Source organism: Pseudomonas sp. yb_9, assembly GCF_043103635.1.
Classification (GTDB): domain Bacteria; phylum Pseudomonadota; class Gammaproteobacteria; order Pseudomonadales; family Pseudomonadaceae; genus Aquipseudomonas; species Aquipseudomonas monteilii.
Genome location: NZ_JBICKA010000046.1, coordinates 1 through 48,694, shown reverse-complemented (window position 1 = coordinate 48,694; position 48,694 = coordinate 1). Strand labels below are relative to the sequence as shown.

At 61.9% G+C, this 48,694-nt stretch carries 45 protein-coding genes; 41 read left to right on the top strand and 4 right to left on the bottom strand.

The genetic code is table 11. From position 1 onward, the window contains the following. The first annotated feature begins 264 nt into the window (after positions 1-264). The 41 genes from ACF8MI_RS12980 to ACF8MI_RS12780 all read left to right on the top strand — a co-directional run bounded on the left by ACF8MI_RS12980 (position 265) and on the right by ACF8MI_RS12780 (position 40,982). Positions 265-1,194: a ketoacyl-ACP synthase III gene (locus ACF8MI_RS12980; RefSeq protein WP_392517567.1), complete on the top strand. Its 930-nt coding sequence runs from the start codon at positions 265-267 to the stop codon at positions 1,192-1,194. A gap of 556 nt (positions 1,195-1,750) precedes the next feature. Further along, positions 1,751-3,781 (top strand): flagellin, encoded by a 2,031-nt coding sequence (locus ACF8MI_RS12975; RefSeq protein ID WP_392517566.1) that lies wholly within the window; start codon positions 1,751-1,753, stop codon positions 3,779-3,781. Positions 3,782-3,857: 76 nt separating this feature from the next. Next, positions 3,858-4,208: a flagellar protein FlaG gene (locus ACF8MI_RS12970; protein WP_392517565.1), complete on the top strand. Its 351-nt coding sequence runs from the start codon at positions 3,858-3,860 to the stop codon at positions 4,206-4,208. Between the two features lie 78 nt (positions 4,209-4,286). After that, positions 4,287-5,642, top strand: coding sequence for a flagellar filament capping protein FliD (gene fliD, locus ACF8MI_RS12965; RefSeq protein WP_392517564.1), 1,356 nt, complete (start codon positions 4,287-4,289; stop codon positions 5,640-5,642). 79 nt (positions 5,643-5,721) lie between these two features. Further along, positions 5,722-6,117: a flagellar export chaperone FliS gene (gene fliS, locus ACF8MI_RS12960; protein ID WP_392517563.1), complete on the top strand. Its 396-nt coding sequence runs from the start codon at positions 5,722-5,724 to the stop codon at positions 6,115-6,117. 13 nt (positions 6,118-6,130) lie between these two features. Continuing rightward, a complete protein-coding gene (locus ACF8MI_RS12955) occupies positions 6,131-6,424 on the top strand; it encodes a flagellar protein FliT (protein ID WP_392517562.1) in 294 nt (97 codons plus the stop codon). 168 nt (positions 6,425-6,592) lie between these two features. Next, positions 6,593-8,068: a transcriptional regulator FleQ gene (fleQ, locus tag ACF8MI_RS12950; RefSeq protein WP_156867618.1), complete on the top strand. Its 1,476-nt coding sequence runs from the start codon at positions 6,593-6,595 to the stop codon at positions 8,066-8,068. A gap of 381 nt (positions 8,069-8,449) precedes the next feature. After that, the gene (locus ACF8MI_RS12945; protein WP_392517561.1) at positions 8,450-9,667 is read left to right on the top strand and encodes a sensor histidine kinase; all 1,218 of its coding nucleotides are present in this window, start codon (positions 8,450-8,452) and stop codon (positions 9,665-9,667) included. Then, entirely contained in the window at positions 9,667-11,022 is a 1,356-nt protein-coding gene (locus ACF8MI_RS12940) for a sigma-54-dependent transcriptional regulator (protein WP_392517560.1), read from the top strand. Before ACF8MI_RS12945 ends, ACF8MI_RS12940 begins: the two co-directional genes overlap by 1 nt. 131 nt (positions 11,023-11,153) lie before the next feature. After that, positions 11,154-11,486, top strand: a complete 333-nt coding sequence (gene fliE / locus ACF8MI_RS12935) for a flagellar hook-basal body complex protein FliE (RefSeq protein ID WP_016711792.1) — start codon at positions 11,154-11,156, stop codon at positions 11,484-11,486. Between the two features lie 15 nt (positions 11,487-11,501). Continuing rightward, positions 11,502-13,280 (top strand): flagellar basal-body MS-ring/collar protein FliF, encoded by a 1,779-nt coding sequence (gene fliF, locus ACF8MI_RS12930; protein WP_105946092.1) that lies wholly within the window; start codon positions 11,502-11,504, stop codon positions 13,278-13,280. Beyond that, positions 13,273-14,292, top strand: coding sequence for a flagellar motor switch protein FliG (gene fliG / locus ACF8MI_RS12925; protein ID WP_003254434.1), 1,020 nt, complete (start codon positions 13,273-13,275; stop codon positions 14,290-14,292). The genes fliF and fliG overlap by 8 nt, the downstream gene beginning before the upstream one ends. A gap of 162 nt (positions 14,293-14,454) precedes the next feature. Continuing rightward, positions 14,455-15,234, top strand: coding sequence for a flagellar assembly protein FliH (gene fliH / locus ACF8MI_RS12920; RefSeq protein ID WP_164524889.1), 780 nt, complete (start codon positions 14,455-14,457; stop codon positions 15,232-15,234). Next, positions 15,224-16,579, top strand: a complete 1,356-nt coding sequence (gene fliI / locus ACF8MI_RS12915; protein WP_392517559.1) for a flagellar protein export ATPase FliI — start codon at positions 15,224-15,226, stop codon at positions 16,577-16,579. Before fliH ends, fliI begins: the two co-directional genes overlap by 11 nt. Positions 16,580-16,585: 6 nt before the next feature. Continuing rightward, positions 16,586-17,038 carry a flagellar export protein FliJ gene (gene fliJ, locus ACF8MI_RS12910; RefSeq protein ID WP_104834232.1) on the top strand — a complete coding sequence of 151 codons (453 nt, stop codon included), beginning with the start codon at positions 16,586-16,588 and terminating at the stop codon, positions 17,036-17,038. Between the two features lie 105 nt (positions 17,039-17,143). Beyond that, positions 17,144-17,449, top strand: coding sequence for an STAS domain-containing protein (locus ACF8MI_RS12905; protein ID WP_016711787.1), 306 nt, complete (start codon positions 17,144-17,146; stop codon positions 17,447-17,449). A gap of 8 nt (positions 17,450-17,457) precedes the next feature. After that, positions 17,458-19,149, top strand: coding sequence for a SpoIIE family protein phosphatase (locus ACF8MI_RS12900; protein ID WP_392517558.1), 1,692 nt, complete (start codon positions 17,458-17,460; stop codon positions 19,147-19,149). Between the two features lie 48 nt (positions 19,150-19,197). After that, positions 19,198-19,545, top strand: a complete 348-nt coding sequence (locus tag ACF8MI_RS12895) for an Hpt domain-containing protein (RefSeq protein ID WP_060499591.1) — start codon at positions 19,198-19,200, stop codon at positions 19,543-19,545. A gap of 72 nt (positions 19,546-19,617) precedes the next feature. Beyond that, a complete protein-coding gene (locus ACF8MI_RS12890) occupies positions 19,618-20,874 on the top strand; it encodes a flagellar hook-length control protein FliK (protein ID WP_392517557.1) in 1,257 nt (418 codons plus the stop codon). A 218-nt stretch (positions 20,875-21,092) separates the two neighbouring features. Next, complete coding sequence (gene fliL, locus ACF8MI_RS12885) at positions 21,093-21,590, top strand: flagellar basal body-associated protein FliL (protein WP_025753836.1); 498 nt, start codon at positions 21,093-21,095, stop codon at positions 21,588-21,590. 9 nt (positions 21,591-21,599) lie between these two features. Beyond that, positions 21,600-22,568: a flagellar motor switch protein FliM gene (fliM, locus tag ACF8MI_RS12880; protein WP_012273501.1), complete on the top strand. Its 969-nt coding sequence runs from the start codon at positions 21,600-21,602 to the stop codon at positions 22,566-22,568. Between the two features lie 47 nt (positions 22,569-22,615). After that, the gene (gene fliN, locus ACF8MI_RS12875) at positions 22,616-23,083 is read left to right on the top strand and encodes a flagellar motor switch protein FliN (RefSeq protein ID WP_025753835.1); all 468 of its coding nucleotides are present in this window, start codon (positions 22,616-22,618) and stop codon (positions 23,081-23,083) included. Positions 23,084-23,095: 12 nt separating this feature from the next. Then, a complete protein-coding gene (gene fliO, locus ACF8MI_RS12870; protein WP_392517556.1) occupies positions 23,096-23,530 on the top strand; it encodes a flagellar biosynthetic protein FliO in 435 nt (144 codons plus the stop codon). Next, entirely contained in the window at positions 23,530-24,285 is a 756-nt protein-coding gene (fliP, locus tag ACF8MI_RS12865) for a flagellar type III secretion system pore protein FliP (RefSeq protein ID WP_025753833.1), read from the top strand. The genes fliO and fliP overlap by 1 nt, the downstream gene beginning before the upstream one ends. Before the next feature lie 21 nt (positions 24,286-24,306). After that, on the top strand, positions 24,307-24,576 hold the full coding sequence (fliQ, locus tag ACF8MI_RS12860; protein WP_012273497.1) for a flagellar biosynthesis protein FliQ: 270 nt from the start codon (positions 24,307-24,309) through the stop codon (positions 24,574-24,576). Between the two features lie 7 nt (positions 24,577-24,583). Then, positions 24,584-25,360 carry a flagellar biosynthetic protein FliR gene (fliR, locus tag ACF8MI_RS12855; RefSeq protein WP_025753832.1) on the top strand — a complete coding sequence of 259 codons (777 nt, stop codon included), beginning with the start codon at positions 24,584-24,586 and terminating at the stop codon, positions 25,358-25,360. 2 nt (positions 25,361-25,362) lie between these two features. Then, positions 25,363-26,505 carry a flagellar biosynthesis protein FlhB gene (flhB, locus tag ACF8MI_RS12850; RefSeq protein WP_019096542.1) on the top strand — a complete coding sequence of 381 codons (1,143 nt, stop codon included), beginning with the start codon at positions 25,363-25,365 and terminating at the stop codon, positions 26,503-26,505. A gap of 356 nt (positions 26,506-26,861) precedes the next feature. Then, positions 26,862-28,991 (top strand): flagellar biosynthesis protein FlhA, encoded by a 2,130-nt coding sequence (flhA, locus tag ACF8MI_RS12845; RefSeq protein WP_164524883.1) that lies wholly within the window; start codon positions 26,862-26,864, stop codon positions 28,989-28,991. 11 nt (positions 28,992-29,002) lie between these two features. Further along, entirely contained in the window at positions 29,003-30,310 is a 1,308-nt protein-coding gene (flhF, locus tag ACF8MI_RS12840; RefSeq protein WP_060499600.1) for a flagellar biosynthesis protein FlhF, read from the top strand. Between the two features lie 93 nt (positions 30,311-30,403). Continuing rightward, entirely contained in the window at positions 30,404-31,237 is an 834-nt protein-coding gene (gene fleN / locus ACF8MI_RS12835) for a flagellar synthesis regulator FleN (protein ID WP_003254408.1), read from the top strand. After that, entirely contained in the window at positions 31,234-31,974 is a 741-nt protein-coding gene (gene fliA / locus ACF8MI_RS12830) for an RNA polymerase sigma factor FliA (RefSeq protein ID WP_060499601.1), read from the top strand. Before fleN ends, fliA begins: the two co-directional genes overlap by 4 nt. A 118-nt stretch (positions 31,975-32,092) precedes the next feature. Further along, positions 32,093-32,467: a chemotaxis response regulator CheY gene (locus ACF8MI_RS12825; RefSeq protein WP_010955070.1), complete on the top strand. Its 375-nt coding sequence runs from the start codon at positions 32,093-32,095 to the stop codon at positions 32,465-32,467. Positions 32,468-32,487: 20 nt separating this feature from the next. Further along, complete coding sequence (locus ACF8MI_RS12820) at positions 32,488-33,276, top strand: protein phosphatase CheZ (RefSeq protein WP_060499602.1); 789 nt, start codon at positions 32,488-32,490, stop codon at positions 33,274-33,276. Between the two features lie 12 nt (positions 33,277-33,288). Further along, entirely contained in the window at positions 33,289-35,520 is a 2,232-nt protein-coding gene (locus ACF8MI_RS12815; RefSeq protein ID WP_104834236.1) for a chemotaxis protein CheA, read from the top strand. A 46-nt stretch (positions 35,521-35,566) separates the two neighbouring features. Continuing rightward, entirely contained in the window at positions 35,567-36,703 is a 1,137-nt protein-coding gene (locus ACF8MI_RS12810; protein WP_392517555.1) for a chemotaxis response regulator protein-glutamate methylesterase, read from the top strand. Then, complete coding sequence (locus ACF8MI_RS12805; RefSeq protein WP_060499604.1) at positions 36,703-37,443, top strand: flagellar motor protein; 741 nt, start codon at positions 36,703-36,705, stop codon at positions 37,441-37,443. Before ACF8MI_RS12810 ends, ACF8MI_RS12805 begins: the two co-directional genes overlap by 1 nt. Positions 37,444-37,446: 3 nt before the next feature. Continuing rightward, on the top strand, positions 37,447-38,304 hold the full coding sequence (gene motD / locus ACF8MI_RS12800; RefSeq protein ID WP_025753826.1) for a flagellar motor protein MotD: 858 nt from the start codon (positions 37,447-37,449) through the stop codon (positions 38,302-38,304). Positions 38,305-38,381: 77 nt separating this feature from the next. Next, positions 38,382-39,170: a ParA family protein gene (locus tag ACF8MI_RS12795; protein WP_060499605.1), complete on the top strand. Its 789-nt coding sequence runs from the start codon at positions 38,382-38,384 to the stop codon at positions 39,168-39,170. Continuing rightward, entirely contained in the window at positions 39,170-40,063 is an 894-nt protein-coding gene (locus ACF8MI_RS12790) for a CheW domain-containing protein (RefSeq protein ID WP_104834238.1), read from the top strand. The genes ACF8MI_RS12795 and ACF8MI_RS12790 overlap by 1 nt, the downstream gene beginning before the upstream one ends. A 42-nt stretch (positions 40,064-40,105) precedes the next feature. Beyond that, positions 40,106-40,585, top strand: coding sequence for a chemotaxis protein CheW (locus ACF8MI_RS12785; RefSeq protein ID WP_003254393.1), 480 nt, complete (start codon positions 40,106-40,108; stop codon positions 40,583-40,585). A 1-nt stretch (position 40,586) separates the two neighbouring features. Further along, positions 40,587-40,982: a DUF2802 domain-containing protein gene (locus ACF8MI_RS12780; protein ID WP_060499607.1), complete on the top strand. Its 396-nt coding sequence runs from the start codon at positions 40,587-40,589 to the stop codon at positions 40,980-40,982. Between the two features lie 45 nt (positions 40,983-41,027). Here ACF8MI_RS12780 and ACF8MI_RS12775 read toward each other — a convergent pair whose 3' ends face one another. The 4 genes from ACF8MI_RS12775 to ACF8MI_RS12760 form a co-directional block, all read right to left on the bottom strand. Further along, complete coding sequence (locus ACF8MI_RS12775) at positions 41,028-43,781, bottom strand: dermonecrotic toxin domain-containing protein (RefSeq protein ID WP_392517554.1); 2,754 nt, start codon at positions 43,779-43,781, stop codon at positions 41,028-41,030. A gap of 117 nt (positions 43,782-43,898) precedes the next feature. Next, positions 43,899-46,604, bottom strand: coding sequence for a dermonecrotic toxin domain-containing protein (locus tag ACF8MI_RS12770; protein WP_392517553.1), 2,706 nt, complete (start codon positions 46,602-46,604; stop codon positions 43,899-43,901). Between the two features lie 81 nt (positions 46,605-46,685). Then, positions 46,686-47,024 (bottom strand): EscU/YscU/HrcU family type III secretion system export apparatus switch protein, encoded by a 339-nt coding sequence (locus ACF8MI_RS12765; RefSeq protein WP_060499610.1) that lies wholly within the window; start codon positions 47,022-47,024, stop codon positions 46,686-46,688. Beyond that, positions 47,021-48,577, bottom strand: coding sequence for a flagellar hook-length control protein FliK (locus tag ACF8MI_RS12760; protein WP_104834241.1), 1,557 nt, complete (start codon positions 48,575-48,577; stop codon positions 47,021-47,023). The genes ACF8MI_RS12765 and ACF8MI_RS12760 overlap by 4 nt, the downstream gene beginning before the upstream one ends. Between the last annotated feature and the right edge of the window lie 117 nt (positions 48,578-48,694).

Here is a 48,694-nt window from a genome sequence, read left to right as displayed (position 1 = left end):
GAAGGGGCGCAAAGCGGCCCCAGCTTTTTCCTAAGGCAAAAATCCCAGTCCCCGCACCCTCAGCAAGGCTTTCGTAGCATTTCAATGTGACCAATGAGTCAAAACGATCATCTTCCCTGTATTCTATGCAGCAGCTGTTGCAGCATTTTGTTACCGGTGCGCAGGTGAGCCCTGCCTTCAACCTCTGGCGGTGACGCGCCCCGGTATTTGGCGCCCTCAATTCATCGAGTGGTGGTCTTTGGCTGTTTTCATTGGGAAGCCAGAATGATTGGCATCAAAAGCATTGCGAGTTACGTGCCTACCGCTGGCCTGGACAACTACGTCCAGGGTGCGAAGTTCGGCAAGGACGAAGAGTTCATGTTCGGCAAGATCGGCGCGTCGTTCCTGCCGCGCAAGGCCGAAGAGCAGGAAACTTCCGACCTGTGCGTAGAAGCCGCCCGGGCCCTGTTCGCCAGCAATCCAGACCTTGATCCGCAGTCGATCGATGCGCTGATCGTGGTTACCCAGAACGGTGATGAAGAAGGCCTGCCGCACACCGCCGCCATCGTCCAGAGCAAGCTCGGCCTGTCTACCCGCGTGGCGGCGTTTGACGTGTCGCTGGGCTGCTCCGGCTACGTGTATGGGCTGTACGCGATCAAGGGGTTCATGGAAGCAGCAGGGCTGAAGAATGGCCTGCTGATCACGGCCGACCCGTATTCGAAGATCGTCGACCCGGAAGACCGCAACACCACCATGCTGTTCGGCGATGCCGCCACGGCAACCTGGGTGGGTGAAGATGCTGTATGGAACCTGGGCCAGGCGCGTTTCGGCACGGACGGCTCCGGTGCCGAGCACCTGAAAGTCACTGACGGCAAGTTCTTCATGAACGGCCGCCAGGTGTTCAACTTCGCCCTGATCAAGGTGCCGGCGCACCTGCACGAGTTGCTGGATGCCAGCGGCCTGAAGTCGGCGGATATCGACGCCTTCTGCATCCACCAGGGCAGTGCGGCCATTGTCGATGCCGTGGCCCGGCGGTTCGAGGAGCAGCACCCGGAGAAGTTCGTCAAGGACATGCTGGAAACCGGTAATACTGTGTCCTCCAGCGTGCCGCTGCTGCTGCAGAAGCACATGCTCGACGGCAGCTGGAAGCGTGTGGCGATCAGCGGCTTTGGCGTGGGCCTGTCGTGGGGCTCGGCCATTCTGTACCGCGACTGATCCCCCAGTAGTCCCCAAAAAGCGCCCGGCGGCCACCGCCCGGCGCTTTTTTTCTTTTGGGGCTGGGTGTGTTTGTCTTGGTGTTTTTGGTGGCTTTGAGATCGAGCGCCGCCCGCGCGGCGCATCGCGAGCTGCGCTCGCTCCTACGTTTGTTTCGGGCCAATCATTCCTGGGGGATTTGCGCGCGTGCGCCTTGGCGCATGGCGCGATATTGCGGCGTACAAACAGGGTGGTCGCGCGCTTTTGCCGCAGGCGTTACTGGCCAAAAACAAACGTAGGAGCGAGCGCAGCTCGCGATGCGCCGCGCGGGCGGCGCGCGATCTGCGCCCCATCGCAAAGCCCAAGCCAAACCCTGGCCATCACCCAATTTCTGACGCCAATAAACCGCCCTTAACCCCTTGATTTCTCGAGGCTGGCCCCATGCCAGCATTTTTTTTTCGAAAAACCCCTCAAGCAACCCGCGCACCCGACGATAACCATTACGAAGGTTCTCTAGGCCACACCCGGCTGTCGCCAGGGCCGGAAGCCGCTGTATCCATTCAACGAGGAATTCGTCATGGCTTTGACCGTTAACACTAACATCACCTCCTTGGGCGTTCAGAAGAACCTGAACCGTGCTTCCGACGCGCTGGGCACCTCGATGTCCCGCCTGTCCTCTGGCCTGAAAATCAACAGCGCCAAAGACGACGCCGCTGGCCTGCAAATTTCCAACCGTCTGACCAGCCAGATCAGCGGCCTGAACGTTGCCGTGAAAAACGCCAACGACGGTATCTCCATCGCCCAGACCGCTGAAGGCGCGATGCAAGCTTCCACCAACATTCTGCAGCGTATGCGTGAATTGGCTCTGCAATCGGCGAACGGCTCGAACAGCGATGAAGACCGCACCTCGCTGCAGCAAGAGTTCACCGCGCTGTCGGGCGAACTGACCCGTATTTCCAGCACCACTACTTTCGGTGGTCGTAACCTGCTGGACGGTACTTTCACCAGCACCAGCTTCCAGGTTGGCGCGAATGCGAACGAAACTATCTCGTTTGGCATGAAGAGCGTTAGCGCTAGTGAGTTGAAAGGTACTTATAGCGAAGCTTCGGTAGATGCTGGTACAAATAAGCTGAGTGCGGTTGTGACGGGCAAGTCCGACGTTATTACTTCCAATGCTAATGATGTTAGTGCTACCAAATTTAGTGTTGAAAACAAAACGTTGGGTGCAGCTGGTGCGGGTACTCTGTCCATCGGTGCGAGTAATATCGCTCTGGTTGCTACCGACGATTTGGATAGCATCGTTAAGAAAATCAATGACGCCAAAGTGCCGAATGTCACTGCTTCCAATGTGGATGGCCAGCTGCGATTGACGAACGCAGGTACTGCAGGTACTGGCGACGTGGCGCTGGGCGGCACCGCTGGTACACTTGCTGCGCTGGGGGTGACTTCTGGTGCCAACCTTGCGGGGGCCGCAGCTGTCACAGGGACGAAAGTCCTCAGTAAACAGGCAATGGGTGCTGATGGTGATTTGATCATTGGTAGCTCCGTAGTTAAATTGGCGGCCACCGATACTCTTGAAGATGTAGTTAATAAAGTTAACCAGTTCTCTTCTGAAACTGGTGTTACCGCTAAAATCGCCAAAAATCCTGATGGTACCGGTTCTCTCAGCCTGAGCTCCAAAACTGACTTTACAATTGGGCAGTCTACTACTACCGCTATTGCTACCAAGCTTGGGTATAACACCGCCGCAGCTGATCAGACTATAGCTACCAAGACTGGCCTGACTTCCGATGCTTCCATCAAAGTGAATGGTCAGGGGTTCAGCTTCAAGGCCGGCGATACCCTGAGCTCTATCGTTGCCTCGATCAATGATGGTGCTGGTGGTGTTGGTTCTGGCGCTGGTACCAAGGCCACTGGTGTGACCGCTAGCGCCAGCGCTGATGGTCGTCTGATTCTGACCTCGGCCGACGGCAAAGACATCAAGCTGGAAAACAACAGTGCTGGCGCGCTGGACACTTTGGGCCTGACCTCCGGTAACACCAAAGCCAAGCTGACCGAGGCCACCTCGATCACCGTCAACAATGTCGAAGTCAAATTTAAGAAAGACGACGACATGGCGGCAATCGCTGCAGCAATCAACAGCTCGAGCAGCGGCGTCACTGCCTCTGTGAACGACGATGGTACCTTGGGCCTGTTCGCTGACCAAAACATCGTGATTGCAGATGGTAGCAATGGCACCGGCCTTGCCGCTTTGGGTCTGAGCGCTGGTACTACTAACGCAGTGACTATGAATACTTCGGTCAACGACCTGAGCATCCTGGATGCCGCCAGCGCCCAGCAAGCCATCCAGGCTCTGGATGGTGCAATCCAGCAGGTAGACAGCCAGCGTTCCCAACTGGGTGCCGTGCAAAACCGTTTCGACAGCACCGTCGATAACCTGCAGAGCATCGGCGAAAACTCCACTGCTGCCCGCAGCCGTGTTCAGGATGCTGACTTCGCATCTGAAACTGCCGAACTGACCAAGCAGCAAACCCTGCAACAGGCCTCCACCGCGATCCTGTCCCAGGCTAACCAACTGCCATCGTCGGTACTGAAACTGCTGGGCTAATACCAAAAGCTGAGTAGTTTGACGAAGGGTACCGTGACGTACCCTTTCGTCTTTTCAAGAAGAAGAGGTGTAAGAAATGGATATGAGCGTGAAACTGGGCCTGTCCTATCCCGCCTCCGCTTCGCCCGACACTACGACGAGCAAGCGGCAAGCAAGCGACCAGGCAACCAATGAGCCGGTCGATAAAGAATCCCAGCCTGCAGCCCGGCAAGACCTGGAAAGCGCCATCAGTGCCATCCAGGACTTCGTCAAGGCTTCAGAGCGACAACTCGACTTTTCGATCGATGACTCCACTGGCCAGGTGGTGGTCAAGGTCATTGCCCGCCAAAGCGGCGAAGTCATCCGCCAGCTGCCCTCGGAAGTGGCGCTGAAGCTGGCGGAAAACCTGAAGGATGCCAATAGCCTGTTGTTCGACATTCAGGTGTGATTGGCACGGCTTTTGTTGTAAAGCCGCACGGACGCGTTTTCGTCGGTTTTTCGACGGTCACCGAAATGGAGAGTGAAGATGGCGAGTTCAACTATTACCGGCCTGGGTTCTGGTCTTAAGATCGACGAAATCGTTGCGGCGTTGGCCAGTGCTGAAAAGGCACCAAAGCAGAAGCAGATCAACACCCAAGCCACCACTGCCACTACCTCGCTGTCGGCCATCGGTACCATCAAAAGTGCGCTGGATACGTTCCGTGCAGCTATCGCCAAACTGAATACAGCGTCTAGCTTCTCTGGCTTGGCGTCGTCGTCTTCCGACGAGGCGATTGCAAAGATCAAACTGGGCGACGGGGCTTCGTCGGGCAATTACGCGCTTGAAGTAACCCAATTGGCAACTGCTTCGAAGATATCGACGCAGGTTTATGACAAGACCTCTACCGTGGTCAACGATTCGGGCGAGCCCCAGACCCTCACTATCAGCCAAGGCAGCTCAACTCACAGCGTGACCATCGCCGACGGTGCAACGCTGCAGCAGGCTCGCGATGCGATCAACGGCCAACTTCAGTCCAAAGGCATTACAGCCAACATCGTTACAGATGCCAAAGGTTCGCGGCTGATATTCTCGTCTACAAAGATGGGCGAGGGTACCGAGTTGACGCTTGGTGGCACCGCCAGCATGGCGACCGATGTCACAACGGTCGCTAAACCGCAAAATGCCAAATATACACTGGACGGTCTGGAGCTAGAGTCAGCGTCCAATACTGTCACTGGGGCTGTCAGTGGGGTCGATATCACGCTGGTCAAAGAGGGTAAGGCCAGCCTTGGTATCGCCAGCAACAACGACACCTTAAAGACCTCAGTACAGTCTTTTGTCACGGCCTACAACGCGCTTATGACAGCGGTCAACGCCCAGACCAAGGTCACCACGGGCGCTGACGGCGCTGCTACCGGGGCGGCAGCGTTGACCGGCGACGCAACCATGCGCTCGCTAGTCAACTCGATCCGTAGCGAGATCACTCGTAGCGTGGGGAGTGCCGGGCTGAGTAGTCTGTCGCAGCTGGGTATCAATACTGTCCAGAAGACCGGCCTGCTGGAATTAAACGATAAAAAATGGGATGCGGCGGTCAAGACCTACGGGGCTGACATCAGTGGGCTGTTTACCGGTAAAGATGGCTTGCTGACCCGGCTGACAAACACTACCGAAGATTATGTAAAAACTGGCGGGATACTGGAGACTCGCCAGACAAACTTGACCAACCAGCTCAAGGAGCTAGATGAGGCGCAGGCAGCGCTTGATCGCCGCATTACTTCGCTTACCGATACGCTGACCAAAAAATATAACGCCATGGACACCATGGTTGCTCAGCTCAAGGCCACCAGCGACAGCGTGATGACCACGCTCAATGCCCTGAACAAGTCCAACAGCGACGACTGATTACGTTAAAGAAAACCGGGCTGAGGCCGATGCTATAGGTATGCGGCCCCTGTCCAGCCCCGTTCACTGAGGATCCCCCATGCACCCGATGAGAGCCCTTCGCCAGTACCAGAAGGTCAATTCCCACGCCCAAATTTCCGAAGCCACTCCGCACCGCCTGGTGCAAATGCTGATGGAGGGCTCGCTCGATCGCATGGCTCAGGCGAAGGGCGCCATTACTCGCGGCGATGTCGCGCAGAAGGGGCTGATGCTGGGCAAGGCCATCGACATCATCGGCGGCCTGCGTGAGGGGCTGGACAAGGAAAAGACCGACAACCCGGACGAGCTGGATCGCCTCGACAGCCTGTACGACTACATGGCGCGTCGCCTGACCCAAGCCAACCTGCACAGCGACCCGGCCATCATCGACGAAGTCGCCCAGCTGATGATCACCGTCAAAAGCGGCTGGGATGCCATCGCCTCCGCCGCGCAATAACCCAGGAGTTCCCATGAGCGCGTTGCAGCAAATCGAAGACACCCGTCAGGCCCTGAGCGAGGCCCTGCAAGCGCGCGACTGGGCGGCCATCGGTGAGCTGGACCTGGCTTGTCGCGCGTTGATGGATGAAGTGCTGCAGGAAGCGCAGGAAGATGAGGCGGCTGTAAGGGCCAACCTAGAGGCCTTGATGGCGGTTTATCGTCAGCTAATCGACGTTGCAAGTGACGAGCGTCAATCCTTGGTCACACAAATGTCGAATATCAACCAAGCGAAACACGCCACAAAGGTATACCATCTGTTCAGCTGAAGCTGGCCAGAATGCAACGCTTCGGCGCCATAAATTTGACTGCCTTTAAGTTTTTGACTTTACTAGTGGCTGTTTTCGAATTTCAGACGTCCGAACACTGACCATTCAGTCGGAATGATGTCGAGCACGCCCGCAGGGCGCCGATATGACTAGGGAAGTTGCTATTGCATGTGGCGTGAAACCAAGATTCTGCTGATCGACGACGACAGCGCACGCCGCCGCGACCTGGCGGTGGTGCTCAATTTTCTCGGCGAAGAAAACATCGCTTGCTCAAGCCAGGACTGGCAGCAAGTCGTCGAGCCGTTGTCTTCCAGTCGCGAAGTGTTGTGTGTGCTTGTCGGCACCGTGAACGCGTCGGGCAATCTCCTTGGGCTACTTAAGACAGTGGCTGCCTGGGATGAGTTCCTTCCGGTTCTGCTTTTAGGTGAAATTTCTTCGGCCGAGCTGCCGGAAGACCTTCGCCGCCGTGTGCTTTCCAATCTGGAAATGCCGCCAAGCTACAGCCAGCTGCTGGATTCGCTGCACCGTGCCCAGGTCTATCGCGAAATGTACGACCAGGCGCGCGAGCGCGGCCGCCAGCGCGAGCCCAATCTGTTCCGCAGCCTGGTCGGCACCAGCCGTGCCATCCAGCATGTGCGGCAGATGATGCAGCAAGTGGCCGACACCGATGCCAGCGTGTTGATCCTGGGCGAGTCGGGCACGGGCAAGGAAGTGGTGGCGCGTAACCTGCACTACCACTCCAAGCGCCGCGAAGCGCCGTTCGTGCCGGTCAACTGTGGCGCGATCCCGGCCGAGTTGTTGGAAAGCGAGCTGTTCGGCCACGAGAAGGGTGCCTTTACCGGTGCGATCACCAGCCGTGCCGGGCGTTTCGAGCTGGCCAACGGCGGTACCTTGTTCCTTGATGAAATTGGCGACATGCCGTTGCCGATGCAGGTCAAGCTGCTGCGTGTGCTGCAGGAGCGTACCTTCGAACGCGTGGGTAGCAACAAGACCCAGAGCATCGATGTGCGCATCATCGCCGCGACGCACAAGAACCTCGAGACCATGATCGAGGACGGCACCTTCCGTGAAGATCTGTATTACCGCCTGAACGTGTTCCCCATCGAGATGGCGCCGCTGCGTGAGCGGGTGGAAGATATCCCGCTGCTGATGAACGAGCTGATCTCGCGCATGGAGCATGAGAAACGCGGCTCCATCCGCTTCAACTCTGCCTCGATCATGTCGCTGTGCCGCCACGGCTGGCCGGGTAACGTGCGTGAGCTGGCCAACCTGGTCGAGCGCATGGCGATCATGCACCCGTACGGGGTGATTGGCGTGTCCGAGTTGCCGAAGAAGTTCCGCTACGTCGATGATGAAGACGAGCAGATGGTCGACAGCCTGCGCAGCGACCTGGAAGAGCGCGTGGCGATCAATGGCCATACGCCGAACTTCAGCAACCATGCCATGCTGCCGCCAGAAGGGCTCGACCTGAAAGACTACCTCGGTAGCCTGGAGCAGGGCCTGATCCAGCAGGCGCTGGACGATGCCAACGGTATCGTTGCGCGCGCGGCTGAACGTTTGCGCATTCGCCGGACCACCCTGGTCGAGAAGATGCGCAAGTACGGCATGAGCCGCCAGGGCGGCGAGGACCAGGCAGAGGACTGATGTTGGGGTGGGTTGTTCGCCTTGGGTTTTGTGGTGAGGCGGAAATCGAGCGCCGCCCGCGCGGCGCATCGCGAGCTGCGCTCGCTCCTACGTTTGTTTTCGGCCAGTAACGCCTGTGGCAGGCGCGCGCGACCGCCTTGTTTGTAGGGCGTAATGTCGCGCCATGCGCCAAGGCGTCCGCGCGCAAATCCCCCCAGGAGCAATTGGCCCGAAATAAACGTAGGAGCGAGCGCAGCTCGCGATGCGCCGCGTGGGCGGCGCTCGATTTCCGCCCTGTCACAAAACCCAAGTCATACCCAAAGCCCCCATCCCCGGCACGGCTATTGCTACACCGCTGGCACCATACCGTTTTTATGACGGTCAGCCACGCGAGAGAGCACGATGCCCCAGGCCGCCCACGTATCCCTAGCCCCCGACCTGCAGGGGCAAACCCCGGTGGAACAGGAAAGCCGTCAGGGTGTCGAGCAAGCCTTCGCCTTGTTCAATCAGGTGTCCAGCCAGTTGAGCCAGTCCTACAGCCTGCTCGAAGCCCGGGTCAGTGAGCTCAAGGGTGAGCTGGCCGTGGTCAGCGCCCAGCGCATCGCCGAACTCAGCGAAAAGGAACGCCTGGCCAATCGCCTGCAAAACCTGTTGGATCTGCTACCCGGCGGGGTGATCGTGATCGACGGCCAGGGCCTGGTGCGTGAAGCCAACCCGGCTGCCTGCGAGTTGCTCGGTGAGCCGCTGATTGGCCAGTTGTGGCGCCAGGTGATCGCTCGCAGCTTTGCCCCGCGCAAGGACGATGGCCACGAAGTCTCGTTGCGCGACGGCCGTCGCCTGTCGATCGCCACCCGTTCGCTGGACGCCGAGCCCGGCCAACTGGTGCTGCTCAATGACCTGACTGAAACCCGTCGCCTGCAAGACCAGCTGGCGCGCCACGAGCGGTTGTCGTCGCTGGGGCGTATGGTCGCTTCGCTGGCGCATCAAATCCGTACGCCGCTGTCGGCAGCCATGCTGTACGCCAGTCATCTGGCCGATAGCGAGCAACAGCTGAGCGCGGAAACCCGCCAGCGCTTTGCCGGCACCCTGAAGGAACGTCTGCACGAACTCGAGCACCAGGTGCGCGACATGCTGGTGTTCGCCCGTGGCGAGCTGCCGCTGGGTGATCGGGTTACTCCGAAAGCCTTGTTCCAGGCGCTGCAGCAGGCGGCCCAGGTGCATGTGCAGGGGCATGCCGTGCGCTGGCAGTGTGACAGCCACCTGGGTGAGCTGCTGTGCAACCGCGACACCCTGGTGGGGGCCTTGCTCAACCTGGTCGAAAATGCCCTGCAGGCCAGCGACGGGCCGGCACGGCTGAAGGTGCACGTGTATCGCCGTGAACGCACCTTGCACCTGTGCGTCAGCGATGCTGGCTGCGGTATCGATGCCGATTTGCTCGGCCGCCTGGGTGAGCCGTTCCTGACCACCAAGGCCACCGGTACCGGTTTGGGCCTGGCCGTGGTCAAGGCCGTGGTGCGCGCACACCAGGGCAGGATCAGCCTGCGTTCGAAAGTGGGCCGTGGTACTTGCGTGCGGGTAGAGCTGCCCTTGATCGACGGGCAATTGGCGGAGGGGGTGTGATGGCAATCAAGGTGCTGCTGGTCGAGGACGACCGCGTATTGCGCCAGGCGCTGGGCGATACCCTGGAAATCGGCGGTTTCGCCTACCAGGCGGTGGGCAGTGCCGAAGAAGCGCTGGACGTCGTGCTGGATGACGCCTTCAGCCTGGTGGTCAGTGACGTGAACATGCCCGGCATGGACGGGCACCAGTTGCTCAGCCAGCTGCGCCGCCAGCAACCGCAGTTGCCGGTGTTGCTGATGACCGCGCACGCCGCCGTCGAGCGTGCGGTCGAGGCGATGCGCCAGGGCGCTGCCGACTACCTGGTCAAGCCGTTCGAGCCCAAGGCGCTGCTCAGCCTGGTCGAGCGGCATGCCGCCGGCCGCGTGACCGGCGAAGAAGGGCCGGTGGCCTGCGAGCCGGCCAGCCGCCAGTTGCTGGAGCTGGCCGCCCGGGTGGCGCGCAGCGACTCGACCGTGCTGATTTCCGGCGAGTCCGGTACTGGCAAGGAAGTGCTGGCGCGCTACATTCACCAGCAGTCGCCCCGTGCCGCGCAGCCCTTCGTCGCGATCAACTGTGCGGCGATCCCCGACAATATGCTTGAGGCTACTCTGTTCGGTCACGAGAAGGGCGCCTTCACCGGCGCTATCGCTGCCCAGGCCGGCAAGTTCGAACAGGCCGAAGGTGGCACGTTGCTGCTCGACGAGATCTCGGAGATGCCCATGGCCTTGCAGGCCAAGCTGCTGCGTGTGCTGCAGGAGCGCGAGGTGGAGCGGGTAGGTGGGCGCAAGCCGATCAGCCTCGACATACGTGTACTGGCCACCACCAACCGTGACCTGGCGGGCGAGGTGGCGGCCGGGCGCTTCCGCGAAGACCTGTACTATCGCCTGTCGGTGTTTCCGCTGGCCTGGCGCCCGCTGCGCGAGCGCCCAGGCGACATCCTGCAACTGGCCGAGCGCCTGTTGGCGCGGCATGTGGCCAAGATGAAGCATGCCCCGGTGCGCCTCTCGCCCGCGGCCCGGGCCTGCCTGCAGGCGCACGCCTGGCCAGGCAACGTGCGCGAACTGGACAACGCCCTGCAGCGGGCGCTGATCCTGCAGCAAGGTGGGGTGATTGAGGCGGCGGATTTTTGTCTGGAGGGCGCCATTCCATTGTCGGCCGGCACCGAGCCATCACCTGAGGTGGTTACTGAGGCCAGCGGACTGGGTGATGACATGCGCCGCCACGAGTACCAGATGATCATCGACACCCTGCGTGCCGAGCGCGGCCGCCGCAAGGAGGCAGCCGAGCGCCTCGGGATCAGCCCGCGCACCCTACGCTACAAGCTGGCGCAGATGCGTGACGCCGGGTTCGATGTAGAAGCCAGCCTGTTCGGCTGAAGAGCTTTGGGGCCGCAAAGCGGACCCCAATTGCTTGGCTCACATACATAGGCTGGCACCTTTGTTGCTTTACGTAGGCTATCCGCCGCATGAGTGTCAAAAAAATGCGGCTGCAGGGAGAGAGAAGGGTCATGAGCCAAGGTGTTGAATTCAATCGTCTGATGTTGGACATGCGGGCCATGCAGGCCGATGCCATGTCGTTGCCGAAGGTTACTGCTGCCCCAGAGCTGGCGCCGGGGCAAAGTACCTTTGCCGACATGCTCGGCCAGGCCATCGGCAAGGTGCATGAGACGCAGCAGGCCTCGACCCAGCTGGCCAATGCCTTCGAAATCGGCAAGAGCGGCGTCGACCTGACCGACGTGATGATCGCTTCGCAAAAGGCCAGCGTGTCGATGCAGGCCCTGACCCAGGTGCGCAACAAGGTAGTCCAGGCGTACCAGGACATCATGCAGATGCCGGTTTGAGGACGGATGTAAACCATGGCTGAAGCAGTCGTCGACAACCCCCCTGCCAAGACTGGCGCGCCAGCGGCCAAGCGGCCGCTGCCCGGTATGTCGTTCCTGGAAAACATCGCACAGATGCCCATGCTGCGGCAGATCGGCCTCATGGTCGGCCTGGCGGCCAGCGTGGCGATCGGCTTTGCTGTGGTGCTGTGGTCGCAACAACCCGATTATCGTCCGTTGTACGGCAGTCTGTCGGGCATGGACACCAAGCAGGTCATGGACACCCTGGCCGCTGCTGATATCCCTTATAACGTGGAACCCAACTCGGGTGCTCTGCTGGTCAAAGCCGACGATCTCTCCCGTGCGCGCCTGAAGCTGGCCGCCGCCGGGGTGGCGCCGAGCGACGGCAACGTGGGTTTCGAGCTGCTCGACAAGGAGCAGGGCCTGGGCACCAGCCAGTTCATGGAGGCCACCCGCTACCGCCGCAGCCTGGAAGGTGAGCTGGCGCGTACTGTTTCCAGCCTGAACAATGTCAAGGGTGCACGCGTGCACCTGGCCATCCCGAAAAGCTCGGTATTCGTGCGCGATGAACGCAAGCCCAGCGCCTCGGTGCTGGTCGAGCTGTACCCGGGCCGTGCCCTGGAAGCCGGGCAGGTGATGGCCATCGTCAACCTGGTCGCCACCAGCGTGCCAGAGCTGGACAAATCACAGGTCACCGTGGTCGACCAGAAGGGCAACCTGCTGTCCGAACAGATCCAGGACTCCGCGCTCACCCAGGCCGGCAAGCAGTTCGACTACAGCCGCCGGGTGGAAAGTATGCTTACCCAGCGTGTGCACAACATCCTGCAGCCCGTGCTGGGCAACGACCGCTACAAGGCCGAAGTGTCGGCGGACCTGGACTTCAGTGCGGTGGAGTCCACCTCCGAGCAGTTCAACCCCGATCAGCCAGCGTTGCGCAGCGAGCAGTCGGTCGATGAGCAACGCGCCAGCAGTCAAGGCCCGCAAGGCGTGCCTGGCGCACTGAGCAACCAGCCACCTGGCGCGGCCTCGGCCCCGCAAACCACCGGTGGCGCTGCCACCCCGGCTGCGGCCATTCAGCCTGGCCAGCCGCTGGTGGATGCCAACGGCCAGCAGATCATGGACCCGGCCACCGGCCAGCCGATGCTCGCGCCGTACCCGTCGGACAAACGCCAGCAAAGCACCAAGAACTTCGAACTGGACCGTTCCATCAGCCACACCCGCCAGCAACAAGGGCGTATGACCCGTCTGTCAGTGGCCGTGGTGGTGGACGATCAGGTCAAGATCGACCCGGCCACTGGCGACAGCACGCGCGCGCCGTGGGGCGCCGAGGACCTGGCTCGCTTTACCCGCCTGGTGCAGGACGCCGTGGGCTTCGATGCCAGCCGTGGCGACAGCGTGACGGTGATCAACGTGCCATTCGCCGCCGACCGTGGCGAAGAAATTGCCGATATCGCCTTCTATCAGCAGCCGTGGTTCTGGGACATCGTCAAGCAGGTGCTGGGCGTGGTGTTCATCCTGGTGCTGGTATTCGGTGTGCTGCGGCCAGTGCTGAACAACATCACAGGGGGCGGCAAGCAGGCTGCCTCGGATAGCGACATGGAGCTGGGCGGCATGGTGGGGTTGGATGGCGAACTGGCCAACGACCGCGTCAGCCTGGGTGGCCCGACAAGCATTCTGCTGCCTAGCCCGAGCGAGGGTTACGAGGCACAGCTCAACGCAATCAAAGGCCTGGTGGCCGAAGACCCGGGCCGTGTCGCCCAGGTCGTGAAAGACTGGATCAACGCCGATGAGTGATAACCGAGCCGTTACCGCCAAGCTGAGCCGCGTCGACAAGGCTGCGATCCTTCTGCTCTCGCTGGGCGAGACCGATGCGGCCCAGGTGCTGCGGCACATGGGCCCCAAGGAGGTGCAGCGGGTGGGTGTGGCCATGGCGCAGATGGGCAATGTGCACCGTGACCAGGTGGAACAGGTGATGAGCGAGTTCGTCGACATCGTCGGCGACCAGACCAGTCTGGGCGTGGGGTCCGATGCCTACATCCGCAAGATGCTCAACCAGGCCTTGGGCGAGGACAAGGCCAATGGCTTGGTCGACCGCATCCTGCTCGGTGGCAACACCAGTGGCCTGGACAGCCTGAAGTGGATGGAGCCGCGTGCTGTCGCCGACGTGATCCGCTATGAGCACCCGCAGATCCAGGCCATCGTGGTGGCGTACCTCGACCCGGACCAGGCCGGTGAAGTGCTGAGCAACTTCGACCACAAGGTGCGGCTGGACATCGTCCTGCGCGTGTCGTCGCTGAACACTGTGCAGCCAGCGGCGTTGAAAGAGCTGAACCAGATCCTCGAGAAGCAGTTCTCGGGCAACTCCAATGCGGCGCGTACCACCTTGGGTGGCATCAAGCGTGCTGCCGACATCATGAACTTCCTCGACAGCTCCGTGGAAGGTGCGCTGATGGACGCGATCCGCGAAATCGACAGCGACCTGTCGGAGCAGATCGAAGACCTGATGTTCGTCTTCAACAACCTGGCCGACGTCGACGATCGCGGTATCCAGGCGCTGTTGCGTGAAGTGTCGTCCGACGTGCTGGTGGTGTCGCTCAAGGGCGCCGACGAGCGGGTCAAGGACAAGATCTTCAAGAACATGTCCAAGCGTGCTTCGGAGCTGCTGCGCGACGACCTGGAGGCCAAGGGGCCAGTACGGGTCAGCGACGTGGAAACGGCACAGAAGGAAATCCTTACCATTGCCCGACGTATGGCCGAGGCCGGCGAGATCGTGCTCGGCGGCAAAGGCGCCGAGGAAATGATCTAGGTTTTTCGCGATCTGCCCGCCTACGCAGTCCCCTGTGGGAGCGGGTTTACCCGCGAAGGCGTCAGGCCAGGAGATAGAGGTTGTCGCTGCCGACGCATTCGCGGGTAAACCCGCTCCCACAGGGATTGCGACGGCTGCGCATGGTTTTGAGTACCTGAAAACATGTCCAGCAAAGAACACCACCCCAGCGACCTGATCCGCGCCCGCGACCTTGAGGGCGTGGACGTGTGGGCGCTGCCCAGCTTCGACCCGGAACCGGAGCCCGAACCGGAGCCTGAGCCTGAACCCGAGGTCATCGAGGAAGTCGAGGAAGTGCCGCTGGAAGAAGTCCAGCCGCTGACCCTGGAAGAACTCGAAGCGATCCGGCAAGAGGCCTACAACGAGGGCTTTGCCACCGGTGAGCGCGAAGGTTTTCACAGCACCCAGCTCAAGGTTCGACAGGAGGCCGAAGAGGCTCTGAAGGCCAAGCTCGAAAGCCTTGACCGGCTGATGGCCAACCTGATGGAGCCGATCGCCGAGCAGGACACGCAGATCGAGAAAACACTGGTGCATCTGGTGGCCCACATGACGCGCCAGGTGATCGGCCGCGAGCTGCGCAGCGACTCCAGCCAGATCACCCAAGTGCTGCGCGAAGCGCTCAAGCTGCTGCCCATGGGTGCAGACAATATCCGCATCCACCTCAACCCGCAGGATTTCGAGCTGGCCAAGGCCCTGCGCGAACGCCATGAGGAAAGCTGGCGGCTGCTGGAGGACAGTGCACTGCTGCCAGGCGGTTGCCGTATCGAGACGCTTCACAGCCGTATCGATGCAACCATGGAAACACGCATCGAAAAAGCCGTGGCACAACTGTTCGACCAGTTGCACGACCATGCACTGCACCCGGCAGCGCCGGATATGACGGTAGATCTGGCCAGCCCGATGGATACCCCTGATGCGCCTTGAACGCACCAGCTTCGGCAAGCGCCTGGGCAGTTATGCCGAGGGCATCGAGCTGCCGGCCCAGCCCATCGTCGAAGGCCGCCTGCTGCGCATGGTCGGGCTCACCCTGGAGGCCGAAGGCCTGCGTGCTGCGGTGGGCAGCCGCTGCCTGGTGATCAACGACGACAGTTACCACCCGGTGCAGGTCGAGGCCGAAGTCATGGGCTTTGCCGGGCCCAAGGTGTTTCTTATGCCGGTGGGCAGCATCGTCGGTATTGCACCGGGGGCGCGGGTGGTGCCGCTGGACGACGGCGGACGTCTGCCCATGGGGATGAGCATGCTCGGCCGCGTGCTCGACGGTGCCGGCCGCGCGCTGGATGGCAAGGGCGGGATGAAGGCCGAGGACTGGGTGCCGATGGACGGCCCGGTGATCAACCCGCTCAACCGCGACCCCATCAGCAAGCCGCTGGACGTGGGTATTCGCAGCATCAATGGTCTGCTTACCGTTGGCCGTGGCCAGCGGTTGGGCCTGTTTGCCGGTACCGGCGTGGGTAAATCGGTGCTGCTGGGCATGATGACTCGCTTCACCGAAGCCGAAATCATCGTGGTTGGGCTGATCGGTGAGCGGGGCCGCGAAGTGAAGGAGTTCATCGAGCATATCCTCGGTGAAGAGGGCCTCAAACGCTCGGTGGTGGTGGCGTCGCCGGCCGACGATGCGCCGCTGATGCGTCTGCGTGCGGCCATGTACTGCACGCGCATCGCCGAGTACTTCCGCGACAAGGGCAAGAATGTGCTGTTGCTGATGGACTCCTTGACCCGTTTCGCCCAGGCCCAGCGGGAAATCGCCCTGGCCATCGGCGAGCCGCCGGCCACTCGCGGTTACCCGCCATCGGTGTTCGCCAAGCTGCCCAAGCTGGTGGAGCGGGCGGGCAATGGCGAGCCGGGCGGTGGATCGATCACGGCGTTCTATACCGTGCTGTCAGAGGGCGACGACCAGCAGGACCCGATCGCCGACTCGGCGCGGGGCGTGCTTGACGGTCACTTTGTGCTGTCGCGCCGGTTGGCCGAGGAAGGCCATTACCCGGCCATCGACATCGAAGCGTCGATCAGCCGGGTCATGCCCCAGGTGGTCGATGCCGATCATTTGCGTCAGGCGCAGAAGTTCAAGCAACTGTGGTCGCGCCTGTCGCAAAGCCGCGACCTGATTAGCGTGGGTGCCTACGTGGCCGGCGGTGATCCGGAGACCGACCTGGCCATCGCCTTGCAATCGAAGCTGGTGGAGTTTCTGCGCCAAGGGCTGCACGAGAATGTGGGCATGACGCAGAGCCGCGAACAGCTGGGGGCGATTTTCACGCCCCCGGCAGGCTGATAAGCCATGGCGCTGCCCGGACGCGCCGCGCGTCTGGCGCCGGTGGTGGACATGGCCGAGGAGGCCGAGCGTAAGGCCGCTCAGCGCCTAGGGCACTTCCAGCAGCAGGTGGCCACGGCCCAGGCCAAGTTGGCCGAGTTGGAGCGTTTTCGCGAGGACTACCAGCTGCAGTGGATCAACCGTGGCGGGCAGGGCGTGAATGGCAGCTGGCTGGTCAACTACCAGCGTTTTCTGGGGCAGCTGGAAACGGCCATGACCCAGCAGCGTCAGAGCCTGGTGTGGCACCAGAACAACCTCAACAACGCCCGTGGTACCTGGCAGCAGGCCTATGCCCGGGTGGAGGGATTGCGCAAGCTGGTGCAGCGTTACAGGGACGAAGCCCGGCGAGCCGAGGACAAGCGTGAGCAGCGGTTGCTGGACGAGTTGTCTCAGCGCTTGCCCAGCCAAAGCCATCTCTAGCCTGTGCCGGCCCTATCGCCGGTACAGGTATGACCTTGCCACCCCTGCCATCGCCTGCTAAACCTTAATGGAGTTGCATCCGCCATCATCGAAGGAATCGCTAGCATGGCAGTCGAGACTGACTTTTCGCAGGACGGGAAAAAGCTGACGATCAAGATCAAGGGGCGCTTCGATTTCGGCAAACATCAGGAATTTCGAGACGCCTACGAACGCCAGCCCGATCGCCCCGATTCGGTGATCGTCGACCTGAAAGACACCACCTACCTCGACAGTTCCGCACTCGGCATGCTGCTGTTGCTGCGCGACCACGCGGGTGGCGATGAGTCGGATGTGCGGGTGGTGCATGCCAGCTCCGACGTGCGCAAGATACTCGCCATCTCCAATTTCGAAAAACTCTTCGATATCAGTTGAGCGCCGACATGCCGGCCGAACAGCCGTTGACCGTGCTGGTCGCCGAGGACGGTGCCGCCGACCGCCTGCTGCTGGCGCAGATCGTCCGTCGCCAGGGCCACCAGGTATTCACCGCGGAAAACGGCGAGCAGGCAGTGGCACTGTTTCAGGAGCGGTGCCCACAGCTGGTGTTGCTGGACGCGCTGATGCCGGTAATGGACGGCTTCGAGGCGGCGCGGCAGATCAAGGCCCTGGCCGGCGAGGCACTGGTGCCGATCATTTTCCTGACGTCGCTGAACGAAGAGGAAGGCCTGGTGCGCTGCCTGGAGGCGGGTGGCGATGACTTCATGGCCAAGCCCTACAGCGCGGTGATCCTCGCTGCCAAGATCCGTGCCATGGATCGGTTGCGCCGGTTGCAAGCCACTGTGCTGGAGCAGCGTGACCAGATCACCCGGCACCATCACCACCTGCTCAACGAGCAGCGGGTGGCCAAGGCCGTTTTCGACAAGGTGGCCCACTCCGGTTGCCTTTCTGCGCCCAACATCCGCTACCTGCAGTCGCCGTATGCGCTGTTCAATGGTGACCTGATGCTGGCTGCGTTCACGCCGTCCGGTGACATGCGCGTGCTGCTGGGCGACTTTACCGGCCATGGCTTGCCAGCGGCGGTTGGCGCCATGCCGCTGGCCGAGGTGTTTTACGGCATGACCGCCAAGGGTTACGGCATGGCGCCGATCCTGCGCGAGATGAACGCCAAGCTCAAACGCATCCTGCCGGTGGACATGTTCTGTTGCGCGATACTGCTCAACCTCAGCGTGCAGCGCGGCTCGGTGGAAGTGTGGAATGGCGGTATGCCCGATGGCTATCGGCTGTCGGTGGATGGCCAGGTGCTGTCAGCGCTGAGCTCGCGGCATCTGCCGCTGGGTATTCTGGCTGCCGAGCGTTTTGATGACAGCGCCGAAGTGCTTCCGTTGGCGCCGGGTGAGCGCCTGTTGCTGCTGTCGGACGGCGTGCTCGACACGGCTGATGACCAGGAGCGCCTGTTCGGTGTGCAGCGCCTGCTGGCGGTGCTGACCAACAACCGCGACCCGGTGCGGTTGTTCGACGAAGTGATGCAGGCCCTGGCGCGCTTTGGCGGGCGCCCGCGCGACGACATCAGTTTGTGTGATATTCGCATGTTCGGCGCCGAGGAGCGGGTGCCCGCGCCGATGGTCTACGCTGATAGCGGTCGTTTCAGCCCGCAGGACTGGTCGCTGGGCTTCGAAGTGCGCGGCGAGAGCCTGAAGTGCTTTAACCCGATCCCTTACCTGGTGCAGTTGTTGCAGGAGATTCATGGGCTTCGTGCGCGTACCGGCAGTTTGCACAGCGTCCTCAGCGAGTTGTATTCCAATGCCCTGGAGCATGGTGTGCTAGGGCTGGACTCGCGGCTCAAGCGCGATGTGCAGGGTTTTGCCGACTATTATCAGGAGCGTGCCCGGCGCCTGGGCGTGCTGACAGACGGCTTTGTGCGCATCGATTTCAAGGTTGAACCGCTTGCCGATGGCGGGCGTCTGAGTATCGAGGTTCGCGACAGCGGTGCGGGTTTCGATGTGCAGCGGGTACTGTCGCAGCCTTCGCTGGACCAGGGGCTGAGCGGGCGTGGCCTGAACCTGGTGCGGCGGTTAGCCAGCGATGCGCGCTGGAGTGAAGGCGGGCGGTGCGCGTATGTGGCGTTCGTATGGTGAGCCACTGGCTGGCTCGGGCATAATCTGGCTTGATCAAGGAGTGAGCAAGTGACTGACATGCATATTGACCACAAGGTGCTCAGTGACCTGCGTGAGGTCATGGAGGATGGCTACCTGCAGTTGGTGCAGACGTTTCTCGACGATTCCGAGCGGCGGCTGGGCCAGTTGCACGCGGCCAAAAGCGCCGAAGAGCTGGGTGCGGCTGCCCACAGCTTCAAGGGTAGCAGCAGCAACATGGGGGCTGTAGCCCTGGCCGGCCTGTGCCAGCAGCTGGAGGAGCGCGCACGGCGGCCCCCGCTGTATGGCATAGAGGACCTGATCAACCGCATCGACGAGGAATTCGTCGAGGTGCAGCGCTTCTACCGGGGTGAGCAGCAGCGTATTTCAGCGGGCTGATACACAACTTGGCGCGAGTCTTGCCTGTCTCTGAGCGGATTATTTTTTTGTTTCTGGCGCGGAGACCGCTCGATGCCTGTCGCACCCAACCCTTTGTTGCAAACCAACGCCATTGCCAGTGCCTCGCGCTCTGCCACCGCGCAGGCGGACAAACCGCTGCAGGCGCTGGGCGACAAGGGCGACGGCTTTGGCCAGGTGATGGCACGGCAGGGGCGTGAAAAGGCAGCCTCGCAGGATGACAAAGCCGCCCAGGCCAAGCCCAAGGATAAACCTGAGGCGCCAGCGTACGGCAAGAAAGACCCGGCTGACAAAACGGCTGTTGCCGATGACGGCAACAAATTGCCAGCAGACGATGTGTCCCAGGCCGATACCGGGGTGCGTGATGCCAATCTGGTGGCCGGCCAGGTCACCGACGCCCAGCCCGGTGCGCAACTGATCCAGGCCCAGGCCGAGGCGGTGGCGCCGGTGCTGCAGGCCGCCACGGCGCAGGTTGGCGCGCTGCCCGAGGAGCCTTCCGCCGAAGAGGCTTTCGACCCGGATGCAGACCCTCTGGCCAACCTGCCGACCTTGCGCCTGGCGCTGGAGCAGAGTGCGCAAGCCAAGGGGGCTACGTCGGCCCATGCCCTTGACCCTTCCCAGGCGCAGGGCGAGGAAGGCCAGGCCGCCGTCAATACCTTGGCGAATCTGGTCGAGAGTGCCGAGGGTGAGGCGGGAGAGTCTGGCGACAAGGCCTTTGGTGCCTTGCTTGAGGATGGCCTGAAGGACACTAAGAGCGCCAGCAGCGACACCCGTGTCGATGATTTCGCCAACCGCCTGGCCAGCCTGACCCAGGCTGCCACGGCCAAGACCGCCAGCGCCATGCCGGCCAACGCCAGCCCGTTGCACCAGCCGTTGCCGATGAACCAGGGGGCGTGGGCGGAAGGCTTGGTCAACCGGGTCATGTACCTGTCCAGCCAGAACCTGAAATCTGCAGACATCCAGCTGGAACCCGCAGAGCTGGGCCGCCTGGACATTCGCGTCAATGTTGCGGCGGACCAGTCGACCCAGGTCACCTTCATCAGTGGCCACGCCGGTGTGCGTGACGCCCTCGACAGTCAGGTGCACCGCCTGCGCGAGCTGTTTGCCCAACAGGGGCTGGCCCAGCCAGACGTCAACGTGGCCGACCAGTCGCGCGGGCAGCAACAGCAGCAGGGGCAGGCGCAGGGCAGTAACCTGTCCGGCGTGGCCGCGCGGCGGGCGGAGCAGGTTGGGGGTGAGGTTGTCGACAGCGCCAGGCCTGCGGAGCAACAGGTCGTTATTGGTGACAGTGCGGTCGACTTCTACGCTTGATTGCAGGTTGCTTGTACTTGCCTCTTCGCGTGCAAGCCCGTTCCCACAGGCATTTCATTGATTTCGAACCCTGTGTAGTACCTGTGGGAGCGGGCTTGCCCGCGAAGAAGGTAACGCCGCAAATCCTGCTGAAACCCATCCCCTGCAAAATCTGGCATAACACTTGCTCAAGCCAAGCCATCCTCCCTTGAACCCCCGATGGACGACGGATTATTGGCATGGCGAAGAGCGAAGCAGTCAAAGACCCCGCCACTAAAGGCAAACTCAAGCTGATCCTGCTGGCTGTCGTCGGGCTGTTGCTGGCGATCGGCCTTTCGGTGGGCGCTACCTGGTTCATCATGCACAAGAGCGAGTCGGCCCCGGCCGCCGAGCCTGCGGCCAGCAACGTCAAGCCTGCGGCCATCTACGAGGCGCTGACGCCGGCCTTCGTGGTCAATTTCAACCAGAACGGCCGCCAGCGCTACATGCAGTTGAGCATCACCCTGCAGGCGCGCAACCAGGCCGATCTGGATGCGCTGAAGGTGCACATGCCGGTGATTCGCAACAACCTGGTGATGATGTTCTCCGGGCAAGGCTTCGACACCCTGGCCAGCAGCCCGGTCGGGCAGGAGATGCTGCGTCAGAAGGCCACTGCGGTGGTGCAGGAAGTGGCCCAGAAGGAAGTCGGCAAGCCGGTCATCGACCAGTTGCTGTTCACCAATTTCGTATTGCAGTAGGAGTCCGCAATGGCCGTACAGGACCTGCTGTCCCAGGATGAAATCGATGCCCTGTTGCACGGCGTCGACGACGGGCTGGTGCAGACCGAGAGTGCATCCGAGCCTGGCAGTATCAAAAGCTACGACCTGACCAGTCAGGACCGTATCGTACGGGGTCGCATGCCGACCCTTGAAATGATCAACGAGCGTTTCGCCCGTTACACCCGTATCAGCATGTTCAACCTGCTGCGCCGTTCTGCCGACGTGGCCGTGGGCGGTGTACAGGTCATGAAGTTCGGCGAATACGTGCACTCGCTGTACGTGCCCACCAGCCTCAACCTGGTCAAGATCAAGCCGCTGCGCGGCACTTCGCTGTTCATCCTCGACGCCAAGCTGGTGTTCAAGCTGGTGGATAATTTCTTCGGCGGCGATGGCCGCCACGCCAAGATCGAAGGCCGTGAATTCACGCCTACCGAGCTGCGCGTGGTGCGCATGGTACTGGACCAGTGCTTCGTCGACCTCAAGGAAGCCTGGCAGGCGATCATGCCGGTCACCTTCGAGTACATGAACTCCGAGGTCAACCCGGCCATGGCCAACATTGTCGGCCCCAGCGAGGCGGTGGTGGTGTCCACCTTCCACATCGAGCTGGACGGCGGCGGCGGCGACCTGCACGTCACCATGCCGTATTCGATGATCGAGCCCGTGCGCGAAATGCTCGACGCCGGTTTCCAGTCCGACCTGGACGACCAGGACGAGCGTTGGGTCAAGGCCCTACGCGAAGACGTGCTGGACGTGGCCGTGCCAATGACCGCCACGGTCGCCCGGCGCCAGTTGAAACTGCGCGACATCCTGCACATGCAGCCTGGCGACGTGATCCCGGTGGAGCTGCCCGAGCACCTGGTGTTGCGCGCCAATGGCGTGCCGGCGTTCAAGGCGCGGCTGGGTTCGCACAAGGGCAACCTGGCCCTGCAGATCATCGACCCGATCGAACGCCGCTGACGGCGTGCCGGTCGCTCATAACGAATTGAATGCCTGTCGAGGAAACCATGGCTAACGAAAACGAGATCACCTCCCCAGAGGACCAGGCGCTGGCCGATGAGTGGGCCGCGGCCCTGGAAGAAACCGGCGCGGCCGGCCAGGCCGATATCGATGCACTGCTGGGCGGTGACACCGGCAGCACCAGCGGCCCGGGCCGCCTGCCGATGGAAGAGTTCGCCAGCTCGCCGAAGCCGAACGAAAACGTCAGCCTCGAAGGCCCGAACCTGGACGTGATCCTGGACATCCCGGTGAACATTTCCATGGAAGTGGGCAGCACCGAGATCAATATCCGCAACCTGTTGCAGCTGAACCAGGGTTCGGTGATCGAGCTCGACCGCCTGGCCGGCGAGCCACTCGACGTGCTGGTCAACGGCACGCTGATCGCCCATGGCGAAGTAGTGGTGGTCAACGAGAAGTTCGGCATCCGCCTGACCGACGTGATCAGTCCCAGCGAACGTATCAAGAAGCTGCGCTGAGTGAAGGGCACGATGCGCGCCCTTGCGGCGTTGGCGGTGCTGCTGGCCAGTAACGCATGCCTGGCCGCGGCCACGCCGGCCGCTACCCCGGCGACGCCACCTGGCAGCCTTGGCGGGCAGCTGGCGCAGATGGTTTTCGGCCTGCTGCTGGTGGTGGGCCTGATCTTCTTCCTGGCCTGGATGCTGCGGCGCCTGCAGAGCACGGCAGTGAAGGGCGGGCAGGTGATCGAGATTGTCGGCAGCCGGGCCATTGGCCCGCGTGACCGCCTGTTGCTGGTGCAGGTGGGGAAGGAGCAGATCCTGATCGGCCATACCCCGGGCAGCATCGAGGCCCTGCATGTTATGGCCGAACCCGTGGATGTGCCGGATGGCGCTCGTCAGGCGACGCCGGAGTTTGCTCAGCGGCTGATGGAGCTGATGGGCAAAAACCCTAAGGACAACAAGTGATGAGCGGCGCGCTGCGTACGTTGTTGACTCTGGCGCTGCTGCTGGCTGCGCCGCTGGCCCTGGCTGCCGACCCGCTGTCGATCCCGGCCATTACCCTGTCCAATACGCCGGACGGGCAGCAGGAGTATTCGGTCAGCCTGCAAATCCTGCTGATCATGACTGCGCTGAGCTTCATCCCGGCGTTCGTCATCCTGATGACCAGCTTCACCCGCATCATCATCGTGTTCTCGATCCTGCGCCAGGCCCTGGGCCTGCAGCAGACGCCCTCGAACCAGATCCTGACCGGCATGGCGCTGTTCCTGACCCTGTTCATCATGGCGCCGGTGTTCGACCGGGTGAACACGGATGCCCTGCAGCCGTACCTGAAGGAGCAGATGACCGCCCAGCAGGCCATCGAAAAAGCCCAGGGGCCGCTCAAGGACTTCATGTTGGCGCAAACCCGGCAAAGCGACCTCGACCTGTTCATGCGCCTGTCCAAGCGCACCGACATCGCCGGCCCCGATCAGGTGCCACTGACCATCCTGGTGCCGGCGTTCGTCACCTCCGAGTTGAAGACCGCGTTTCAGATCGGCTTCATGATCTTCATCCCGTTCCTGATCATCGACATGGTGGTGGCCAGTGTGCTGATGGCCATGGGTATGATGATGCTGTCGCCGCTGATCATCTCGCTGCCGTTCAAGATCATGCTGTTCGTGCTGGTGGATGGCTGGGCGCTGATCATGGGTACCCTGGCCAGCAGTTTCGGCGGCGTCTGACGCCGTCAAGGAGAGCCGCCGATGACACCTGAAGTAGCTGTCGACCTGTTCCGTGACGCCCTGTGGCTGACCACCTTGATGGTTGCTGTGCTGGTTGTGCCTAGCCTGTTGGTGGGCCTGGTGGTGGCGATGTTCCAGGCTGCCACGCAGATCAACGAACAGACCCTGAGCTTTTTGCCGCGCCTGCTGGTGATGCTGATCACGTTGATCGTCGCCGGGCCGTGGCTGGTGCAGAAGTTCATGGAGTACATCACCACCCTTTACACCAACATCCCGCAGCTCATTGGGTGATGCGGCGATGCTGGAACTGACCGATACGCAGATCGGCACCTGGGTTGCCACCTTCATCCTGCCGTTGTTCAGGGTGACCGCGGTGCTGATGACCATGCCGATCTTCGGTACTCGCATGTTACCTGCGCGGGTACGCCTGTACGTGGCGGTGGCGATTACCGTGGTGATCGTGCCGGCGCTGCCGCCATTGCCTGAGTTCGACCCGCTGAGCCTGCGCGGTATGTTGCTGTGCGCCGAGCAGATCATCGTCGGTGCGCTGTTCGGCCTGGCCTTGCAGCTGCTGTTCCAGGCCTTCGTGATTGCCGGGCAGATCGTCGCGGTGCAGATGGGTATGGCCTTCGCCTCGATGGTCGACCCTGCCAACGGCGTCAACGTCACGGTGATCAGCCAGTTCATGACCATGCTGGTGAGCGTGCTGTTCCTGTTGATGAACGGCCACCTGGTGGTTTTCGAGGTGCTGACCGAGAGCTTTACCACGTTGCCGGTGGGCAGTGCGCTGGTGGTCAACCACTTCTGGGAACTGGCCGGGCGCATGGGTTGGGTGTTTGCCGCCGGCCTGCTGCTGATTCTGCCGGTGATCGCCGCCTTGCTGGTGGTGAACATCGCCTTTGGCGTGATGACCCGTGCCGCGCCGCAGTTGAATATCTTCTCCATCGGTTTCCCGCTTACCCTGGTGCTGGGTATGTTCATCTTCTGGGTAGGCCTGGCCGATGTGCTGTCCCACTATCAGGCATTGGCCAGCGAGACGCTGCAATGGCTGCGTGAACTGGCGAGGGCGCGCTGAGCATGGCGGAAAGCGAGAGCGGTCAGGACAAGACAGAAGACCCCACCGAGAAGCGCAAGCGCGATGCTCGCGAGAAAGGCGAAATCGCCCGCTCCAAGGAGCTGAACACGGTGGCGGTGACTCTGGCGGGCGCCGGCGGCCTCTTGGCGTTTGGCGGCCACCTGGCCGAGACGTTGCTGAGCATGATGCGCATGAATTTCAGCCTGACCCGCGAGGTCATCGTCGACGAGCGGACCATGGGCGCGTTCCTGCTGGCCTCGGGAAAAATGGCGATATGGGCGGTGCAGCCGGTTTTGATCCTGCTGTTCGTTATTTCTTTCGTAGCGCCCATCGCCCTCAGTGGTTTTCTGTTTTCCGGAAGCCTGCTGCAGCCAAAATTCAGCCGCATGAACCCGCTGTCCGGGATCAAGCGCATGTTTTCGATGAACAGCTTGACCGAGCTGCTCAAGGCGCTGGCCAAGTTTTTCGTGATCTTGATCGTGGCGGTGGTGGTGCTGTCCAACGACCGCCAGGCTTTGCTGTCGATTGCCAATGAACCGCTGGAGCAGGCCATCATCCACAGCCTGCAGGTGGTGGGCTGGAGCGCCTTGTGGATGTCGGCTGGGCTGCTGCTGATCGCTGCGGCGGACGTGCCGTTCCAGCTGTACCAGACGCACAAGAAAATGAAAATGACCAAGCAGGAAGTGCGCGACGAGTACAAGGACAGTGAGGGCAAGCCCGAGGTCAAGCAACGCATTCGTCAGTTGCAGCGCGAGGTGTCGCAGCGACGCATGATGGCGGCGGTGCCGCAGGCCGATGTGATCATCACCAACCCGACGCACTATGCGGTAGCGTTACAGTACGACCCGGAGAAGGGCGGGGCTGCGCCGTTGCTGCTGGCCAAGGGCACCGACTTCATGGCCTTGAAGATTCGCGAGATTGGCGTGGAGCACAAGGTACAGATCCTCGAATCGCCAGCGTTGGCGCGGGCGATCTATTACTCGACCGAAATAGAGCAGGAAATCCCCGCAGGCCTTTACCTGGCGGTGGCGCAGGTGCTGGCCTATGTGTTCCAGATCCGTCAGTACCGTGCGGGCAGGGGCAAGCGGCCAGAGCCGCTGAAAGACGACCTGCCGATCCCGCCGGACCTGCGGCGCGACAGTTGAAGCGTTTGGTGATGTTTGTGTGGTGTTAGATCGAGCGCCGCCCGCGCGGCGCATCGCGAGCTGCGCTCGCTCCTACGTTTGTTTCTGGCCAGTAACGCTTGTGGCAGGCGCGCGCGACCGCCTTGTCTGAACGACGCGAAATCGAGCCATGCGCCAAGGCGTACGCGCGCAAATCCCACAGGACTAATTGGCCCGAAACAAACGTAGGAGCGAGCGCAGCTCGCGATGCGCCGCGCGGGCGGCGCTCGGTGTGACAGGCGCTAAATCCCTCAAGGCATACAAAGTTGGAAAGCTTCTTGCAAAGCCACGCCCAGGCGCCCCCTGTGCGTCAAAGTTTTGCATCAAGAGGACTCCCGGTGGATCGCGCTCAGTTAATCAGCAACGCCCGTAACAACCTGGCCGGGCTCGGCCGGGGCAACCTGGGTGTGCCGCTGTTGCTGCTGGTGATGTTGGCAATGATGATGTTGCCGATTCCGCCGTTCCTGCTCGACGTGTTCTTCACCTTCAACATCGCGTTGTCGATCGTCGTGCTGCTGGTGTGCGTGTACGCCCTGCGCCCGCTCGACTTCGCTGCATTCCCGACCATCCTGCTGGTGGCCACGCTGTTGCGTCTGGCCCTGAACGTGGCCTCCACGCGTGTGGTCATGTTGCACGGCCAGGAGGGTCATGGCGCCGCCGGTAAAGTGATTCAGGCCTTCGGTGAGGTGGTGATCGGCGGCAACTACGTGGTCGGTGCCGTGGTGTTCGCCATCCTCATGATCATCAATTTCGTGGTGGTGACCAAGGGTGCCGGGCGTATCTCGGAAGTGAGCGCGCGTTTCACTCTCGACGCCATGCCCGGCAAGCAGATGGCCATTGATGCCGACCTCAACGCCGGCCTGATCGACCAAGCCCAGGCTAAGCACCGTCGTGCCGAGGTGGCGCAAGAGGCCGAGTTCTACGGCTCGATGGACGGTGCCAGCAAATTCGTCCGTGGTGACGCCATCGCCGGCTTGCTGATCCTGTTCATCAACCTGATCGGCGGCATGCTCATCGGCATGCTGCAACACGGCATGAGCTTCGGCGATGCCGGCAAGGTGTACGCCCTGTTGACCATCGGTGACGGTTTGGTGGCGCAATTGCCATCACTGCTGCTGTCCACCGCCGCCGCGATCATGGTCACCCGTGCCTCGGGCTCCGAGGACATGGGCAAGCTGATCAACCGGCAGATGTTCGATTCGCCCAAGGCGCTGGCCGTGTCGGGCGCGCTGATGATCGTCATGGGCCTGGTGCCGGGCATGCCGCACGTAGCATTCCTCAGCCTCGGCTTGTTGGCCGGTGGTGGCGCCTACCTGGTGTGGAAGAAACAACAGAAGACCAAGCTGCAGGCGCAGCAGGAAGCGCAGCGCCAGCAGGACCTGCTGCCCTCGCCTCAGCGTGCGCTGGAGACCAAGGAGCTGGGCTGGGACGACGTCACGCCGATCGACATGATTGGCCTGGAAGTCGGCTACCGGCTGATTCCGCTGGTCGACCGCAACCAGGGCGGCCAGTTGCTGGCGCGGATCAAGGGTGTACGCAAGAAGCTGTCGCAGGACCTGGGTTTCCTCATGCCGACCGTGCACATTCGTGACAACCTCGACCTGCAACCCAGCGCCTATCGCCTGACCCTGATGGGGGTGATCCTGGCCGAGGCGGAGATCTACCCGGACCGCGAGCTGGCGATCAACCCGGGGCAGGTTTTCGGCACCCTCAACGGTATTGCTGCGCGCGACCCGGCGTTTGGCCTTGAAGCGGTGTGGATCGACGTTGGCCAGCGCTCGCAAGCGCAGTCGCTGGGGTATACCGTGGTCGACGCCAGCACCGTGGTGGCCACCCACCTCAATCAGATCCTGCAGAAGCACTGTCACGAGCTTATCGGCCACGAAGAGGTCCAGCAATTGCTGCAGGTGCTGGCCAAGGCATCGCCTAAACTGGCAGAAGAGCTGGTGCCGGGTGTCATTTCCTTGTCGGGCCTGCTCAAGGTGCTGCAAGCGCTGTTGTCGGAACAGGTGCCAGTGCGCGATATTCGCAGTATTGCCGAAGCCATCGCGAACAACGCTGGCAAGAGTCAAGATACCGCCGCGCTGGTAGCGGCAGTGCGCGTCGGATTGTGTCGCGCCATCGTGCAAAGCATTGTCGGCGTTGAGTCGGAGCTGCCAGTGATTACCCTGGAGCCAAGGTTGGAACAGATTTTGCTCAATAGTCTCCAAAGGGCCGGGCAGGGTCAGGAAGAGGGTGTTCTTCTGGAGCCTAGCATGGCCGAGAAGCTGCAACGTTCGCTGATCGAAGCGGCCCAGCGCCAGGAAATGCAGGGTCAGCCGGCCATTCTTCTGGTCGCCGGCCCGATCCGCGCCATGCTGTCGCGTTTCGGTCGTCTGGCTGTACCGAATTTGCATGTTCTGGCGTATCAGGAAATACCGGACAACAAGCAAGTCACCATCGTTGCCACCGTGGGCCCTAACGGCTGAGGTAGTGGATAATGCAAGTTAAGCGATTTTTCGCCGCCGATATGCGTCAGGCCATGAAACTGGTCCGTGATGAGCTGGGCGCCGATGCCGCGATCATTGGCAACCGCCGTATTGCCGGTGGTGTCGAACTGACGGCCGCGCTGGACTACAAGCTGTCCGCCCTGGCCCCACGCGTGCCCAACGCCGAGCTGGAAGAAGAGCTGCGCAAGACGCACACGCGCATTGCCACGGCCCAGGCCGAGCTGGACCACCGCCAGGACAGCAGTGACAACAACCGCCAATTGTTCGCCGGGCAGTCGCTGACCGCCGCCGAGCCATTGATCGAGCCGCACGTCGATGTCCCTGAGGCCGTTGCTGCCCCGGCCGCTGCGCCAGTAGACCCGCGCCTGTTCGATGCCATGCGCTCCGAGCTGTCGGGCCTGCGCGAGTTGCTGGAAGTGCAGCTCGGCTCGCTGGCCTGGACCCAGTTGCAGGGCAGCAAGCCGCAGCAGGCTAACCTGTGGCGGCGCTTGCAGCGCATCGGCCTGTCCGGCCCGATTGCCCGCGAGCTGCTGGACCTCACCACCGAGATCGAGGAGCCACGCCAGGCCTGGCGCATGCTGCTGGCGCACCTGGCGCGCATGATCGAAATCCCGGAAATCGAGCCGATCGAAGAGGGCGGGGTGATCGCCATGGTCGGCCCGGCCGGCATGGGCAAAACCACCACCCTGGCCAAGCTGGCCGCCCGCTACGTGCTCAAGTACGGCGCGCATAACCTGGCGCTGGTGAGCATGGACAGCTTCCGCATCGGCGCCCAGGAGCAGCTCAAGACCTTGGGCCGCATCCTCAACGTGCCGGTGACCTACGTCGACCCGGGGCAGTCGCTGGCAGCCGCACTGGAACCGTTGCTGCGCAAGCGCGTGGTGCTGATCGATACCGCCGGCCTGCAGGCCAGCGACCCGGCGCTGCGCATGCAGCTGGAAACCCTGGCCGGGCGTGGCATTGCTGCGAAGAACTACCTGGTGCTGGCCACCACCAGCCAGAAGCAGGTGCTGACCGCCGCCTACCACAGCTACAAGCGCTGTGGCCTGGCGGGCTGCATCCTGACCAAGCTCGATGAAACGGCAAGCCTTGGCGACGTGTTGAGCCTTGCCATCAGTCATGAACTGCCTGTGGCCTACCTCACCGATGGCCCACGCATTCCTGACGACCTGCACCTGCCGCGTGGCCACCAACTGGTCTCCCGCGCAGTCAATGTGCAGCAGCAGGACGAGCCCAGCGAAGAGGCCATGGCCGACATGTTCGCTGATCTCTATCACAACCCACGGCGAGCGGGTTGACCATGAAGTGTGTGCAAAGTAGCTATGCCAAGGGGTACGCAGAATTGCCCCACGTGTGGCCTGAGTCCCAGCGAGACAAGGTAAAGAACAGACATGGGTAGCATGCATCCCGTACAGGTGATCGCCGTGACCGGTGGCAAAGGTGGCGTCGGCAAGACTAACGTTTCAGTGAACTTGTCCCTGGCGCTGGCCGAGCTTGGCCGCAGGGTCATGCTGCTTGACGCCGACCTGGGCCTGGCCAACGTCGACGTGTTGCTGGGCCTTACCCCCAAACGTACCTTGGCCGATGTCATCGAAGGGCGCTGTGAGCTGCGTGACGTGATGCTGCAAGGCCCTGGCGGTGTGCGCATCGTGCCGGCGGCCTCGGGCACCCAGAGCATGGTGCACCTGGCCCCGGCCCAGCATGCGGGTCTGATCCAGGCGTTCAGCGAAATCGGCGACAACCTCGACGTGCTGGTGATCGACACGGCTGCGGGTATCGGTGACTCGGTGGTCAGCTTCGTTCGCGCTGCCCAGGAAGTGCTGCTGGTGGTGTGCGACGAACCCACCTCGATCACCGACGCCTACGCCCTGATCAAACTGCTGAACCGCGATTACGGCATGAATCGTTTCCGCGTGCTGGCCAACATGGCACAGAGTCCACAGGAAGGGCGCAACCTGTTCGCCAAGCTGACCAAGGTCACCGACCGCTTCCTTGACGTTGCCCTGCAGTACGTAGGCGCCGTGCCGTACGACGAGTGCGTGCGCAAGGCGGTGCAAAAGCAGCGTGCCGTCTACGAGGCCTTCCCTCGCTCCAAGTGCGCGCTGGCCTTCAAGGCGATTGCTCAGAAGGTCGACAGCTGGCCGTTGCCGGCCAACCCGCGCGGCCATCTGGAGTTCTTCGTCGAGCGGCTGGTGCAGCCCACCAGCGCGGGACCTGTGCTATGAACGCCAGCGGCTTCAGGATGTACAGCCGGGCGGCCAAAGACGCCCAATACGAGCTGATCGAGCGTTATGCGCCGCTGGTCAAGCGTATTGCCTACCACTTGCTGGCGCGGTTGCCAGCCAATGTGCAGGTCGAGGATCTGATCCAGGCCGGCATGATCGGCCTGCTGGAAGTGGCCAGCAAGTATGACGCCAGCAAGGGCGCCAGCTTTGAAACCTACGCCGGCATCCGCATTCGCGGGGCCATGCTGGATGAGGTTCGCAAAGGCGACTGGGCACCGCGTTCGGTGCACCGCAATACCCGTATGGTCAGTGACGCGATGCGTGCCGTGGAGGCCAGAACGGGCCGGGACGCTAAAGATCATGAAGTTGCTGCCGAACTCCAATTGAGTCTCGATGATTACTACGGGATCTTGAACGACACCCTGGGCAGCCGACTGTTCAGCTTTGACGACCTGTTGCAGGACGGCGAGCACGAAGGGCTTCACGAGGATGGTGCCAGTGGCCACGTCGAACCTGCGCGTGGCCTGGAGGACGAGCGCTTCCAGGCTGCCCTGACCGAAGCCATTGCCAACCTGCCGGAACGTGAGCGCCTGGTGCTGGCGCTGTACTACGACGAAGAGCTGAACCTCAAGGAAATCGGTGAGGTGCTGGGTGTCAGCGAATCGCGAGTCAGCCAGTTGCACAGCCAGTGTGCCGCGCGTCTGCGCAGCCGCTTGGGGGAATGGCGGGCACGTTGAGCCTGCTGTCGTTGCAGTCGTTTTCCACATGCATTTTCCATGTTGCACCGAATTGATTGAATGCGCGCTCGGGGCCGAGCGCGTTTGAGACTGCTTGGAGGTCTACTTGAACAAAGACATGAAAATCCTCATCGTTGACGATTTTTCGACGATGCGGCGGATCATCAAGAACCTGTTGCGTGACCTGGGCTTCACCAACACCGACGAAGCCGATGACGGCACCACGGCGCTGCCGATGCTGGAAAACGGCCACTATGACTTCCTGGTGACCGACTGGAACATGCCGGGCATGTCCGGCATCGACCTGCTGCGTAAAGTGCGTGCCAGCGACAAGCTGAAAAGCATGCCGGTACTGATGGTGACTGCTGAAGCCAAGCGCGACCAGATCATCGAAGCGGCCCAGGCCGGCGTCAATGGTTACGTGGTCAAGCCGTTCACCGCCCAGGTGCTCAAAGAAAAGATCGAGAAGATCTTCGAACGCGTCAACGGTTGAGTCACGTCAGGGGGCGCGCCATGGATTCATCACAAACCTCTTTGGGCGAGTTCGAATCGACCCTGAAGAAACACGCCCAGGAGTTGGTCGAAAGCCTGGAGCGCGGCCGCTTCGGCGAGGCGGTGCAGCTGATTCACGAGCTGAACCAGACCCGCGACCGTGGCCTGTACCAGGAAGTCGGCAAGCTGACCCGCGAGCTGCACAGCGCCATCGTCAGTTTCCAGATCGACCCGACCATGCCACAAGCCGAGGAGGTGTCGCAGATTACCGACGCCACCGAGCGCCTGTCGTACGTGGTCAAGCTGACCGAGGGCGCGGCCAACCGCACCATGGACCTGGTCGAGGAAAGCACCCCGGTGCTCAACGACCTGGCCAGCGAGGCCAAGGCCCTGAGCACCGACTGGCAGCGCTTCATGCGCCGCGAAGTGGCTGCGCCGGAATTCCGTGACCTGGTCAAGCGTGTCGACAGTTTCCTGACGCACAGCGCCGAAGGTAACCGCAAGGTCGCCGGTCACCTCAATGACATTCTGCTGGCTCAGGACTATCAGGACCTGACCGGTCAGGTGATCAAGCGCGTCACCGCATTGGTGACCGAAGTCGAAAGCAACTTGCTCAAGCTGGTGCTGATGGCCAGCCAGGTCGACCGGTTTGCCGGCATAAAACATGACCACGATCAACTGCGCGCAGAAAAAGATGCAGAAAAACATCCGACTCGGGGTGAAGGTCCGCAGATTCATGCCGATAAGCGTGAAGACGTCGTGTCCGGTCAGGACGATGTCGATGATCTGCTGTCCAGCCTGGGTTTTTAAGGAGCACGTTTGATGAGCTTCGGCGCCGATGAAGAAATCCTCCAGGATTTCCTGGTAGAAGCCGGCGAAATTCTTGAGCAACTGTCCGAGCAACTGGTCGAGCTGGAAAGCCGGCCCGACGATGCCGACCTGCTCAATGCGATCTTTCGCGGTTTCCACACTGTTAAAGGGGGCGCCGGCTTCCTTCAGCTGAACGAGCTGGTGGAGTGCTGCCATATTGCCGAGAACGTGTTCGACGTCCTGCGCAAGGGTGAGCGCCGGGTCGATGCGGAACTGATGGACGTGGTGCTCGAGGCACTCGATACGGTCAACAGCATGTTTGGCCAGGTGCGCGAGCGCGCCGAAGTGACCCCGGCCACCCCCGAGCTGCTGGCGGCGTTGTCACGCCTGGCCGAGCCCGGTGGCGCCGAAGCGGTTGCGCCGTCTGTTGCTGTACCCGAGCCGGTTGCCGAGGCGCCCGCCGCAGCCCCGGTCGAAGACCAGGACATCACCGACAGCGAGTTTGAACAGTTGCTCGACTCGCTCGATGCGGTCAAGGCGCAAGCGGCGGCCGACGAGCAGATGCAGGGCGAGACCGTCAGCGGCGAGGGTGACGAAATCACCGATGCCGAATTCGAGTCGTTGCTTGACCAGTTGCACGGCAAAGGCCAGTTCAGCACCGAGGTGGCGGCCGCGCCGGTAGCCGCGTCTGCCGAACCGGTCAGCGATGAAATCACCGACGCCGAGTTCGAATCGCTGCTCGACCAGTTGCATGGCAAGGGCACCTTCCAGGCGGATGCCTTGCCAGCCGCCAAGGCGCCGGCGCCCGCCGTGGAGGGCAACCCCGCAGCGGCCAGCGACGAAATCAGCGAGCATGAGTTCGAGGCGTTGCTGGACCAGTTGCATGGCAAGGGCAAGTTCGGCGGTGACGTTGCAGCAGTCGAAGCGTCTGCTGCAGCCAAGGTGCAAGCACCCGTCGCAGCCAAGGCCGACAGCCAGCCGGTTGCCAAGCCTGCCGCTGCAGCGCCGGCGAGCAAGCCAGCGGCGGCACCCCGTGCGCCGGCCCCGGCCGCCGACAAGCATGCTGTCAGCGAAGCGGAAACCACCGTGCGTGTGGACACTGCGCGCCTGGACGAGATCATGAACATGGTGGGCGAACTGGTGCTGGTGCGTAACCGCCTGGTGCGCTTGGGCCTGAACAGCGGCGACGAGGCCATGTCCAAGGCCGTGTCCAACCTCGATGTTGTCACTGCCGACCTGCAGACAGCGGTGATGAAAACCCGCATGCAGCCGATCAAGAAAGTGTTTGGCCGCTTCCCTCGGCTGGTGCGCGACCTGGCTCGCCAGCTGAAAAAAGAGATCAACCTGGAGCTGGTCGGCGAAGAGACCGACCTGGACAAGAACCTGGTCGAGGCCCTGGCCGACCCGTTGGTGCACCTTGTGCGCAACGCTGTCGACCATGGTGTCGAGATGCCTGATGAGCGTGAAGCGTCTGGCAAGGCGCGTACGGGCCGTGTGGTGCTGTCTGCCGAGCAGGAAGGCGACCACATCCTGCTGTCGATTTCTGACGACGGCAAGGGCATGGACCCGAACATCCTGCGTGCCAAGGCCGTGGAAAAGGGCCTGATGGACAAGGACGCCGCCGAGCGCTTGAGCGAGTCGGACTGTTACAACCTGATCTTCGCGCCAGGGTTCTCGACCAAGACCGAGATTTCCGACGTGTCCGGGCGTGGCGTGGGCATGGACGTGGTGAAGACCAAGATCTCCCAGCTCAACGGTTCGATCAACATTTACTCGGCCAAGGGCCAGGGCTCGAAGATCGTCATCAAGGTACCGCTGACCCTGGCGATCATGCCCACGCTGATGGTGATGCTGGGCAACCAGGCGTTCGCCTTCCCACTGGTCAACGTCAACGAGATCTTCCATCTCGACCTGTCGCGCACCAATGTGGTCGACGGCCAGGAAGTGGTGATCGTGCGCGACAAGGCGCTGCCGCTGTTCTACCTCAAGCGCTGGCTGGTGCAGGGCCAGGTGCACGAAGAGCAGCACGAGGGCCACGTGGTGATCCTGTCGGTCGGCACGCAACGCATCGGCTTTGTCGTCGATCAACTGGTGGGCCAGGAAGAAGTGGTAATCAAGCCGCTGGGCAAGATGCTGCAGGGCACCCCGGGCATGTCCGGGGCCACCATCACCGGTGACGGGCGCATTGCGTTGATTCTCGACGTCCCGAGCATGCTCAAGCGTTACGCCGCGCGGCGTATTTGATTTCGGTGGCGCACCCTGGCGGGGTGCACCACCTAATGGAGTGTTTATGGCAGTCAAGGTCCTGGTGGTGGATGATTCCGGTTTCTTCCGCCGCCGCGTCTCGGAAATCCTCTCGGCGGATCCGACGATCCAGGTAGTGGGTACCGCGACCAACGGCAAGGAAGCAATCGACCAGGCGCTGGCGCTCAAGCCCGATGTCATCACCATGGACTACGAAATGCCCATGATGGATGGCATCACCGCAGTGCGGCACATCATGCAGCGCTGCCCGACGCCCGTGTTGATGTTCTCCTCGCTGACCCACGAAGGTGCCCGTGTCACCCTCGATGCCCTGGATGCGGGGGCGGTGGATTACCTGCCGAAAAACTTCGAAGACATCTCGCGCAACCCCGAAAAGGTCAAGCAGATGCTGTGCGAGAAGGTGCACACCATTTCGCGCAGCAACCGTCGCCTTGGCAGCTATCCCCGCACCGCGCCGGTCGCAGCGCCTGCGCCAGCCAGCAGCCCTGTGCCGACGAGCAGCTTTGCCAGCCCGACGCCAGCTCGCGCTGCGGCGCCTGCCCGAGCGGCGGCCCCGGCCCCGGCCCCTGTGGCATCGCACTCGCCTGCCCCCAAGCGCAAGCCATACAAACTGGTAGCCATCGGCACCTCCACAGGTGGCCCGGTGGCTTTGCAGCGGGTGCTGACCCAGTTGCCGGCCAATTTCCCGGCGCCGATCGTGCTGATCCAGCACATGCCGGCGGCGTTCACCAAGGCCTTTGCCGAACGCCTCGACAAACTCTGCCGCATCAGCGTCAAGGAGGCCGAGGACGGTGACATGCTGCGCCCGGGCCTGGCGCTGCTGGCCCCGGGTGGCAAGCAGATGATGATCGATGGCCGTGGCTCGGTGAAGATCCTGCCAGGTGACGAGCGCCTGAACTACAAGCCGTGCGTGGACATCACCTTTGGTTCGGCGGCCAAGTCGTATGGCGACAAGGTGCTGTCGGTGGTGCTCACCGGCATGGGCGCCGATGGCCGCGAAGGTGCGCGCCTGCTCAAGCAGGGTGGCAGCACGGTGTGGGCCCAGGATGAGGCCAGCTGCGTGATCTATGGCATGCCCATGGCCATCGTCAAGGCCAACCTGGCAGACGCGGTGTACAGCCTGGACGAAATCGGCAAACACTTGGTGGAGGCCTGTGTCTGATGGACGTCCTCAGCCTGATCGGCCTGATCCTCGCCTTTGTCGCCATCGTCGGGGGCAACTTCCTCGAAGGCGGCCATGTCGGGGCCCTGATCAATGGCCCGGCGGGGCTGATTGTGCTGGGCGGCACCTTGGCGGCAGCGTTGCTGCAGTCGCCGCTGTCGTCGTTCAAGCGTGCCTTGCAGATTTTGCGCTGGATCCTGTTCCCGCCACGGGTCGACCTGCCGGGCGGCATCGACCGCGTGGTGAACTGGAGCCTGACCGCACGCAAGGAAGGCCTGCTGGGCCTGGAAGGGGTGGCCGACAGCGAGCCCGACCCGTATGCACGCAAGGGCCTGCAACTGCTGGTGGACGGCGCCGAGCCGGAAGCCATCCGCAGCATCCTTGAAGTCGACTTTTTGACCCAGGAAAGCCGTGATATCCAGGCCGCCAAGGTGTTCGAAAGCATGGGCGGCTATGCGCCGACCATCGGCATCATCGGTGCGGTAATGGGCCTGATCCACGTCATGGGCAACCTGGCCGACCCGTCGCAGTTGGGCAACGGTATTGCCGTGGCCTTCGTTGCAACCATCTACGGCGTGGCCAGCGCCAACCTGATCCTGCTGCCGGTCGCCAACAAGCTCAAGGCCATTGTCATGCGCCAGTCGCGCTACCGCGAAATGCTGCTCGAAGGCCTGCTGTCGATTGCCGAGGGTGAGAACCCGCGCTCGATCGAGCTGAAGCTGCAAGGCTTCATGGAGTAACCCATGCGCCGCCGTCGTCATACCGAGGAACACGAAAACCACGAACGCTGGCTGGTGTCGTACGCCGACTTCATCACCTTGCTGTTCGCCTTTTTCGTGGTGATGTACTCGATTTCCTCGATCAACGAGGGCAAATACAAGGTCATTTCCCAGGCCTTGCTCGGGGTGTTCAACGACCCTGAACGCAGCATGAAACCCATCCCCATCGGCGATGAGCAGCCGTTGAGCGTGCGCCCGGCAGAGCCGCTGGTGAAGGACAGCGAGCAGACCGAGGCGGGCCTGGCGGCAACCAACGTCGACCCGCTGAAAACCATCAGCGATGATGTGCGTGATGCCTTTGGCGACCTGATCAACAGCAATCAGATGACTGTGCGCGGCAACGAGTTGTGGATCGAGATCGAGCTGAACTCGTCGCTGCTGTTCGGCAGCGGCGATGCCATGCCCAGTGACAAGGCGTTCGCCATCATCGAAAAGGTGGCCAACATTCTCAAGCCGTTCGCCAACCCGGTGCACGTCGAGGGCTTTACCGACAACCTGCCAATCCGCACCGCGCAGTACCCGACCAACTGGGAGCTGTCGTCGGCACGGGCGGCGAGCATCGTGCGGCTGCTGGCGATGGAAGGGGTGAATCCGGCGCGCATGGCTTCGGTGGGCTACGGCGAGTACCAGCCGGTGGCCAGCAACGACACCGCCGACGGCCGCGCGCGCAACCGCCGTGTGGTACTGGTGATATCGCGCAACCTTGAAGTGCGCCGTAGCCTGACCGGCTCGGGCAGTGCCAATGCCACGCCGGATGCTGCATTACGACGCGCTGGCACACAAAGTGCACCTGCAACGCCAGCAACGGTGGCGGGGCAGTAACTCGTCAATTCTCCGTCACTGAATTTCACACCGTTCCCGGCAGGGCAGGCGGCCATACCGGGAGGAAGCAACGCACGATGAGAGTCTGGGCAGTAGCCAATCAAAAAGGTGGCGTCGGCAAGACCACCACGACCATCGCCCTGGCCGGCCTGCTGGCAGAGGCCGGCAAGCGCGTGGTCGTCGTCGACCTCGACCCGCACGGTTCGATGACCAGCTATTTCGGGCACAACCCCGATGCCCTGGAGCACAGCTGCTACGACCTGTTCCTGCACAAGGGTGCGGTACCCGACGGCTTGCCTGGGCAATTGCTGCTGCCCACCAGTGACGAGCGCATCTCGCTGTTGCCGTCGAGCACTGCGCTGGCCGTGCTGGAGCGCCAGTCGCCGGGGCAGAACGGCCTGGGCCTGGTAATCGCCAAGAGTCTGGCGCAGCTATGGCAGGATTTCGACTTTGCCCTGATCGACAGCCCACCCTTGCTCGGCGTGCTGATGGTCAATGCCCTGGCCGCCAGCCAGCAGTTGGTGATCCCGGTGCAAACCGAGTTCCTCGCGGTCAAGGGCCTGGAGCGTATGGTCGGCACCCTGGCCATGGTCAACCGCTCGCGCAAGCAGGCGCTGCCGTATCAGATTGTGCCAACCCTGTTCGACCGCCGTACGCAGGCCTCGCTGGGCACGCTCAAGCAGTTGCGTGACAGTTACGGCCAGCAGGTGTGGCAAGGCTACATCCCGGTGGACACGCGCCTGCGCGATGCCAGCCGCAAGGGCGTTACGCCCTCGCAGTTCGACAGCAAGAGCCGTGGGCTGGTTGCCTACCGGGCGCTGCTCAAGCACCTGTTGACCTACAAGACTGCGGCGCAGGTGGCCTGATGACCCAGATACAGAAAACCGGCACCCGCCCGCAGCTGGCTCTGCAGTCGTACCTCGATGGCCTGCTGCAGGAGGCTACCGAGGCCGAAGGCCTGTTCGAGCCGCCGGTTGTAGCGGACGATTTCGCCGAAGCGGTGCGTGAGGAACAGGCGCGTGATGCCCGGCAACCGACCGTGCCGGCGCCGGCCGAAACCGCTGCTAACTTCCCGCCGCGGCCTTTCGCCGAACCAAAGCTGGCGGTGCTGCCTGCCGTCATGCCGGTGGAAGCACCTGTGGTGACGGTGGTCGAGCAAGCGGTGGTAGCCGAGGCCAGTATTCCGGTACTGGTTGAAGAGCAGGCTGTGGAGCTGGCGGTTCCGCTGGTGGATGTGCATTTGCCGGCGCCGGACCTGCCGGTGCCGCCAGCCAGCGTCGACGGCCGTCCGGTGTGGGCCGCCGAGCCGTTCGAATGCCTGCTGTTCGACGTGGCTGGCCTGACCCTGGCGGTGCCGTTGGTGTGCCTGGGGTCGATCTACAACCTGGCCGGCCAGGAGCTGACGCCGCTGTTCGGCCAACCCGACTGGTTTCTCGGCATCCTGACCTGCCAGGCGGGTAACCTGAAGGTGCTGGACACTGCGCGTTGGGTGATGCCCGACCGTTACCGGGATGATTTTCGCCAAGGCCTGAATTACGTGATTTCCGTGCAGGGCTACGAATGGGGGCTGGCCGTGCACCAGGTCAGCCGCTCGCTGCGCCTGGACCCGTCCGAAATCAAATGGCGCAGCCAGCGCGGCCAGCGCCCGTGGCTGGCCGGCACCGTAATCGAACACATGTGTGCACTGCTCGACGTCGCCGCGTTGGCCGAGCTGATCGCCAGCGGCGCGGTCAAGCAGATGCACGCTAGACAAAAATGACACCGAACACACCGCCAATGGCGGATTTTGAGGGCTAGGGGAATGAAAAAGTCGTCTGCACAAGGTTCCGAAGATCCGATCCTGCAGTGGGTTACCTTCCGTCTGGACAACGAGTCCTACGGCATCAATGTGATGCAGGTACAGGAAGTGTTGCGCTACACCGAAATCGCCCCGGTGCCGGGTGCGCCAAGCTATGTGCTGGGCATCATCAACCTGCGCGGCAACGTGGTGACGGTGATCGACACCCGCCAGCGTTTCGGCCTGATGCCGACCGAAGTCACCGACAACACCCGTATCGTCATCATCGAGGCTGACAAGCAAGTGGTCGGCATTCTGGTCGACAGCGTGGCCGAGGTGGTGTACCTGCGCCAGTCCGAAATCGAGACCGCGCCAAACGTGGGTAACGAAGAGTCGGCCAAGTTCATCCAGGGCGTGTGCAACAAGAATGGCGAACTGCTGATTCTGGTTGAGCTGGACAAGATGATGACCGAGGAAGAGTGGTCCGAGCTGGAGAATATCTGAGTTGATCCTACAGGTTGCTGTCATCTTCCTGGCGCTGGTGTGGGCGCTGAGCCTGTGGTTTTTCCTCAACTACAGCAAGCGCCAGCGCGAGCTGGCTGCGCAACAGGCCGAAGGCGATGCGCTGCGTGACCAGCGCATCAAGGACTTGGCCAAACGCCTGGACGACTACCAGAACGGTACCGTGCGCATGGGCGAGGCGCTGCACGAGCTGAGCGTGGCGGTGGCGCCACTGCCCGACAAGATTCAGCAGCTGGAACAGCGTGACCCCAACAACGTCACCTTCACCCAGGCTGCCAAACTGGTGGGCATGGGCGCCAGCGTGGCCGAATTGACCGAAAGCTGCGGCCTGACCCAGGCCGAGGCGGAGTTGATGAGCAAGCTGCACCGCAGCGGGTGAATGCACAAAGGCGACCATGATGTCGCCTTTCTTTCAGGTGCTGCGTCAGGTAGTGGCCCAGGAATGCATGCCGCCCACGTTGGCCACGCGGGACAGTGGCAGGCGCTGTCGCTGAAGTGCGAGGAAAGCGTCCAGGTCAACGTACAGGAAGCTGTTGATGCGCGGCATCATGTACAGGTTGTGAAGCTGCCGCAGGCAATAGAGGTCTGGCAGCAACCGGTCTACCACGGCATTGAACATTCCCGGGCCGGTCAGTTCGCTGAGCCGGTTGGCGTAGCGATAGAAGCCAGCGGGGTCATCTGCCAGCGTGGGACGTACCTGGTAGAAATCCGCATTGCCTAGATAGCGGGCATGCATTTCTTCGGAAATGGCCAGCAGTGTCGGGTTGCCGGCGTGGCTGCCGATCATGCTGGTGTTGAACTGCGTGTTCATTCCCAGCTTTTCTTTTTGCATGGGTGGGTGTAACAGCAGCCCGTCATCGGTGGCGAGCAATTCTACGGTATCGATAGCCGCAGTGTTATGAGCGGCACTCGCCGCCGCATCCAGCAGTTGGTCATCGACATCCATGTATATCCCGCCTTCAGCATGCAGCATCGGGTAGCGCAATACATCCGATGCTGAGGAGAAGTTGGTGGCTACACCTCCGTTGCCGTCGATTGCTGCCTGGTACTGGGCAAAGTATTGGCTTTGTTCGAAGGCGGTGAAGAAAGGCTGGTCTTCCAGTGTTAATACCTGCATATCGGGCACTCTTGCCTCTAGCATGCGCAGGTTTTCCGCAAAGGCCTCGGGGTTTGCTTTTGACAGGAATAGCCGATATCGATACGCACTGTCGCGTAGTTTTAGTGCGTTGGCAGCCAGTGTGCCAAGCAGCTCGTCGCTGAGCGTTTTATTGCCGACCCAAAGCGATGAAATCAGCTTGGGGATCGGGTGAGCACCTGGCGGGACGGGCGCTGGTAAATGTACGGGAAGCTGCACATCGATACCCAGCGCTCGCAGGGATGACATGCGCATCTGGTTTGTTACCTGGCGCCCTTCGGGGTTGACGATGCGCAAGTTACCGGTTTCGGGCTCGGCTTCATAGTAAACCGGTTCTACCTCATTGGTGCCTTCCTCGGTGATGAACAGATCGGCTTCCATGTCGTAGACCAGGTCGAGCACTTCTGCGTAGTCGGGCACTTCTTCGTAGTAGCCGATCAGTTGGTCCACATCGCCGTTGTACCGAGGAAAGCGCCTTACCGAGTTGGCAACGACGGCATCAGCGTCCGGCAGGGGCGCTATGCGCGCCGGGCGGTGAAAATAGGGCGCTACCTCCACCTCCGGCAGATGGGGCGGGCTTACGGGACTCAGGGGGTATCCCCATTGATCATTGATTTTGCGCGGGAGAACGAAGCCGTCTTCCTGATAGCGAAACAGCGCAGTGCTTTTGATCACGGCCTCAGCGGCCAATGGGGTTGCATTCAAAAGACCGTAAGCGATATCGCCCAGCCCTTGCTGTTTTTCGCTCAAGGTTTTCCCGTTGATGGCCTGGTCAAGGCCAAGCGCAAGCTGCGCTATACCGCCCAGCGCAAGCAGTGGGGCTAGGCCCGGCACCACGAATGTCAGCGGTGCCACAAGCGTGAGGGTGCTGTTCAGGTAGCTGGCCCATCTGGATTTTGTTATTTGCGCATTGCTGGTAATGAGGAAATCGGCATCGTCATAGCAGCGTTGGCGCATTCGCTCGGCCATGACCTGGAACAGATCACCGCTAATGCGTGGGTTGTACTTGCCGGGGCGGTAATTGACGTAGGTGCGCGGCGGCCATGTACCGTCGTTGTTGAAAAAGCCATGCTCCGGTGGCAAGCGGTGGTTGTGCGGGTAAACGCCCAGGCCTTCCAGGGCGGTGTCCAGGCCGCTGAAGTCGATGCCCTGTGGGCCGTCGGCCAGGCGAAAGTGTTGCTTGAGTGCCTGACGCGTGTCGGCGCCTTTGCACTGTTGGCCAACCCAGTCTTTCAACAGGTCTTCGCTGGCGAACTCCAGTAGCGGTGAACTGTTGCCGGGGGCGTAGAGCAGGGTCAGGTCGGTCTTGGTGTCGTTGATGTACAGCAGGTCAGTGGCTGCATAGCCGTAGATGCTCAGCGTGCTCAGGCGTAAACCCTTGCCACGCGGGATCAGGTCGGCTGCCCGCCAGGCCAGCTTACGTGCGGCGTCGCTCAGGCTGCCTTCTGCGACCTGTTTGTTGCAGGCAGCGATGAAGTTGAGTTTGCAGCACAGCCGGTAGTCTGAAAGGTGTTGATGCCAGTAAGTGTCGAGTGATGCCTTGTAACCTGAGTGGAAGTCCATTGCCTCTATATGGCGTTGCAAGGTTTCGGCGCGGAGGTCGAGCAGCGTCGAGTGATCGTAACGGGCGGGTGTGGTACGCCTGAACAGGCCATTGAACACCTCGTACCAGGCGCCGTTGTCGTAAATGGGCTGTGGGGGGAAGTGGTCGACCAGCGTGATCGGGCCATCGTCCGGCAACGTGCCGGCCCAGGGTTGCCTGAACAGCCCGCCGAAAAAGTCGTTGTTGGATTCGCCTTGCCAGTTCATCAGCACCGCTTGGGTGAGGCTGACCCGCTGTACGACTTTGGCCTGGTAACTGGCGATGCCATCAGGGTGAACATGCAGCGTGACGACATCGATCAGGTCTGGGTCCTGGTGTACCCCTTGGGTGGCAAGCCAGGCAGCAATGGCGCGCCTGGCCTCGCGGTCGGGGCGGGGAAGAGTGGCGAGGTGGTTGCGTACGAACTGCACGCCAGCTGCATTGATGTGCGTGGTGGCCATGTCGGTCTCCGTGGGTTGGGAAAACCGCAGCATCGACTGATTGATCGGCAGGGGGGCGGTAGATAGTGCTGGCTTTATGGCTCAGCCAAGCGGGCGACGTAAGTCGCCCAGCAGGTGTCAGGCTTTGCTCCACGAGTGGTAGTTGCCGATCTCCACGACGTAACTCAGCGCCTGATCGCTGTGTCTCGCGTTGAAAAGGGGGAAGGTCAAGTCTCCTGTGACGAAGCCAGGATCATTAAGAGGCGTTGATTCCAGCTTGCTGATCTGTCGCAGAATACGCAGCCTGGGCAGTTGCTGGTCAACCACATCAGTGAACACGCCAGGTCCGGTCATGTTGCTCAACGCCTGGGCATACGCCTCGAACCCGGCACTGCCGCGTAGAGGCCGGGTGTTGTAGAACGCCAGGTTGTCGAGAAAGCGCTGGTGCATCGCTTCAGAAATCCGGCTCAGGGTCGGGTTGCCCGCATGGCTGCCGATCATGTTGGTGTTGTATGCGCAATGCATGCCCAGCAGTTCATTGTTCACCGGACCACCCAGTACAAGGCCGTCAGGCGTAGTGGCCAAGGGGGTTGAGTCGATCACCGCATAGGCCTGTGGATTGTCACCCAAGGTGCGCAAGGTGTCGTCGATGTCCATGTAGACGCCACCCTCTGATCGAAGGAGTGGGTAGCGGAGTATGTCGCATGCTGAGGCGAAGTTTGCCCCCGGTGCATCAAGTGCCTGTTCATATTGTTGAAAGTGCCTGGTTGCCCTGAAGTTATCAAAGAAGGGTTGGTCCTCCAGTGTGAGCACCTGCAGCCGAGGGGCTTTTCCGGTCAGCCTTGCGTAGTTGCTCTTGAATACTTTCGGGTTGGCCTTCGACAGGTACAGACGGTAAGAGAAACGGGTGTGCTCCAGGCGTTTTGCGTTTTTGGCAACGGTCTCCACCAGCTCGTCGGGGATGCTTTTGTCGCCGACCCAGATGCTGAGGATTTGCTTGGGAATTGGCCGTACTTCGGCGCTGTTCACCGTGGGGATAGTGATGGGCAGTTCTATGTCCACACCCAATGCGCGCAACGTGTCCATGCGCATCTGATTTGTCACTGGGCGGTTGGTCAGGTCAATTGCAGTCAAGCCGCGATGGTTGTCAGTGACTTGATAATAGGTTGGTAATACCTCGTTGGCATCCGACTTCAGGATGAACGCATCGTGTTCAGTGTCATACAGTACTTTGACTTCTTTTCCTTCGTTGATCGCCAGCAGCGGATGGGTGCCCGTTGCGCGATCCAACGAGCCTCTGATGATTCGCGTGGTCGGGATTGAGGGTTTGGGGGGTGAAAAGTAGTCTGCTATTGATTCTTCAGGTAACCGGGGTGGACTATTGGGGCTCAGTGGGTAGCCCCATTGATCATTCAGTCGCGTGGGCATGACGAAGCGCGGACTTTTGCCCGGGAAGAGCATACGCGGGCGGGTCGCTGGCAGGGTGACCAAGGGCGTGGCATTGAGCAGGCCGAAAACGATGTTGCTCACGCCGGCGTCCTTGTCTTCAAGGCTTTTGCCGTTGATTGCCTGATCGAGCCCCAAGCCAAACTGTGCTACACCGCCGATAGCCAGCAGGGGTACGAGTTCCGGAACCACGAGGGCCAGGGGCGCCAGCAGGTTGAGCGAGGTTACCAGGTAGCCACGCCAGCGTGCCTTGGTTACCTGCGCATCGCTGGTGATCAGAAAGTCGGCATCGTCGTAGCAGCGTTGGCGCATTCGCTCGGCCATGGCCTGGAACAGATCACCGTTAATGCGTGGGTTGTACTTGCCGGGGCGGTAATTGACGTAGGTGCGCGGCGGCCATGTACCGTCGTTGTTGAAAAAGCCATGCTCCGGTGGCAAGCGGTGGTTGTGCGGGTAAACGCCCAGGCCTTCCAGGGCGGTGTCCAGGCCGCTGAAGTCGATGCCCTGTGGGCCGTCGGCCAGGCGAAAGTGTTGCTTGAGTGCCTGGCGCGTGTCGGCGCCTTTGCACTGTTGGCCAACCCAGTCTTTCAACAGGTCTTCGCTGGCGAACTCCAGTAGCGGTGAACTGTTGCCGGGGGCGTAGAGCAGGGTTAAGCCACTGCCGGCGTCGTTGATGTAAAGCAAGTCGGTGGAGGCATAGCCGTAGATGCTCAGCGTGCTAAGGCGCAGCCCCTTGCCCTGAGGAATCAGTTCGGCCGCGCGCCAGGCCAGCATGCGAGCGGCATCACTCAGGCTGCCTTCTGCGACCTGTTTGTTGCAGGCAGCGATGAAGTTGAGTTTGCAGCTCAAGCGATAGTCAGCAAGTTGCTCGCGCCAGTAGGTATCGAGTGTCGCCTTGTAGAGGGTGTGAAAGTCCAGCGCTTCTATGTGGCTTTGCAAGGCTTCGGCGCGGATGTCGAGCAGTGTGGAATGATCGTAACGGGCGGGTGTGCTGTGCTTGAACAGGCCATTGAACACCTCGTACCAGGCGCCGTTGTCGTAAATGGGCTGTGGGGGGAAGTGGTCGACCAGCGTGATTGGGCCATCGTCCGGCAACGTGCCGGCCCAGGGTTGCCTGAACAGCCCGCCGAAGAAGTCGTTGTTGGATTCGCCTTGCCAGTTCATCAGCACCGCTTGGCTGAGGCTGACCCGCTGTACGACTTTGGCCTGGTAACTGGCGATGCCATCAGGGTGAACATGCAGTGTGACGACATCGATCAGGTCTGGGTCCTGGTGTACCCCTTGGGTGGCAAGCCAGGCAGCAATGGCGCGCTTGGCCTCGCGGTCGGGGCGGGGAAGGGTGGCGAGGTGGTTGCGTACGAACTGCACGCCAGCTGCATTGATGTGCGTGGTGGCCATGTCGGTCTCCGTGGGTTGGGAAAACCACAGCATCGACCGGCTGGTTGGCAGGGGAGTGGTAAATAGTGCTGGCCCTGAGGCTCAGCCTGTCGGGCCAGGCAGGCGCGCAAGCACCTCTGTCACGTCACGTTCGTCTATCGGTGAATCATCGAAGCCATACGGGACTTTGCCGCGCAGTTGCCAGGCAAACGCGATGATTTCGGCGATGGTCAGGTACAACGCTTCCGGGATCTGCTCGCCCAGCTCCAGGCGCGCCAGCAGGCGCACCAGCTCGGCATTTTCGTAGATTGGCACCTCGTGTTCGCGGGCCAGGGCCAGGATAGCTTCGGCCAAGGCATCGTCACCCTTGGCGCTGAGGGTGGGGGCCTGCTGGCCGTCGTAGCTCAGGGCAATGGCCTGGCGTGTGTGCTTCTGGCTCATGCGTTTTCATCCACCCAACGTTGTTCTACCCGCGTGCGCGGGCCTTGTGGCGGCGTGCCAGGGTGGCACTCCAGGTCACCGACGGCCAGGCCACGTGCCAGCAGGCGCTCGCGCAGGGCGCCGAGCTGGGTGTCGATCAGCCTGGCGGTTTGCTCACGCTCTGCCCACAGTTGCCCGCTCAGGCGGCCTTGGCTCAGTTGCGCCTGTACCTGAACGGGGCCGAGTGGCGACAGGTCGAAGGCCAGCTCGATGCGCCACAGGGCCTGCAGCGGGTCTTGTGCTTCATGCTGGCGGTCGGCTTGCTGCTGCGGCGTTTCTTCACGCTGCAGTTTGACCTGCAATGGGATGAATTCCTGACCGTGGCGGATCGGCACTTCGGTTTGCCAGGTGGTCTGCAGGTTGCCGTTTTCCAGCGTTCCGGTCTGTTGCAGGCTGCTCATGGCATGGCTTTGCAGGCGCGAAATTGCCGCAGCGGCAAGGCGCAGCAGTTGTTGCAGGTTGCCTTCGTCTTCCAGGGCCTCGAGCAGGCGCGAGGGTAGCGGGAACGCGCCCGGCTGCGGCCTGGGGCTGACCCGTTCGAGCATGCCCAGCGCACTGCGGGCCAGTGCCGGCATGGTCACGGCCAGGCTGGCGGGTGCAAGGTTGGACGTGCCGGGCGGCGTAGTTGAAGCCTGGGCGACCAGCCGCAACAAATGCGCTTTCAGATCGGTGGCGACGCTGGCAGGAAAGCCACCCAGCAGTTTCGCTTCAAGGAAAGCGCCACTGTTGTTCAAGGCCTGGGCAACCGCTTTCGCATCGCCCAGCTGGCGCGCATCTGGCAGGCTGACCAACAGGCGTTCGGCGCTGGCGCGCAGGTCGCCATCGATGCCAGGGTCTCGGGTCATCTGTTGCAGGGCGTTGAGCAGGCCGGGCAACGAGGCTTGGCGGTTTTGCTGGGTTAGCAGCTGCTGGGCGATGTTGAGCTGGTCCTGCCTGCCGCTGAGTGGCACGAAACGCAGTGACTGGTCACCCTCCACCCGCGCGCTGAGCAGGCTGCCGATAGCCAGTGGGCGTGGGCTGTCCACCGTCAGGGTGGCGCCGGCCTGGGCGCTGTTGAGCAGGCTGATCAGGGCCCGGTAGGCCGCAGGCTGGCCAGCGGCCTGGGGCAGTAGCTGGCTGGTCATGACCTTGCCTTGCAGCAGGGTGCCGACGGGCACCTTGCTGGTGTCCAGGCGGGTGAGGGTAGCGACCTGGCTGGCGCTGGCCTGCTGCAGCATGATCGCCAGATGATTGCTTTCGGTCTGGCTGACGGTGACCTGGCTGCCTTGAGGCAGGGGCTGGCTGGCACTGGCTTGCAGTTGGGTTTGAAGGCCGTTGGCCTGCATCAGCCGTAGCACCAGCTGAAAGTCGCTGCCCACCTGGCGCATCGCAACCACTTCGGCCTGTGCGGTCTCGCCAGGGGCCATCAAGCCAGGCTGCGGTTGCGTCAGGCGCAGCAGTTCGCCGGTCATGCCCGCCTTCATGGCTTGGGTGTTGACCGCGGTTTGTGCAGCGAGACTATTGATTTCAGTCATGATTGTATACAACCTGTCGAACCCGGCCTCTTGGCAGCGCGGCGGCGCATGTAATAATGCCGAGCGCCCGTGGTTGCCAGTATAACGGCAGCGCTGAGGGCGACTTGAGACACAAGG

Excerpts from the sequence above, each read along its gene's own strand:
- ACF8MI_RS12980 (WP_392517567.1), top strand. The coding sequence starts at position 265 with ATGATTGGCATCAAAAGCATTGCGAGTTACGTGCCTACCGCTGGCCTG.
- ACF8MI_RS12975 (WP_392517566.1), top strand. The coding sequence starts at position 1,751 with ATGGCTTTGACCGTTAACACTAACATCACCTCCTTGGGCGTTCAGAAG.
- ACF8MI_RS12970 (WP_392517565.1), top strand. The coding sequence starts at position 3,858 with ATGGATATGAGCGTGAAACTGGGCCTGTCCTATCCCGCCTCCGCTTCG.
- fliD (WP_392517564.1), top strand. The coding sequence starts at position 4,287 with ATGGCGAGTTCAACTATTACCGGCCTGGGTTCTGGTCTTAAGATCGAC.
- fliS (WP_392517563.1), top strand. The coding sequence starts at position 5,722 with ATGCACCCGATGAGAGCCCTTCGCCAGTACCAGAAGGTCAATTCCCAC.
- ACF8MI_RS12955 (WP_392517562.1), top strand. The coding sequence starts at position 6,131 with ATGAGCGCGTTGCAGCAAATCGAAGACACCCGTCAGGCCCTGAGCGAG.
- fleQ (WP_156867618.1), top strand. The coding sequence starts at position 6,593 with ATGTGGCGTGAAACCAAGATTCTGCTGATCGACGACGACAGCGCACGC.
- ACF8MI_RS12945 (WP_392517561.1), top strand. The coding sequence starts at position 8,450 with ATGCCCCAGGCCGCCCACGTATCCCTAGCCCCCGACCTGCAGGGGCAA.
- ACF8MI_RS12940 (WP_392517560.1), top strand. The coding sequence starts at position 9,667 with ATGGCAATCAAGGTGCTGCTGGTCGAGGACGACCGCGTATTGCGCCAG.
- fliE (WP_016711792.1), top strand. The coding sequence starts at position 11,154 with ATGAGCCAAGGTGTTGAATTCAATCGTCTGATGTTGGACATGCGGGCC.
- fliF (WP_105946092.1), top strand. The coding sequence starts at position 11,502 with ATGGCTGAAGCAGTCGTCGACAACCCCCCTGCCAAGACTGGCGCGCCA.
- fliG (WP_003254434.1), top strand. The coding sequence starts at position 13,273 with ATGAGTGATAACCGAGCCGTTACCGCCAAGCTGAGCCGCGTCGACAAG.
- fliH (WP_164524889.1), top strand. The coding sequence starts at position 14,455 with ATGTCCAGCAAAGAACACCACCCCAGCGACCTGATCCGCGCCCGCGAC.
- fliI (WP_392517559.1), top strand. The coding sequence starts at position 15,224 with ATGCGCCTTGAACGCACCAGCTTCGGCAAGCGCCTGGGCAGTTATGCC.
- fliJ (WP_104834232.1), top strand. The coding sequence starts at position 16,586 with ATGGCGCTGCCCGGACGCGCCGCGCGTCTGGCGCCGGTGGTGGACATG.
- ACF8MI_RS12905 (WP_016711787.1), top strand. The coding sequence starts at position 17,144 with ATGGCAGTCGAGACTGACTTTTCGCAGGACGGGAAAAAGCTGACGATC.
- ACF8MI_RS12900 (WP_392517558.1), top strand. The coding sequence starts at position 17,458 with ATGCCGGCCGAACAGCCGTTGACCGTGCTGGTCGCCGAGGACGGTGCC.
- ACF8MI_RS12890 (WP_392517557.1), top strand. The coding sequence starts at position 19,618 with ATGCCTGTCGCACCCAACCCTTTGTTGCAAACCAACGCCATTGCCAGT.
- fliL (WP_025753836.1), top strand. The coding sequence starts at position 21,093 with ATGGCGAAGAGCGAAGCAGTCAAAGACCCCGCCACTAAAGGCAAACTC.
- fliM (WP_012273501.1), top strand. The coding sequence starts at position 21,600 with ATGGCCGTACAGGACCTGCTGTCCCAGGATGAAATCGATGCCCTGTTG.
- fliN (WP_025753835.1), top strand. The coding sequence starts at position 22,616 with ATGGCTAACGAAAACGAGATCACCTCCCCAGAGGACCAGGCGCTGGCC.
- fliO (WP_392517556.1), top strand. The coding sequence starts at position 23,096 with ATGCGCGCCCTTGCGGCGTTGGCGGTGCTGCTGGCCAGTAACGCATGC.
- fliP (WP_025753833.1), top strand. The coding sequence starts at position 23,530 with ATGAGCGGCGCGCTGCGTACGTTGTTGACTCTGGCGCTGCTGCTGGCT.
- fliQ (WP_012273497.1), top strand. The coding sequence starts at position 24,307 with ATGACACCTGAAGTAGCTGTCGACCTGTTCCGTGACGCCCTGTGGCTG.
- fliR (WP_025753832.1), top strand. The coding sequence starts at position 24,584 with ATGCTGGAACTGACCGATACGCAGATCGGCACCTGGGTTGCCACCTTC.
- flhB (WP_019096542.1), top strand. The coding sequence starts at position 25,363 with ATGGCGGAAAGCGAGAGCGGTCAGGACAAGACAGAAGACCCCACCGAG.
- flhF (WP_060499600.1), top strand. The coding sequence starts at position 29,003 with ATGCAAGTTAAGCGATTTTTCGCCGCCGATATGCGTCAGGCCATGAAA.
- fleN (WP_003254408.1), top strand. The coding sequence starts at position 30,404 with ATGGGTAGCATGCATCCCGTACAGGTGATCGCCGTGACCGGTGGCAAA.
- fliA (WP_060499601.1), top strand. The coding sequence starts at position 31,234 with ATGAACGCCAGCGGCTTCAGGATGTACAGCCGGGCGGCCAAAGACGCC.
- ACF8MI_RS12825 (WP_010955070.1), top strand. The coding sequence starts at position 32,093 with ATGAAAATCCTCATCGTTGACGATTTTTCGACGATGCGGCGGATCATC.
- ACF8MI_RS12820 (WP_060499602.1), top strand. The coding sequence starts at position 32,488 with ATGGATTCATCACAAACCTCTTTGGGCGAGTTCGAATCGACCCTGAAG.
- ACF8MI_RS12815 (WP_104834236.1), top strand. The coding sequence starts at position 33,289 with ATGAGCTTCGGCGCCGATGAAGAAATCCTCCAGGATTTCCTGGTAGAA.
- ACF8MI_RS12810 (WP_392517555.1), top strand. The coding sequence starts at position 35,567 with ATGGCAGTCAAGGTCCTGGTGGTGGATGATTCCGGTTTCTTCCGCCGC.
- ACF8MI_RS12805 (WP_060499604.1), top strand. The coding sequence starts at position 36,703 with ATGGACGTCCTCAGCCTGATCGGCCTGATCCTCGCCTTTGTCGCCATC.
- motD (WP_025753826.1), top strand. The coding sequence starts at position 37,447 with ATGCGCCGCCGTCGTCATACCGAGGAACACGAAAACCACGAACGCTGG.
- ACF8MI_RS12795 (WP_060499605.1), top strand. The coding sequence starts at position 38,382 with ATGAGAGTCTGGGCAGTAGCCAATCAAAAAGGTGGCGTCGGCAAGACC.
- ACF8MI_RS12790 (WP_104834238.1), top strand. The coding sequence starts at position 39,170 with ATGACCCAGATACAGAAAACCGGCACCCGCCCGCAGCTGGCTCTGCAG.
- ACF8MI_RS12785 (WP_003254393.1), top strand. The coding sequence starts at position 40,106 with ATGAAAAAGTCGTCTGCACAAGGTTCCGAAGATCCGATCCTGCAGTGG.
- ACF8MI_RS12775 (WP_392517554.1), bottom strand. The coding sequence starts at position 43,781 with ATGGCCACCACGCACATCAATGCAGCTGGCGTGCAGTTCGTACGCAAC.
- ACF8MI_RS12770 (WP_392517553.1), bottom strand. The coding sequence starts at position 46,604 with ATGGCCACCACGCACATCAATGCAGCTGGCGTGCAGTTCGTACGCAAC.
- ACF8MI_RS12765 (WP_060499610.1), bottom strand. The coding sequence starts at position 47,024 with ATGAGCCAGAAGCACACACGCCAGGCCATTGCCCTGAGCTACGACGGC.
- ACF8MI_RS12760 (WP_104834241.1), bottom strand. The coding sequence starts at position 48,577 with ATGACTGAAATCAATAGTCTCGCTGCACAAACCGCGGTCAACACCCAA.